Here is a 56,061-nt window from a genome sequence, read left to right as displayed (position 1 = left end):
TGCGCCTCTTTTCCAATGTCCATTGCATATTCAGTAAATATTGTCGGTTCATTGTAAGTGTACGCGATACCTTCGCATCCAAAACGAACTGCTTCGTCAACAATCTCGTATGGTTCCATGTGTTCGCCGATAACCTCCCTTCGTTGGCTGATCTCATAGTTCTGACAAAACTTACACGCGAAGTCACATCCTGCCGTACTCAAAGAATATACTCTAGTTCCAGGGTACGCGTGAAGTACAGGTTTTTTTTCGATGGGATCTATATTGACTGCGAATGGTCTGCCGTAAACGAGTAACTGAAGAACCCCATCAATGTTCTCTCTCACTCCGCAGAATCCTATCTGATCGTTCTTAAGCCTACAATACCTTCTACAGGCAGTACACGTTATTGACCCATCTTCATTTTCACGAAATAGAACAGCAGCTTTCATCGTTTATTATCTCTACTTCAATTATCTATCCATTTCAAGGATATATAGTCTACCACACCACCTTCCTTTTTTCATAGTAATACTCATTGTGATGTTCACAATAATTGTCGAGATCCGAACACGTTGAAGATCACGTTGCTTTTTTTTTAAAGGTATCTTCTTCAACTAAAAATAAAGTATCATACGACCACGAATCTACAGATAGGATACAAAGGACGAATACCCTACAACGAAAGAGTCATCTTTTGAATAGTCGAATGATGTGGAATAGTTGAGTAATTTAATATTACCACCAAGGCTTTTCGTGAGTTCCATTAAGATTGCTATGGCCCCGTATCCGCAAGCACTTATTCTCCTGGCCTTCAATGTTTCATAAAATTTCTCCGTGTCGAGGCTTAGAACGTCTTCTATAAGCTTAGAATCTTTCGACTCGGCCACCCCTTTGGGCTCGTAATGTGTGAGATCTGAAGAAGCGATTAGAACAGTATCATCAAGGTATGGTTTTAGAGCCTTGCTGACAGCAATTGCCCTCTTTTCTTCCTGCTCCCCAAGAATAATTGGGACAAAAGAAAAATTGTCCTGAAAAATATATTGAAGGAATGGTATCTGTACCTCAACGGAGTGTTCGTTCTCATGCACCGTAGGGTCGTCCGCAAAGATATCACCTTCTGAAACTATCGAATTAGCCAAATCCTCATCGATCCTAGCGTCTCCCAAAGGGGTCCTCCAGTAGCCGGTAGTGCTAACTGCGGCATAAAAGGGAAATGTTCTGTGGTTAGGTCCTACAATGATAAATTTTCTGGCACTGCTCTTCATCAGGATAGAGTACGAATAGGCTGCTGTTTTACCCGAGTATACATATCCTGCGTGTGGAACAATAACTCCTATGATCTTCTTAAAATTAATATCAGTATGGACTCCGTTGAGAAGGTGCATAATCATATTTTTCAGTTCCTTCCCATTACTCGGATAGAAAGTTCCACTCACTTCTGGATTTCTAATCGTGTGCCCAGTCATTATTACACCATTATAGATCCTAAATATGTTATTTAACATATGTGAGCGAGGACTCCTCTTTCGCAAGATTAGGGTGCAGGATGGTCACCTTTCATGACAATGCTCAGAACCAAGGCATTGTCAAGAGGAAAGAACATAATAGAGATCGGAAGATTCGATCCTTCATCGAAGATGTGTTCAAAATGCTGGAACATAAAGCATGATCTGAAACTCTCAGATCACACATATCAATGCAATGAATGCGATCTCATCATCGACCATGATCTGAATGCCGCAATAAACATAAAGAAATCTGGTCTCATACAGACCAGGGTACCCACGGACAGTGAAGAAGTTACGCCTATGGAGATATCTCTCACGAGATGCCTGATTCGTGAAGGCATTAGCCATGCATCGTTGAAATAGGAAGCTCCCTGCGTTAGTTGGGGGAGAATGTCACTCCATGCAATTGTAGTTGCAAAAATGCTACCATCTGGCCAATGAACCCTTCCCTTTGATTTAATCATATTCTGGCATCAGACTCCTTATCGGCCTATCTTCAAATATATATCCTGCTAAGTGATATTAAACATATGGAGAAAAACGAGCAGGACAAATTCATAGAAAAAATAACCGAACAGCAGGGGGAAGTGATTAAACAGATAGCCGAATCAGCGATAAGATCGCACATCCTGAAAAAACCGCAAGAATTTGACGCTAACGATCCAATTCTAAATCACAAAGCGGGTGTATTTGTTACCGTTCTAGAGAAGGGTCAACTTCGGGGATGTATCGGGCATGTTTACCCTACAGATTCTCTGATCAACACTACAAAAGAAGCAGCAGTTGAAGCTGCCGTTGAGGATCCACGGTTCCCACCTATAACCCCTGAAGAACTTGGTGAAATAAAAGTAGAAGTCACGGTTCTTGGTGACATACTTGAATTTAATCCCCGAAATAAAGAGGAACTTATCAAAATCAACATAGGGGAAGATGGGTTGATAGTATCGGATGGATATCGATCCGGGCTCCTTCTGCCTCAGGTTGCTACGGAGTATAACCTCGACATTCTCGCGTTCCTCGATGAGACGTGTCAGAAGGCGGGATTGCGTAAAGATGCATGGAGATCCCCCTCAGTTCACGTTTATAAGTTCAGGGGGCGCATTTTCTGAATTTTTCATTACGAATATAAGGCCAGCCCTAATGTATATTCAGCCTCATTGCAGAGTTCCTTTTAGTAAGCATATCTGCAAAGGATTCTGGTAAATACAAAATATCATTCTTGTGTAAGAAATAATCCCTGTCAGGCTGAGCTATTGGAGGGAGATCAGTGGTAATCATAACTATCACCTTCTTATCTGCTTTGGATTCAGGTTTTACAGCTACGATTTCTTTTTCAACAACGCTAGGTGTTTCTTCACTCTCTTGCTCAGCAACTTGTTTGGATTCCGAAAGGAGAGCATTGTATTCATCCCTCATAGCATTATGGAGCTCGGTTATGAATTCCTTTTCCTCGGGGGTGAGGGCGTTCATCAGTTCCCCTTCAAGATCGTATATCGATCTTGTTGCTATTTTTTCAAAGCGCCTTTGGAAAAAGGACTTGAAGTCCCGTTCTAGATCGTCTGCACGATTCTTTATCTGTATGTATTTACCAATATCCTGGTTCTTCAGGTAAACTTCTGCCTCAGTTCGCAAGGTGTAAAGTGCGCTGTTTATGTTTTTATAAAAAGAAGGATCTATCTTCCTGATCTTTCTTGATCTTATCTCTGCTCTTATCATTGATCGAATTTCATCGGAAACTTTGTCTATTTGAGCAGGGGTGAGAGTCACAATTTTAAATGTAATACCCGTATATTTATTATTCTGTCAAAGTTGTACGTTTCCGTTCAAAATATCGCCAATATAAAATTTTTTTTGAAAAACTCGAGAAATTAATGAACATAGAATATAATCGTATTATTCGCCGATAAATATTATTTTGCTTCCGCTGTAGTCGAATGAAAAGTCTACTGGCTTAAGCTCATTCAAACCGGAGATAATTTTTTGGTGGTTTTCTGGCTTCGCAACTAGAAATAAAAATCCACCACCACCAGCACCAACTATCTTCCCTCCAAGTGCTCCATTTTCCTTAGCCTTGCTGTACATTTCATCTATCCAGCTATTCGAGATGTTTGGAGACAATTTCCTCTTCTCCTGCCAATTCTGGTCCATTATGTTTCCGATGGCATCGATGTCCTCCTTGTTTACAGCCTCAAGGAATGAATAGGAAAGATCACGCATTTTTTTGTAACTTTCCAAATGTTCCTGCACCTGCTTTGATTGGTCTTCAATTATAGTTGTTGAATTTCTTTCCTTCCCTGTGTAAAGCAACAGAAGGTTCTCTCGCAGTTTCTTCCTTACGCTCTCTTTCATTATTACCGGAGAAACCAGTACCTTCTCATCATCAAAGAACTCAAGGAGTTGCACACCGCCAAAAGATGCCAGGTACTGATCTTGCTTCCCTCCAGGTTCCATTAGTATTTCGCGCTCAACCCTTACAGATTCCTCTGCAAGTTGCTTTGCCGACACATGCTCTCCTTTGTATGCATGCAGGGCATTCAGAAGACCGACGACAAATGTGCTGCTTGAACCAAGCCCCGTCCCATGTGAAGGAATATCGGATATGCTAACTATTTCTATTCCACCGTCAATGCCGAGAAATCTCAGACACTCACGTATCGCATTGTGTTTGATTTGATTCACGTTGTCAACTATCTCAGTCACAGAGTAACTGGCCCGTATTTTTGAATCGAATTTTCTGTTCACAGCGATGTATATGTATCGGTTGATTGCTGCAGAAACAACTGCACCTTTCCCAAAAGATCTATAAAATGCTGGAAGATCGGTACCACCGCCAACGAATGATAATCGCAGCGGTGTTCTCGACATGATCATTCGTTTCTTATCTTCATCGGTAGTATTCATTTAGGAGTTCCAGCCCCCTGTCAAGATTTATCTTTGGATCAAACCCAAGATATTTCTTTATCTTGGATGTATCCGCCAATGTCTCCATTACATAGTTTTTGACTGGCATCTCGATATACTTCGGTTCTACATTTTTTTCGAGAAGTTTGTTGATCTTGGCAACAAGTTCATTCAGGCTGTAGTTTTTGCCGTAACCCACATTGTACACCTGGAAACCTTTTGAATCAGCGGCCCTGATGATCGCATCCACAACATCGGTGACAAAGATAAAATCCCTCCTCTGCTCTCCATTGCCATATATTACGGGCTGCTCATTTCTCTTCATGGCCCACATGAATTGCGTGGCCAGATTAGCAAATTCTTTCTTGGCAGATTCCCTGTACCCGTAAACAGAAAAGAATCTGAGGGCCGAAACGTTGAGGTCGTACAATTTATTGTAGAGCTCAGAAAGCCGTTCAGATGCTATTCGTCCCTCGGTATAAAGATCAGTCACGCTGGGAATTATATCCTCTCTGTGCGGGGGTTTGACACCGTTATATATTGACGAAGTAGACGAGAATACGACAGGGCATTGCTGTTCCTTGGCGTACTCAAGAACACTTATCATACCAGAGACTACTTCCCCCACAAGCGAGGGATTGTTTCTATACATAGGAGAAGCTGAATAAAATCCAAGATGAAACACATAGTCGGCTTCAAAGTGATAATTCCTTATATTCTTGACATCATCGTTCACTACGCGAAGACTGTCCCCTTCAAGGTCCTTGAGATTTGCATTAGAGCCGGAATTCAGATTATCAATTACAAATATCTCATTATCATCGGAAAGCTTTTGCACCAAATTTGATCCTATAAAGCCGGATCCGCCTGTAACTATTATCTTCTTATTTTTCATTGTGAGGTTATCATTTTGACTATTATAAATTATTCAACAAACTGCAAGATCGGCTCTGTGCGAATTCAATATAAGTTTTAAATTCTAGATTATACTTCTTTATCTTATAATGGTCAAACAAAATAGGATATATCTATTCATCCTTTTATTCTATCTATCAATATTCCTGGTCTTTTTCTTAGTCTTGCCGCTAATAAATATCCATGGATATTCTTTTGGCTTTATTCCTTTTTTCTTCTTTTTCCCTTTTTTCTTTGGAAGGAATCGGTCTAAAAACAATAATACCCCAGCTTCTAGTAGGCCTCCGGGAGACGGAGAATCTGAAATGGACGAAACAAATCGAAAGAAAACCAAGGGCTCATCAGATGCTGATACATCCGGGTACGAAGTTGCTTACATGGATTCCAGAAAGCCGGATAGGTACAGGTGGTTGTATCTTGTAGGGATAGTGATCATAGTGGTGGGTATAATCCTCCTTTTCTTGAGATTAGGAATATGATGAAAACTCGACATCACTTGACAGCTGAAAAAACGGTTATAGTTTCTGTTCTTTCAACCCCTTCTACCGACCTAAGTTTGTCCAATACGAAATCTCCTATGTCTTTTACTGTTGCAGATCTGATTTTTATAAAAAGGTCCCATTCACCCGCAACAATGTAAACCTCTTCAACTTCTTTGAATCTTGCAATTTTTTCTGCGAGTTCTCTCTGTCCGATCTTTGCGTTTCGATCAAAAGAAAGGAAAATGAAAGAAACAACGGGAAGCCCTATTGCCCCATAATCAGGTATTACAGTAAATTTCTTAATCACTCCTTGAGACACCATATTCATTATTCTCTCATATACCGTCACTCTGGGGATGTCCAGTTCCTTTGATATGTCCGAAATCTTGTCTCTTCCATGGTCAACCAGGTACTCATAAATGCGCCGATCTTTTTCATTCATTGCGATAGTAATAACAAACATGTATATAAAATTAGACAAAATGTCTACTATAAATCATTATATACGTTGTTATGTAGGCAACTTGTCCAATTATTCATGTAATAGTTCTTATTCTTGGAAGATATTTGTAATTTATGGAAACAGAAATAGTATCAGAACTTGAAGAGCGGTTATCTAGTAAGCAATTGAGGATTGCGCTCGAACTAAACGGTCCAGTTAGGGCATTTTTGGGTGAATTTTTAAGATCCCGAGGTTTTGTCGAAGTGCCACCAGTAATTTTCTCAACGGTTACAGATCCACTCAACCATCCAGTTTATGATCCTTCGTTTGATTACGAAGGGACACGGTATTCTCTGACAAAGAGCATGATATTTCACAAACAGATATTGGTGCAAAAATTTCCAAAAATCTATACATTTTCTCCAAACATAAGACTGGAATTAGCTGAAAAGGCGGCCACAGGAAGGCATTTGCTCGAATTCACTCAACTGGATCTAGAACAGCAGGGTGCTTCAAGGGAAGATGTCATGAAGCTTGGAGAGGAGATGTTTTCCTCATTGATGAGATTCGTGAAGGAAAAGTATTCGAAGCAATTGTCTGAAATCGGAAGAGAACTAAAGATTCCGTCCATGCCCTACAAGAAATTTAAGCTCCTCGAGGCAGAGGCAAAATATGGTCCAGATTGGGAACAGGTGCTTTCAGAACTTGAAAAGGATCCGTTCTGGATCGTAGATATTCCACTTGAAAAAAGAGAATTCTATGATAGGGAAAAGGAAGACGAACCGGGGATTCTTTCAGACATGGACATGATTTACCCCGAAGGATTCGGCGAAGCCTTGTCTGGAGGAGAACGCGAGTATGAATACTCAAAAATTTTAGAGAGAATCAGTAAGAAGAAGCAAACCACAGAGCAGTTTAAATGGTTTTTAGAAGCTGCAAAATATGATCTTAAACCATCTGCAGGATTCGGTATAGGTGTAGAGAGGCTCATCCGATATATATGTGGGTACCCGAGGATTGAGATGGTACATCCGTTTCCGAAGATCCCAGGAAAAGTGTCGATTTGATCAAGCCAGGTAACAATGCTGGTTCAATTTCATAATTTTAATCCTTTTCACGACCGCCGGTCTAAATTTTTAAGATAATTTTAATGTGATTGATTAACAAAATGCAGCAAGAATTTTTTGGCGTGATATTTGTGATATTTTGTTATTGTCTAGTTCCCATAAAAAAGTAAGGGAAAAGTAGTAGATAAGATCGCAGGAAAAGCTTCAAAACTCTGTTTTACTCGAAATCTACTTTTCCTCACTGTGTGAGATCGCAAAAGAATATCTCTTATGAAGGAATCTATTTCCAGTGCATAAAGGTGCCTAAACCTAATAATTATCAATTGCTCTATATTCGTACGCTTGCCTTCTTCCTCAAAATGCATGTTGAAATAAGCGAGGCTAATTTTAGGAATGCCTTCAGATTTTATTGGGAAGGCAAGAATTTTTACAGTATGCATTATCGAAGATTGGTTTCAGATATCCAAAAGTTAACTCCAGAGATAGATAATATTATGCAAACGATCACAGAATCTGAGGTAGAGCGAATGAAAATCGCATTATCTGATTCTTATCGAACTATTCCAGTTGCAGCTAGAATGTGTGGTTTGGATAATGCTATGGTACGCAGACTTGTGGAAAATGGTACGCTACATGTGCTTAAGGAACCAAATCCATACTACAAGAACTCGGGGCCTATGGTACTCATCAGAATGTCCGAACTAAAAAAATGGCAAGAAGAAAATCCTGATGCTGTTAACGCATCAAAGAGAACTCTCGAGCGAGCAGCAAAGGCGAAGCAGACACTCGAAAAAAGACGAAAAGACAAAATGCTAGGCCAGACTAAAAAAGTTAAGGACCTTCTTCTAAAATATGAGGAGGTGGCCATAAAGGATCCGATTCCGTTGCTATTTATCTTGCTGAAGCTCTTTCAAATAAAGACCTACAATGCAGGTGAGTCACGCGCCTATTTTAATGAAGTTCTCGTCCGCGTAATGAAAATCGCCAATCCAGGGGATGTGCAGATTAGACACGTTCTTGACGCAACGACAACTGAAACCGTCCAGTTGTGCGAATCCTGTTCTAGAATTGCTTATTTTCTGGGTATGACAGACCAAGAATATGCAAGAGAAGTTGGGAAATGTGCGAAATGCACTACCACGACAGAAATTAAAGAGATAGGGAAGCATTTCGAAATGGTCTTTAAAAATGGATCGTTATCGATTATTTTTACTTTGGATAACGGTTTTTTAAAAAACAATATGCATGATTTTCTATTAATGCTCCATCCTTCTGTTGTAGTGAGTTATGAAAATGGGAATTTTTGGGATCGGACTAAACCTGAAGAAATAAGCTTCAATGTTAGCGACCTTAAAGAAAAAATCGAAAATCTTCTAATAAACTTAGAAAATAAGGCATCCAATTTAGAAACAGATGATTCCTATTCAACGTAAATAAAATGAATTCAATTTTCCTTCTTTTCTTCGTTTTGTCCAACGCTGCAGGATGTTCTTTGTCCCTCCATCTTTCTGAGGTCCTCTCCATCGCAAACTCAGTGGTTTTTTGCTCAAAATATTGGAATATGAATCTGGGTGCTTCAACTGACTAAGTCATGAATCTTTTCGGTTAACCAAGAACACGGCGTGTGATTTCCGGAATTTTTCAATTTTCGGAGATATTACAAACGCGCAGTAGGGTGAATTAGGGTTATTCCTAAAGTAATTCTTGTGGTAATCCTCTGCAGGATAAAAATTCGAAAATTTCTCGACCTTAGTCACTATAGGCCTCGGAAAGCGCTTTTCCTCTTCAAGTTTTTTTATAGTTTCAATCGCAATGGATTCCTGATTGTTATCTATGAAAAATATGGAGGATCTGTACTGGGTTCCAACATCATTCCCTTGCTTATTGAGCGACGTAGGATCATGGGTTGAAAAGAATATTTCGAGAATATCATTGTAGGAAATCATCGAAGGATCATATGTGATTCTTACAGCTTCTGCATGTCCTGTTTTTCCGGTACACACTTCTTCGTATGATGGATCGTCAACCTTGCCGCCAGAATACCCGGGATCCACTTTAAGAACGCCTTTTACTTCTATAAATACGGCCTCCATGCACCAGAAACAACCACCAGCAAGTACTGCAACTTCAACATCTGTATTTTTCATATCACTCACCAAACTCAACAAGATCCCGTGAAACACAATTCCGTAAATGTTGATTACCTTTTGGTATCTACAAAGGTAAAGGCGTCAGATTCAAGCAAATTATAGTACTTACTCTCCATTTCATTTCCATGCATTTAGAGAAAAGAGATAGTGTAATTCTCGAATCTAACTTTATGGAGAGTGGAACGGTGGTAAAGCACTCAAAAAGGTGTGCTTGAATCATGAATCCACGAATCGGGAATTCTCAATGCGTACGATGAAGAAGATGTCAGGAATATACTACCGCTTCCAATCCTCCGTCAATAATTCATCGAATTATTAAATTGGAACCTTCTGCAATCCTATATATTAAGAATTTGCATTATGTTTTTATGACCCACCTATACAAAGGAAAGGAAATTTTCGTGATAGCCCACAGGGGCGGTGGAGACCTTTTCAGGGAAAACACCCTTTCAGCATTCAGAAGTGTTGAGAAACTTGGAGTTGATGCCGTCGAATGTGATGTTCAGGCTACGAAAGATGGGAACCTAGCGGTCATACACGATCCAGATTTGAGGAGAACGGCTGGAATCGATCTCAAGGTTAGTGATCTCGACACAGAGGAGCTGAAAAGGATTAGATTAGAAGGAGGAGAAATCATTCCAACGCTGGAGGAGGTGCTGGATGCGATACATATTACTGTGGTGATAGAACTGAAATCCATGGAGACGGTCATCTCGATTGCAAATCTATTCCAAAAAAGGCCGGATGTACTTAAGAGGAGTGTGCTCATATCCTTCTTTCATGATGCACTTCTCGAGATAAAGCAGAAATTTCCTACTGTTATCTGTGGAGCGCTAATTGCGGGATTTCCAGTTGATCCAGTGTCAATGGTGAAACAGTGTGGTTGCGATACCATCGCGATAAATTATGAAGGTTTGACGACATCGTACGTTAACAGATGCCATAATGGCGGCTTGAGGGTGAGCGTCTGGGCGCCCAGCGATCGAGCGGGAATCCTGAGTTCATTAGATGCTGGTGTAGATGCCATAGGTTCAGATCGTCCTGACCTTGTGATCAGCATGATTAACTCCGGTAGGGAAATCTAGAGCTCACTTAATTCTTCCAGAGATTTCCCAGCAGTTTCCTTCCCAAGTGACAGAGTTACTATAAGACCCACTGCAGAGATTATCGCAAGTAATATCAAACCAATACTGATTCCATAGGCATCAGACACGAACGCAAATACGAATATTCCGAAGAGAGCTCCGACTCTGCTGATTGTAGTTCCAAAACCCTGTGCTGTGGATCTTATCTCCGTGGGATAAAGCTCTTGTGGATATACCGAGTTGGTGATGCCGGGTCCAAGTTCCTGACTGATCTCAAATACAACAAACAGCAGAACAATATATATAACGATAGGGTAATAATGAAAAAGGATTGCCGCAAGCATGAGAGTGATCACCATACCAGCGAAACCTATCATAGTAAGGCTTTTTCTTCCTTTGGTATCGATAAATAGAATGGCGATTACGGCACCAATTATTGCAAGTAGAGCAATGACCGTAGCGTATCCAGATGCTGCAACAGTGGATATGCCAAGATCGTGAAGAATAGACGGTCCATCTAAAGCTATCACATAAGCGACCGCATCCAGCGCAAACCAGAAAATGGATACGAAGGCAGTAGCGGCCATGTATTTTTTCCTGAAAAGATCACCAATCCTTGTCTTGCTGTACGTCACTGGTGCCTCTATACGGGCGTTGCTATCGATCTCTTTCATTGAAGCGTTGGCCCTCTCATTCTCTCCGTGTGAAAGGAGCCATCTGGGGGATTCCGGTACGTCGCGTCTCAGCAGGAGAATAATTATTGCTGGTATGATCCCAATCAGAAACATGTAACGCCATGATGTGTTTCCAAGTGGAATGAGAACGGTGCCTATGCCGTAAGATGCAAACGCCCCTATGAACCAAGCAGCACCCGAGAAACTAAGGAGTTTTCCCCTGTGTTTCACAGGTGAGAATTCGGCAATGATTGTGGGCGTTATGGCATAATCTGCGCCAATTGCAACGCCAAGGAGAAGCCTGTAGATAAGAAGTTGAATATAATTGGCGGCGAGTGCAGAAAGTACAGTGAAAAGTATGAAAAATGCCATGTCCCAAAGATACACATATCTTCTTCCCTTTATATCAGTAATGTATCCAATAAAGACTCCCCCAAAAATCATTCCCAGGATTGTTGAACCAAGGAGAAGCGTGATTTCGGTCGAAGTTAAGGAGAATTGTGGTTGCAATATGAGAATGGCAACTGATATTATGGATATATCATATCCGTCAAGAAAACTACCTCCTGAAGAAAGTGCAGTTATTCTTAAATGCACCTTCTTTAATGAGCTTTCGTCCAATGCATCGAACACAGGTCCTCATAGAGCGGAGCATCTAATAATATTGCTATATAGTTTTAGTAAAATATATATTTTATTTAGGCTAATTCTCTGAGTTGCACATTTCTGCAAATGTTGCAGAAATGTTTCATGTCTATGTCAAATCCAGTGGCATATGATACATGGGTATGTCTAGCAGGAGTTGCAATTACTTCGAGGAATCAAGTGTTCATTTCTTGACGAGGAAGAAATAGAACATTATGAAATAGGTCCCGAAAAGAGAGTAGTGAGAGATATACTTCGATCTTCAACGATATTCTTATTCATCTCGATCTCAACACATCAGATAGCATAATAAAAAAAGTAATCTATAAAAGTTTTTTCAACGAGATAGATGGTGAGTATTTTACTCAAAGAGTTCAATCATAAGGCAGCCCCCAACTTCCTAAAGCGAGCCTTACTATAGTAAATGGAGATCATAACCTTAAATAACCCGAAATATGTACTTAAACACGTAGGAAGTACCTGAATTCCAGTGCTACGAGATGCACCGCGTTGTAAGTGCTTAATACATACATAAAATAATTGGGTGAGGAAAATGGTTGATTTATTGAACGAATCGTTGAATGGAAGAACAGTAATTGTAATGGGTGTCGGTCCAGGGCAGGGCATGTCTACAGTAAGAATGTTCCTTAACTTCGGTGCAAAAGTTGCGATTGTTAACAGGAGCGGAAGTAGTTTTGGACTAAAGGAATCCGATAATACAAAGGTCTATAAGTGTGATGCCACAGATGAGGCCGCTGTGATTCGTCTCAAGAAGGAAATCCTGGATGACTTTGGTGTAATCAATTCTGTTGTGTCCAATACAGGTATTTGGGAGCCTGTCACAGGCACTTTCGGATCACTGCACGAATTGGAAAGAAACTTCAAGGTGAATGTCGAAGCACACGTTATAGCCATAAATGTCTTTTCTGAAGCTATGAAGGAAGATGGCGGTACGATTGTTCTGGTCGGTGCTTCGAGACTCATATACAAAGGAAATACTCTGCCTTATTCGGTTAGCAAATCATCAGTCGAGGAGTTGACTAGGATTGCCGCAGAAAAGTTGCGTCAATATAATATACGTGTGAATGCCGTGGCTCCAGGTTCGGTGCTAGGTGAAGACACATACTTTAACGTGTTTCCGTTCAGTTACCCGAGGCTAGCTGAAAGGATAGTCGTTGAGCCTATTGAGGTTGCTATGACTACAGTATTTCTGTCAAGTAACATGTCTTCGGGCATAGACGGGCAGTGCATTACGGTTGACAGGGGACTTAACACTATTTAGGATAGGGGTAAGTAAATTTTACCTTTTGGAAGAAATAAAAAATTTTCTGTGGTTCATTACATAATTAACAATTTCTGTCCAAAAAAGCGATTATTGAACGCGTTGACAGTTCTCGGCCACATCATTATTAATTTCGACCATTTTCTAAATCTGACTTATTACTAACTATAAGTGATGATGATGCTATTTGTATTCCTTTGAGCTTAAATTTACGGAGTATTTCTGTGCTAATTTCAGTTTCTGTTGTCTTTCGTTCCCAAAGATCTGTTATGTATCTGAGACTTAGAAGAGCATAATTATCATTGAATGAAACAAATATTCTTGGTTCAAATATCCCCCTTTCTATAAAGTATTTTTTCTTAAGGCGCGTGTATTCTTTTGTGGCTTTCTCAAAATATTTTTCTGTAACGCTTTTTGCTATTTCCTTGAGCATTGATGAAATTTGATCAATATCTGAATTGTAAAATACAGGGACATCAATGTTGTCCCAAAGATAATTAAATCCTTTTGAAAAATTGACTATCTGTGCCGTCATTATTTGATTGTTTGGTACCTCGACTAATCTTCCGGTATATAAATCTGCAGACGTCCATTGATTGATTTCCATCAAGGTAAAGAAAAAGGCGTTTATGTCAACAACGTCCCCCTCTTCATTTCCGATCTTTATCCGCTCTCCTATGCTGAAAGGTCTGAGAAATATTATTACAAACCACGCTATAAGACTTGTAATTGGATCTCTAAGAGAAAATGCAATGCCCGCCGAAAACAGGCCAGCGGAGACAATAACTATGCTTGTATTCTTTACAAAAATTGATACTACAATGATGAAGTCAATCAAAATAATGACAAGGGCAATAAACTTCTTCATGGTGTATCTCGTCTTTATTTTTGAAATCTTTTCAATAAATTTAGCAAAAATTAAATAAATGATCGATGAAATAATGACCACAAATGCGGTGTCCAGAATAGCGTAAAAATACTGAAACGATTCTATTGATGACAGAATAGACATTTCATTCCTCTATCTATCTTATAGTATTTAAACCCGCATACAGCTTTATGGTTCATTTGACTTTACACGATTTCATTATTTTTAAATGCGTGGTATAATACATTTTCAGTTAGACAAACATAATAATCGTCTAAATGTTCACCAAGACAGATGAATCCTTGGATCAGGATTATAAGGCCAATAAACGGGCTGATGAGTATAGTTGCTACAAGTGTGTCCGGTTTTATTGGTCTTGGAACCGCAATAATATATTTCTTTAATTGGAAATATATACTTTTCGCAGTCATAGTTGCATTTCTGATAACCTGTGCTGGCAATGTTCTGAATGACGTTGTAGATGTAGAAATAGATAAAGTGAATCATCCAGCAAGGCCAATTCCCGCAGGCCAGATAAATAAGAACAGTGCACGTTCGGTATCCATCGCATTTTTCGGGGTAGCGATTATCGTATCTATTTTGACTTTGCATTTAATATCTATAATAATTGCAGTTATCGCCTCTATACTTCTCGCAATGTATGAGTTGAGAATCAAACGATTTGGTCTGAGCAAAAATCTAACTATAAGTCTGCTTGTTGGTCTACTGTTTATTTTTGGAGGGGTTTCAGTCAATGCGGGGAGCAAAATGCTCATATTATTTGTCCTAGCTTTTCTCGCAATATTCTCGCGTGAGATAATAAAAGATGTAGAAGACATATCTGGGGATGTTAACAGAAAGACCTTGCCAAAGAAGTATGGCATAAAAGTGGCTGATTACCTTGCTTTCGTCGTGGTTGTGGTGTTGATTGCTATCTCGTTCTTGCCTTATTATCTAGGCATACTGAGCGTATTCTATCTTTATATAGTCATTCTGGCAGATATTGTCTTCCTCTTATCCGTATCCATTACCTTCAAGAGTCCAACAAAAGGTCAACAAATATCTAAGTACGCCATGATTATTGCACTTGCATCATTCGTGATCGGTGAGTTAGTTTGAGCATATATTCAGAAATTGTATCGTCCATCCGCAAGAAGAAACTGCATATGACGCTGATTGATCCAGCATTTCAGAGCCCTGAAAAGGCAGGGGAGATCGCAAGGAATGCTGAAGCAGCCGGAACGGACTATATCATGATCGGCGGATCAACGAGCGTCACAAGAGAAAAGCTTGATGAAACGATCAAAAAAATAAAAGTCGATTCTAAGCTTAAGGTCATAATTTTTCCCGGCTCTTCCGAGACAATAAGTCCGTTGGCCGATGCCATTTACTTCATGACCCTTCTAAACTCCTCCGATCCCGAATATATAATTGGTCACCAAGTTAAAGCGGCTCCATTGCTTAAGAAGATGGGCATAGAGACCATTTCCATGGGATATATCGTTTTCTCGCCAGGGATGACCGTTGGAAGGGTAGGAAAAGCAAAGTTAATCCCAAACGAGGGTGTTGATGAAGCAGTTGGTTATTCTATAGCGGCGGAGATGCTGGGACTAAAAATGATTTATCTTGAGGCCGGAAGTGGGGCTTCTCAGATAGTTAACCCTAAAATTATAAAGGCTGTAAGGCAAAATATAGGCTTGCCCTTGATAGTTGGAGGGGGCATAAGATCCAGAGAAAGCGTAAGGGCGGTATCCGAAGCTGGCGCAGATATAGTCGTTACAGGTACAATTGTGGAACAGGTTGACAATGTTACCAGTGCACTGGAACCGTTGATTGCTTCGCTTAGAATGGATAAATAGATGACTTTTTAATGGGCATTGATCTACCCTAATCGAATGAAAATCAGTGTTAGTGTAAAATACCTCAGCGGTGTAGAGGATCCTGAAGCTCTGACAATCAAGAAAAATCTCGACATACTCGGTTTTAAGGGCATAGAAAAACTTGCAATATCCAAGACTTATGAATTCGAACTTGAGGATGGTACCGAAGATAAGAGGAAAATGATAGAGGAAATAGCATCCAGAATACTCACAAATCCGATAATACAATCGTATACATTAAGTGAATAAAATGAGTAATCACGAAGAAGTCTCTGTTCAGCGTGTTAGCCTGATTGGAGTGAACGAAGATCAACTCAGAAAGATAAGCGAAACAATGCAACTCGGGTTAACGGTTGACGAGATGCTCAAGCTTAGAGAGTACTTCAAGGGGCTTAACAGAAACCCGACGGACATTGAACTTCATGCAATAGCACAGGCCTGGAGTGAGCATTGCTGTTATAAATCATCGAAATTTTATCTAAAGAAATATTTTTCTTCACTCGAGAAGCATGATGCCATCCTTGCGATGGAGGACGATGCAGGTGTAGTATCTTTCGACGAGGATTATGCTTATGTTGTCAAGATGGAAAGCCACAATCATCCCAGTGCGATTGAACCTTACGGTGGTGCGGCAACAGGAATCGGAGGCATAATCAGGGATATCTTGTGCATGGGGGCACAGCCTGTCGCTCTACTTGATTCTCTTTACTTCGGAGAAGTAGAAAAAACTGAGTGGAATGACAATGCCCTGCACCCAAGATTTATCCTCTCAAACGTTGTTGCCGGCATACGAGACTATGGAAATAGGGTCGGTATACCGAATGTTGCTGGTTCTGTTGATTTTGATCCTTCTTTTAACCATTCACCGCTGGTGAATGCCGGCTGTGTTGGTATTGCGAAAAAGTCGGAGATAGTCAGGAGCTTCGTTTCGAAGGTCGGAGACATTCTTGTTCTTGCGGGAGGAAGGACGGGAAGAGACGGCATACATGGTGTAAATTTTGCTTCAGCTGAGTTGACCGAGAAAAGCGAAACATTGCGTTCTGCGGTTCAACTTGGAAACCCTATCATCAAGGAACCGCTAATACATGCGATTCTGGATGCCAATGATCTGAACCTCATTGATGGAATGAAGGATCTTGGAGGGGGCGGCCTTTCCAGCTCATTAGGTGAAATGTGCTTCTCCGGGGGTACTTCTGCAGTTGTCGATCTTGATAAAGTCCTGCTTAAAGAATCAAACATGAAGCCATGGGAGATCTGGGTCAGCGAAAGCCAGGAACGTATGCTTCTTGCCGTTTCTCCGGAAAATTTGAACACGCTAGGAGATATATTTAAAAAATGGGACATTGAATATTCATCTATCGGTACCGTCACAGAAGGTAGGGATCTGATAATCCACTTCAAAGGTGAAGAGGTCTTCAACCTTGAACTTTCCTTTGTAACATCCGGCCCAATGTATTGTCGCCCATATGAACTACCTCCTCGGGGTCCAGCAGAATATGTTCTTGTAAAAGATGATTTCAATCTTAAGGACTTTCTTCTGGATTTTCTTCACGATAAGGAAAACTGTTCGCGTTTCAATATAACAAGACAGTATGATCATACGGTACGGGGAGAAACATTCATCCGACCGCAATGCGGAATCCCTAATTTTGAGACGCATTCTGACGCAACACTTATACATCCTGTTCCAGAATCCCCGAAAGGTTTGGCTATCACGTCAGGCAGCAGAATAGGAATGGTAGAAATTGATCCATCAAATGGAACAACGGCTACTATGATCGAAGCTTACCTGAACATTCTTGTCACAGGTGCCATGCCAAATTCTGTTGTCGATTGCGTAAATCTTGGGAACCCGGAATCGAAGGAAATCATGGGCCAGATGGTAAGTATATTTTCGGCAATTTCCGATTTCTGTGTGAAGATGAAACTGCCAGTTGTGGCCGGCAACATCAGCCTTTATAATCAGTTTGACGGAAAGAACATTAAACCGGTACCATCAATTATGATGGCCGGAATCATAGATGACGCGTCCAGGGCAATAACGGTCAATTTCAAAGAGGAAGGCAACATAATATATGTGATTGGAAGCGAGTCATCAAATCTGGGTGGGAGCCAGTTCCTGAAATTTTTGGGAAAACAAAGCAGGTCGATCCCTTCATTCAGTGTCGAAGAACTTTCAAAGATGTCGGAGGTATATCTTGTGGCAGCAAAATCTGGAATGATCTTATCTGCGCACGATGTTTCGTCTGGAGGATTAATCCAGACACTTATGGAAATGTCCTTCGGATCAAACATCGGTTTTGATGTTGACCTTTCCTATTTGTCGGGTGCTCGATACGTCGAGAAATTGTTTTCTGAGGGTGGGCAGCGAATAGTTGTCGAAGTGAAGCTCTCAGAAAAAAAAGGGTTCGAAGATATAATGAAAGGTATCCCATGCAGGCAGATTGGCAGGACAATAAAAGAGCGTATCTCTATATCCGATCAGGATATAGGGCTTTTGGACGGTAAAGTTGACGAATTCAGGGAGAGATGGGTGACTGGACTTGACGGAATCATATAATGGTGATGAAAGCGATCATTTTAGCAAGAAGACATACCTGAAAGAAAAGAATCTCACTGTAAACACATTCTATAGGCTAGGGTTTTCTGGAGAGAAAAGCTGCGGCTTTGTCCAGGTTGTTGATGGGGATCCAAAAGACGGCGAAGATGTTTTTGAGATGTACAAGGAACTCATAGAGTGCGGAATAAGTAAGGAAGAAGTAGAACAACGCCATCATAAAGTAATAGAGGAGATAGAAAAAGGAAAGCTTGACGTCACTTTCTAAATGAATGGACCGGTTACCTCAAACTCTACAAGGTCATGGTCCCGAAGTTTCAGGTTTTCCCTGAGATAGACCTCCGATATTATTTCTACTACATCTGTATAAATTGACCTCTCCGGAAAAATCACGGCGCAGTCTATGCCCTTTAACTTTGCACGAAATGCCTTAACTGCCCCAAATGTTCTGTCGTCTGTCACGAAGCCTTCAATATGTATCCCGTCCATGCTCCTTAGTTTTCTCAGCGCCAAGGAAAATTCAGGCAAAATTTTTAGGTTTAGCGTCCCAAAATATGGCATGAAGCCCAATTTTTCCTTAATCTGTATAACATAAAATTTTCTCGAGATATAATATCTCCCCTCCCCCATCCCAGTTATCAGATCGCCGGTCAGTTTCATTGACTTCTGGGTCTCAAAGATGGTTCCGAGATCGACGTACTCCTTCAGTAAGACATTCATTCCTTTATCTGTTATTGAGATCTCCTGCTTACGGCCTACAATCTGCCTCGAAATTAGACCATCTTTCAGCAATCTTAATATTAGTTCCGAAGCCGATTGCTGGGAGATGTTGAGGTACTTCGCTAGATCCAACGATGTTATTGTAACCTTGTTTTTAACTCCGCTAATTGCCTTTATGGCCTTTACAGCAAAATAAGAATCATCCGTTCCATTCGAAAGTCTTGACTTCATGAGGTTCGTCTCGCAGTAAGATAACGTCATGTCTGTAATAAATCATACCGATCAATTCATCCTTACGGTTCCGTTTGAACGGATGGAAGCATTCCTTATCCCGAGTGATTTCGCACGGGTAAGAAGCCCCCTGTCATTTGTCAAAATGAATGCGCCTAATCTCCGGGCGGTTTCCAGAATACAGTCATCACCCCTTCCTTCAGAGTTTATTATTTCAAAGCGGGAAATCAGTTCCAAAGCTGCTCTCGCATGTGGATTCCTTATCGAAAGGCCTCTCAATTCCGATGCAACACATTCAGGTACGATAATACCATTTATTTCGTCAATTCCAAACAGAGCGTTGCTTAAATCAATGTGTTTTTTGACAGCATAGATGAGGGAATTTGTATCAAGTATAATTTTAGACATTAGCAGCAGGAATCTTTTATGTAAAATCGATCAGGACTGCTGTTCGCGCTCCACAATTTCTGCAATTGCAGTATTGTTTCTTATCCTTTTTATAACTACCTTAACAGTTTCTCTTCGTTTCGCTCCAGGTACGACTATGTTTACACCTCTTAGAAATGCACGGCCTTCCCCAGAATTTCCTATCTTCGTTATTTCTACAGTGTAGGTCTTCCCCTCCTCGACTGTATTCTCCTCTTTCTGCATTTCGGTGGCAACTCTAATTGGGTGCTGTGCACCACAGGCTTTGCACACAAGCAGATAAGTCCTCCCTACCTTTTGAATTTCTGTATCCGGGGAACCGCACTCATAGCACTTCACGAAGGAATCCATGTATTTTTGGATCTTCTTTGAAATCTGATCAGGTGATATCTTTCTGTTAATGATCAGTCTTCTTCCATCTATTGTAACTCCGATTCCAAATTCGGTCATCAAGAATTTTGCTATGTGCCTTGGGTCCCTGTTTATCATGTCTGCAATATCGGCGAAATTTCTAACTATTGTTACCTTTCCCTCTTGGATCACATCTGGTTCTGGAACCTGTAATCTTTGCTGGCTCAAGTTGGATTTGGATAACACGTTCTCGCTTCTCTTCAAAAGCGCTTCATAACTGTCTATGCCCATAAAGACTGCATTACAAACTTTCTAATAAGGTTGATACATATTTAAATTTAATATGTAAAATACTTACATACATATGTAAGACACAGTTTCCCATTCCTTAAATACATTTAACTTTATTACATTCTATAAACCTCATTAAATATGGGGTTGTATGAATAGCACAGCTTTTTAATTTGTCAGTACAATTAAAAAGGAACGTACATACAATAGGAAAGATTTAAATATATCTCAACGCATTATCTTTAGACGCACTGTGGTAACAGAATCAAAAGATACAAAACTCACACTACGGATATCGGAGGATGATCTTTCAGAGATAGACGAATTCCTGGAAGTTAATCCTAGATTTGCAAGCAGGTCGGAATTCATCAGGCACTCTGCCATGGATTACATTGCTAGGACAAGAGTAGGGGTAGTTGAAGAGCAGAATAGCGGTGTAAAACTAAGCAGGAATCTCGACAATATAATATCGTCAGTCATCGAGAGAGGATTCTTTAAGACAAGAGATGAGGTAATAGAGGAATTGCTGAAAACTGCGATAGATTCGGGCGTGCTTCGTCGGGTTATAGAGCAGAGAATCAAGAGTTACAACTCTATAATGAACGATCTTAGGAAATTTGAGACGACCACGGATAAACGTGAATATGACTCGGCCAAAGGGAGATACTAATATAGAGAAGGAGTTAAAAAAATGGAAGCGGTAGAAGAACAGTACATGAAAGGAATTGTTGGACAAAAAGTCAAAAAATATTATAACGAACGTTTGGACAACATCGTCATAGCATTCGGTTCAACAGGATACAGGATTTTAGCGAGTGTAAAGCCACTTCAGACTCGTAAGACGAGTTATATTTCAGTTCAGTCGAAGAAGGAGAAGGATTCCGTGGAAAAATTCTCAGAAAGATTCTCTGAAATATCGCTAGAAGGACCAGAAGAAGTCAGGGTTTCCCTCATGTCCAAGGAGGAATTCGAATACAGGAGAACAAGGGAACATGTAGACAATTCGGAAGGCTTCATCGATTCCAGATCAATAAGTATGCAATTTATAGACCTACGAAAGAACTGGTACCTAATGTCAAAAGAAATATTCAATACGTTTCCAAAGAGCAATTCCTACATATTGATGAGCGCCCTCGGTGGAACATTTTCCCAGGCAATGCACATATCTTTTGCATCGCTCCTTAACGAGGTTGGCCTCCCACATCTGGACGTTGCAGTTGTACCTTTCGAAATAGATGGAAATAAGAAACAGAGGGCACGCAAGGCCTTAAGAGTCTTGAAAAATGTATCTAAAGGAACCGTAGTCTACGATAATGACAAAGTGATTGAGAAACTTGGACTAGATTCCGGAAATCCTTATAACACGAGAACGTTGAGCAAGATAAATGAACGAATAGCAAGCGATGTAGGTGTTTTCTCTGCGAAACTTGCTAATCGATCAAGCATAAACGTTTACAAATTAACATATTGATTTTTTAATTATTCTTTCTATAGTTCATTGGTTATTTCTTTTTCATCCATGGTTCTTTCGCAAAATACGCATTTTATCGTAAGCGGGCTCTTTGTCACAATCGTGAATTCGCTCTCAACCGGTTCCTTTTGGTTCGTGATACAGTTGCCATTTACGCATTTGAGAATTCCGACAACTCTCTTTGGCATCTCAACGATAAATTTCTCTTCAATTTCGTAATCCTTAACTATTGTTATAGTTGCGGTTGGAGCTATCAGAGATATCTTGTCGACTTCAAATCTCTCCAGATCGCGGTTTTCTATCTTGATAACGTCTTTGAGAGCAATTTTGTGGCTTGGAACACGAATCCCTATACTGATGGAGTTCATGTTTCGTTCGTCGATACCAAGTATATCGAGAACCTTCAGTGCTTTCCCAGCAGGTATATGATCAATCACAGTTCCATCTTTGATCTTTGAAATTTTTAATGTTCTTTCCATTGTATTTTCACCCCAGTATCTCAGAAATAAGCGCCATTCTAACCGGTACCCCGTTATTGGCCTGCCTGAAGTAAACAGCTTTAGGCGATCGGTCAACTTCAGGTGAGATCTCGTCGATCCTTGGGAGCGGATGCATAATTATCGATTTTTCCTTCATCGCCGAGACCGTATTCATGTTTATCGAGTAGGAACCGATAACACTCTTATATTCGTTTGGATCAGAAAACCTTTCTTTCTGTATTCTCGTAACATAGAGCACATCAGTCGTCTCTATAACTCTGTTAAGATCCTCAGTCATCTTCACCTTCATACTGTTCTCAATTCTTGAATACACATAATTTGGGAGTCTAAGGAGTTGGGGGGAAACGAGGTTTACGGAAACATCGTATTTACTAAGGGCTATGAGGAGAGAATGTACAGTTCTCCCATATTTCAGGTCGCCAACAATGGTTATCTCCTTCCCATTAAGATCCCCTATTTCCTTTCTTATGGTATACAGATCAAGAATTGTCTGTGTCGGGTGCTGTCCGGAACCATCTCCTGCGTTTATCACCGGTTTGCTTGAAAAGCGGGATGCAAGTCTTGCGGCCCCTTCCATCGGATGGCGAACCACAATGATGTCCGCGTAGCCTTCTGCCATCCTGACTGTATCTGCAAGTGTCTCTCCCTTTGCAACGGATGAGGATTTAATTTCAGAAATCGAAAGAACACTCCCGCCAAGCCTGTGCATTGCGCTTTCAAAAGACAGTCTAGTTCTCGTGCTTGGTTCGTAAAATATTGTAACCATGATCTTTCCATCCATGGTTTTAAGCGGTTTGCCTGAAGCCAGAGAATTCTCCATTTCGCCAGCGATTTTGAATATTTCCTCAAGTTCCGTGGTTGTTACATCCTCAATTGAAACAAGGCTCTTGTTCTTTAACATCAACGAGTTAACTCAAGGAGAGATAAAAATTTGCTGAGACCATGATGATTCAACTAATGAGTGATCGAGCATCACGGTTGCGTGTGTTTTGTCTTAAACTTGTTATCTGAATAGTATTTTAAACCTTACGGAATCACATGCTTATGCTAAATCGATTCTCGGGATTTTATAAACGCACTCCAAGCGAGAGGCTCTCAATAGTTGCCAAAGAAACAAATCTTAGCAGTGAAGAAATAGAGGAACTTTATAAGACTGGGAGCCTCAACACGGACCTCGCAGGAAAACTTGTAGAGAACGTTATTTCCACGTTGGAAATACCAGTAGGAATAGTCCCAAATTTTATCGTTAACGGGAAATCACATTTTGTTCCAATGGCCATAGAAGAAGCCTCTGTTGTTGCAGCATGCTCAAACTCTTCCAGGATAGCAAATGAATCCGGGGGTTTTACTGCCGACTCATCAGATCCCGTCATGATCGGTCAGATCCAGATCATAAATGTGAAAGACCCTGAGAAAGTTATAGATCATATTACAAAAGCACGCGAAGAGATTTTGGATATTGCAAATTCAAGAAGCCGAACTCTCAAAAAACTCAATGCCGGTGCAAAAGACATACGCACACGTGTTCTGAATGACCCTGGAAGAAGTGTTCTGCTGGAGATTTACGTTGATGTCAGGGATGCAATGGGGGCAAACGTCATTAACAGTATGTGCGAAGCTGTTGCGTCTTTTTTGACGGAGCAGTTCGATATTGAGACGAACCTTCGCATTCTCAGTAACCTGACACCAAACAGGGTGACGAAAAGCAGTGCGGTTTTCAGAAGTGATCTGATTGGCGGAAGCGAAGTTTCAAAACGCATTGTGAAGGCATATGAGATGGCCAATGTCGATCCATTCAGAGCAGCCACTCATAACAAAGGCATTATGAACGGCATCGATGCGGTCCTTCTTGCAACTTTGAATGATTGGAGGGCAGCAGAAGCCAACGCCCATACCTATTATCATTTCAGTGGGAATCTTTCGATCTCCAAATATTCACTGGATAGTTCGGATAATCTTCTAGGTGAGATAGAGATTCCGCTTGCTGTCGGCACTGTCGGTGGTTCTACAAATTCCGTAAGGAAAGCGGCGATATTTCGGAAAATATTGAACGTCAGTGATTCAAGGGAATTCTCTAATCTTTTGGCTTCTATAGGCTTGGCGCAGAATTTCGCTGCACTTCGAGCGCTTTGCTCCGAAGGAATTCAGGAGGGCCACATGAGGCTTCACGCCAGATCATTGGCGGCTTCGGTCGGTGCTACTGGTGAGTTGATCGAAACAATATCGAAGATAATGATACGGGAAAAGGACATAAGTATGTCAAGGGCAGCATCTCTTTACGATGAAATGAGAAAGAAGAATTAATAATAGTCCCTGAATTATTACAGATGGGCGAATCTAGATGGATCCGGAACTTGAAAACTATATGAAAACTGGCGATCAGCTACTTGGAAAAGGAAAGAACATTGATAGCATAAGGGAATACCTGAAAGGATACGAGATGCTGAAGGACAAGGAGAACCAAGATACTGCGGATTTCTGTCAACGTCTGTCAACTGTATATTCTTTGCTCGGAAAGGAAGGGTATGAGGAGGCAAAGAAATTCGGTGAGATTTCTCTTCACATTCACGAAAAAATCGATGATCAGGATCTTGTGGTTTTAGACCTGCTCAGCCTGGCTTCAGCTGTTTCAAGTGCGGGGAAAAATCAAGAAGCCGAAGCCTTTGCCAATAGGGCACTGGATTTATCGAAAAAAATGAATGACCCCGTTTTCATAGCAATGAGCCTTAATTCACTGGGTAGCTTGAAAATGGATTCAAAGAAAAGCAAGAATGAGGCTCTCAAGATATTTGATGAAGTAATTGCACTGTCAAAGGAGAACGAGGACTGGGATGATTATTTTGAGGCCCTTACCAATAAGATAAGCATAATCAGCGAGGATAAAGATGCAGACGAAGCACTAAGACTAGGGAATTCCGCAATGGATCAAGCGGACGATATCGCCAAAAAAATCAAGAACAAGAGAGACAGGAAGAATTTCAGGGAATCAATAATTTTTCTTTACGATGTTCTTGCGGACATTGCAATGTCCATGGAAAATGTTGATCTTGCAATAAAAATAGCCCAAAGATCAAAGTCAGACTGAATGTGAGGAACCGAGACCAGCAAGGAGTTCATCGCAGAATTGTTTTGTATCATATCCCTGATCTGACATTAAGGCAAGAAGCGCTATCTCAAAGGTCATGAACTTAGATCCTGACATAATTTCTCTTGCCTTTTCAATGATCTCTTTTTTGCTGAATTTTCCGTTAACGACCATGGAATCGAGGATCCGGTCAACGACTGGCCGCTCCACAGGCGAAGAAAAGAGCTCATCCCGGGTCACAGAGAAATCCAGTGGAACAATTATGCCCGATACACTGAAATTCGGGATATAAAGATCGTCACGCTCAACCAGAATTCCAGCATTGCTGGCGGCCTTTACAAACTCTGTAACAGTCTCTGGATCAAGGAGGTTCTTCTTAAAAGAAAGTGTACTAATAAAATCCTGGAGGGTCAAACCTTTTGCCCCCTTTTTAACAGAAAATGCTGCTGTTATCAACTTCTTGGAAAGGTCTATATTCATTACAATCCCATCACTGAGAAATATAAAGAAATATGCTTTAATTAAGTAACACTTATTTTAGTTTTGATACTTCTTCTTTGACTTTCTCGTAGTCAGGTTCTACACCGGGATCTTCGGAAACCCACTTGTATCTGACATTGCCTTCCTTGTCCAGTACAAAAACCGATCTTTTGGAAGCTCTGAGACCATGGATGTTCACAAAGTTCTCATAGAGGACACCATATTTTTTTGAGACGTTCTTTTCCGCGTCACTGAGCAGATCGAAGTTTAGTTTGTTAGCCTTTGCAAATTCAGCAAGAGAAAACGGCGTATCAACGCTTATACCAACAACTTTTGCCCCAAGATTATTGAATCCTGCCATTGAATCCCTGAATCTGCACATCTCCTTAGTGCATACGCCTGTAAAAGCACCTGGGAAAAATGCAAGAACCAATTTATTACCTTTAAACTCCGATAGCTTTCTCTGTTTCAGATTTTGATCCAGCGCTTCAAATTCTGGTGCGCGTTCTCCAACTTCAACTGTCATATTAAATCCATCAACAATATATCCACGTTATTTAATATGAATGTCGCTCTTTGAGCAAATCATGCTCTTTTCATACATCTTCCTGGGATGAAATGTTTTTAATATGCGCGATACTAAGGAACAGGAACTTCTTGAAAGCCGTAACATTGTTGTCAGGAGGAAAGGATTCGTTTCTCTCAACCGTGCTAGCAATAGAACAGGGGATGGACATTGTTGAAGCTTTAACCATAATTCCCGAGGAATTCTCCTACATGTATCATTTTCCAAACGCAGACAGGGCTTCATATGTATCCGGTCTGCTTAATCTCCGATCTGAATATATGAATGAGAACGATCTTGTCCTGAAGCTAAAAAATTTGTCGGAATCCGGTGTTAGCACACTGATCTCTGGGGCAATAGCGTCTGACTATCAGAAGACAAGAATTGAGAAATTGTGTACCATTTTAAATATGCGCTCCTTTACGCCACTTTGGCGAAAGGATCAGAAAGCTGTTTTAATGGAGATCATCAGACGAGGCATATTGCCAGTAATTGTATCTGTTTCCGCGGACGGGTTCACAAAAGAGGACCTTGGGCATGTAATCGACGAAGATTATCTGGCTGAATTAGAGAAAAAAGAAGAAAAGTTTGGGATTAACATAAGTGGTGAGGGAGGAGAATACGAGACATTCGTAACCTATCCAGGTTACGGGAAGCGCCTTAGTATTATGAAATCGCACATTTTGTGGGAAGGTTCTCACGGTTATCTTTTACTCGACGAGATAGGTTAACCGTCTTCTGACTAGAGTGTTTTTTGATTAACTTCATTATCCATTGGAGTATACTTCTTTGCGTCAAGAGTTATGTTCGTGAGTTCCCTTAGCAATCTTAAAAGTCTCTCTTGATCAACCTTAATCGGTTCCATCAACATATTTGAAGGAGCAATTTTTATACCTTGCTTTTCAAGAATACTCAAATATTCCGCTCTATTCTGTGAATTAACTTTTTTGTAAGAAACAGGAAGGTCAACGTTACATCTTTCAAGTTCCCGAGAGAATATCGGCCTGTTAAAAATATAACAGAGAAGCAATAAGGCATCATCCCCACTGTTATCAGACGATATTTTTCTTGCTATGGTTCCGACAATATCATATACATCCCTGCCAGACTGAGTGTTGAGGGAGTAAATCCTGGAAGGCTTAACTTCTCTTCTCTTAAGGATACCTTGATCAACGAGCGCATCAAGATATCCAGTCAAAATGAGTCTGTGTACTGCGTTACCGTGTTCTGCAAGCTTCTTGTGTAAACCAGAGATACTATTTTCCTCCTTGAAAAGTATCGATAGTATATCATTTAGCAGATGCTTCTCATCTTTGAATCTTTCCAACTTTCTTCCCCTCCACCAGAGCAGATTTTGTCCTTATCCAGTCCCTGAGCGCAAGATCGCACAATTCACGCGAATGTCCAACGAATTTTGTTGGATCATCAATTTTGGGTAAACGTTTGATCACATTTTCGGGTACATCTCGATTCTTTAAAATAGCTTGTGTTAAGGAAATTCCACGGTCGGCCGCATACATAGCACTTGATCTTACAAGTTCGTGTGCAGTCTGCCTCGGAACGCCTAGAGTGGTGAGTTCGGTAACATACTCTTCCGAAAGAGTAAAGTCATCTGCAAGAAGGTTGTCGAGCATTCTCTTATCGTCAACTTTCAGGGTTTCAAGCACAGATGTCATCTTTGTCAGGATATGATCGGTGAGAATACATGCGTAGGGAATAACAAAACGCTCCGATGCACTGTTTGTGAGGTCTCTTTCGTGCCAGGTAACGGCAGCCTCGTACTCGGAGACGATGAGGCTTCTTATGAATCGCGCAAGGCTTACAACATTCTCTGAATTTACGGGATTCACCTTGCTGGGCATTGAACTTGATCCGATCTGCCTCGTTGCATCAAAGTATTCCGAAACCTCACCGATTTCTGGACGTTGTAGATTCCTTATTTCTGTTCCAATTTTTTCTAAGAGCGTAGCAATAAGGTTAATCAAAGACAGGAATTCTATGTATCTGTCACGATCAACGACCTGATTTGCAGGTACGTCTACGGAAATTCCCAGGATTTCCATTGCCCTTTCTTGGATCCTTAAAAAATCAGGTCCCAGGGAAGCCCCAGTCCCAACCGGACCAGATAATTTTCCAGCAATTATCCTTTTGCGGGACTCCAAAAGTCTTTCTACGTTGCGATTCATCTCTGTCAGGTAAACCGATAATTTTAGGCCAAACGTTATCGGACTGGCATGCTGACCGTGCGTTCTTCCTAGCATGGGTGTATTTTTGTATTTCAGAACTAGAGTGGCGAGCACTTCCTGAAATCTCAAGAGATCATCCTCGAGATAAGAAAGGAAGTCTTTTATTTGCAACGCTGTTGCACTATCGTCAATATCGTTAGATGTAGCCCCAAAGTGAACATAGTCTCCATTTTCAGGGCATTGCTCAGAAATTGCCTTTACGAGAGCGGCAATATCATGTCTTGTCTCCCTTTCGATTTCCTTCATTCTGTTCAGCGTAACATTTCCTGAATCGACAACTGCCTTAATAGATTCATAAGCATCCTTTGGAATGACTTTGAATTCGGATTCTGCCTGTGCAATGGCTCTTTCGACCTTCAGAAAATACTCAAATCTCGATTCTTCGGAGAAGATATTCTTGACTTCATCACGACCATAACGGAACTCAATCGGTGATACTGGCATGAAGGCATATCCGATATCTTTTGAAAAATCTTTTCCCTCACGTTTTGTTTAATAAAATGAACGTGAAGACCAGTATTTTGTGGCTTATCAATGGCAAAATACGAATGATTTCTAAGTTCGTACTTACCTCATATTTGGGCAACGGTACGATTCGGACGGTAGTAGATTGAATCATGGATATTGCCGATAATAGAAAAACTGTGAAAATACGGTTTCCAGTAAATAGTGTGTTGCGGCTCAGGGAGTGAGTATTTAACGTATTCTCCGCAAGATTGTACCAATAGACATATATATCTGTGTAGAATTCGTTGTTACGAATTTTAGTGCTCTAATATTATTAATTGGAATTTCTGCGATACTGATCGCAGTTTTTACAGGTGTATCCTTACTTTATTACTTCATGAACACATTCGATTCTGCGAAATATAAAGCCAAATCTACTTTGTCGGATATCGACTTGAACAAAGTTACTATCCTTATGCCGGTTTACAATGAGAGCATTCCCATATTCACCGAATCCATAAATTCCGTTGCCAAACAGGGATGTAAATTTGTCGTTGTTGGCGATTCCAATGATGATCCTTATCGCTCTATAGTAGAATCACTTGGTGGAACCTTCATTTATCAGGAAAAGCATTTGGGGCAAAAAGGCACAATCGCAACAGGTATGTCTTATGTCGAAACTGAATATGTCATGTTTGTAGATAGCGACACGGTTCTTCCAGACAACGCAGCAAAAAGCCTTTTGAGCAGATTTACTGATGGTGTTGGTGGCGTCGGTGCAAACATAACGGTCAGGAGAACGGATAGCAGAATAGGATATATGTCTGAGTTCATAGAGCGTTCTAAAGAAGTGGTTTATAAAGCGATGGCTCACCACGGGAGCGTCATGAATCTTGATGGGCCCTGCGCTATGTATGACACGAAAGTCATAAAACCATTCGTACTTTCTGACGAGTTCGTTCATTCCAGGGTTCTCGGCAGACCTAGCCAGCTTGGCGAGGATTGGTTGATGACTAATTATATAATCAGAAAAGGATTGCTCGCTGTTAAGGACTTTGATACAAAGGTTGAGACGTATCCTCAGGGGTCTCTGAAAAAATTCTGGAGGCAGAGCGTCAGGTGGGGGAGATCCGGTTGGGTTCGATTAGGCAGGGAGATCAGGGACGGCACTATGACAAAGGCAGGAAAATTTTACAGTTTTGAATTATCTTATGTTTATATTTTGCCTGTCTTTACATTGGTAATGGCTCTCATCAGAGTAGGAATATTCATAAATTTCCACCCGTACTTTTTCGATCCATTGAAACCCGGTAATTTCTTAGATTTCACGGCTCTCGAGAGATTCGCGCACCATATGTCAGGAAGAATAGGCATAGGGGTTATCGGATATGCCGGGAGCGCACTATTTCTCACAAGGGTTGCATCGCAGATTACGCCTGGACAGAGGCTAAGAACCATTGCTTATGGATCGATAGCCCTGCTAATAATGTTCTGTTCGACCATTTATGGACTTCTAACATTTTGGAAGAGGACAGACTGGCTCACAAGATAGTCCGATATCTTCCAATTTTTTTCCTGGTATGATAAATTTTAAAACCAAGTACGTGTTATCTGTAAGTAATTATGGTAACACCAAGCATGTCTGATTTTGAAGAAGAAGAGGAAAAGATAGGTACTTCCGAAGAAGAATTACAGGAATATTTAGATAAATTAAAGGTAAAGATAAGAGTATTCGGAGCGGGTGGCGCCGGATCGAATACGATCAACCGACTCATGAAAGAGGGTGTAGTTGGTGTAACTCTCATTGCTTGCAATACTGACGCTGCGCATTTGCTCAAAATAAAGGCGAATCATAAAGTACTGCTCGGAAAGAATCTCACCAGGGGTCTTGGTTCAGGCGCCGATCCAAAGGTCGGTGAACAAGCCGCAAAGGAATCCGATCAGGAGATCGTAAAATACACATCTGGCGTCGACATTGCATTTGTGGCTGCAGGCCTTGGCGGTGGAACTGGAACTGGATCAGCATATTATATCGCCTCCCGAGCCAAAGAAGGTGGATCTTTGACAATCTCAGTAGTTTCCATGCCCTTTACTTCAGAGGGTTCTGTGAGGCTAAAGAACGCGATGTGGGGCCTGAGAAAACTTATTAGAGCATCAGATTGCGTTATACTCATACCAAATGACAAGCTTGTTGAACTTGTCCCCGATATGCCAATGGAAAAGGCTTTTAGATTCGCCGACGAGGTTATGGTTAGGGCAATAACAGGTATATCAGACTTAATTACTAAACCCGGTCTGATTAACCTTGACTTTAACGATCTCAGAACAGTAATGAAAGACACTGGCCTTGCTATGATAGGCATGGGGCAGGGCATGGGAGAACCTGGGACAAGGGTGAGCGACGCGGTCCAGAAAGCGTTAGCATCTCCATTCCTTCAGCTTGACATGTCTAAAGCTTCAGGTGTCATCGTTAACGTTATTGGTGGAAAGGACCTCCAGCTTGAGGAAACAAGCAATGCTTCCGATATGATACGTAAGAGAGTTGGCAAAAATACAAGGATCATATGGGGAACAACCGTGGATAACAGAGTGGAGAGTGGAACGGTTCAGGTTCTCGTCGTCGCCACGGGCTTAACTACAAGTGTTTATCCCGAGATGGCTGGAGAAGTTGAAAGCGATCATGGCATGGACATGATCTCCTGATCTTTGTCGACAATCACAATAAAAAACATTTTTATTCTTACTGCAATAAGCCTACTTGGCGTATAGATTTGAAAATCTATAGTGGTGCGGTGTAAAAATAATGGAAGCCTATGATATTATCGACCTCAAACGCGTTTCTAACGTGATCAGGCGAAAGGTTATTGAAATGGTCTATTCTGCGAAAAGCGGCCATCCTGGTGGATCTCTGAGCGCGGCAGATATACTGACTGTCCTTTATTTTAAAGAGATGAACATCGATCCCCTTCATTCCGATGATCCGGACAGGGATCGGTTTATCATGAGTAAGGGTCATGCATCTCCAGGTCTCTATGCAACACTTTCCGTAAGGGGATTTTTTCCAGAATCTTTCCTCTCCGGTTTCAGAAAATTGAATTCTAAACTTGAAGGACATGTCCACAGGGGTGTTCCGGGCGTTGAAGTATCCACGGGATCACTTGGGCAGGGTCTTGGCGTAGGCGTCGGAATGGCACTTGCCGGTAAACTTGATCAGCGTTCATACAGGGTTTTCGTACTGGTCGGGGATGGCGAAATTGAGGAAGGAAATATATGGGAGTCGATAATGGCTGCTAATAAGTATCACCTGAATAACCTCGTAGCGATACTCGACCGGAACAGGATACAGCTTGATGGCTTCACTCGGGACATAATGCCTCTCAATAATATACCCGACATGATCGCGAGTTTCGGGTGGAATGTCCTTGAGATAGACGGCCATGATTATAACCAGATTATTTCAGCGATAGAAGAGGCAAAGGAATCGCTGGAAAAACCTACTTTTATAGTGGCGAATACAGTTAAAGGTAAAGGCGTAAGCTACATGGAAAATAATCCGAAGTATCATGGTTCGCCGCCCGCTTCAGAGGAAGAATACAGGCTTGCCCTATCCGAACTTTCTGGTGGTGAATAATTCAAATGATCTCCGAGAGCTTGCGCGAAACATACGGAGAAGAACTAGCAGTTTTGGGTGAGAGGCACAATAACCTCGTCGTTCTTGACGCAGATCTTTCATCTTCTACGAAGACTTCCATTTTCGGGAAGAAATTTCCGGATCGCTTCTTCAATATGGGCATCTCTGAACAGTCCATGGTCACCGCTGCTGCTGGTCTCGCTCTCAGCGGTAAGAAGGTGTTTGCTTCCACTTTCGCTGTATTCCTGATGAGAACATATGAACAAATGAGGCAATCGGTGTGCTACAATAATTTGGACGTAAATTTTGTTGTAACTCATGCAGGCATAACCGTGGGCGAAGACGGTGCTACACACCAGATTGTTGAGGATGTTGGTATAATGTCAGGCCTTCCCAACATGAAAGTTATCGTACCAGCAGATTCTTATGAGACAAAGAGCGTTATAGATTATCTAGTGGAATCTGGAACTGGACCGAATTATGTTAGACTCTCAAGGGAAAAATTCCCACTTTTATACGACGATAATTATAGTTTTCACCCAGGGGTGGCGTCCATTTTGCGTGATGGCAGCGATATTACGATAATAGGCATGGGTGTCATGGTCTCCTTTGCTCTGAAGGCGGCTGAAATACTGAAACAGAAAGGCATAGGCGTTCGCGTGATCAACATGTCATCGATTAAACCCATTGACAAGAAGGCAATAATTAAAGCCGCAAACGACACGGGGAGAGTAGTAACGGTCGAGGAACACTCCATATATAATGGTCTTGGCAGTAGAGTCGCGGAAGTAATTTCCGAGAGTCATCCTGTTCATTTGAAGCGTGTGGGTATGATGGACACGTTTGGAAAATCCGGTAAATCTTGGGAGCTCTTCGATTACTTTCATATGGGCGTGAACGATATAGTAAAAGTTTCGGAAGAATGCTTTAGGAAGGAGACTTATTATGAAAATATTTCTTGATACGTCAAACGTTGAAGAGATAAGGGAAGGCGTTGCAATGGGTATTGTTGACGGAGTTACGACAAACCCGTCTCTTGCAATGAAGGAAACGCAGAAAGGCAGATCCTTTGCAGAGATAATCCAGGAAATCCTGAAAGTGACGCCCGGTCCTGTCAGTGTAGAGGTTGTTGCGACAGAATACAGCGAGATGATCCAGCAGGCTGAGAGAGTCGCTAAGTTGGGTGCAAATGCAGTTGTGAAGATACCCATGACTCTGGACGGGCTGAAGGCCATAAAAGTCCTAAAATCGAAGAATATACCTGTAAACTGTACACTTATATTCAATCCAATTCAGGCTCTTCTTGCTGCAAAGTGTGGGGCTGAATACGTTTCACCCTTTGTCGGAAGACTTGATGACATTGGGGAGGACGGGATGGCGATAATCGACCAGATCAGGATGATCTTTGACAATTATGAAATATCGACAAAGATTCTTGTTGCTTCAATAAGGAATCCAGTTCACGTTTTGAGGGCTGCTGTTATAGGGGCCGATGTTGTTACTCTCCCGTTCGATGTTCTCAAAAAATTACCCGAGCATCCAAAAACATCAGAAGGACTTAGCAGGTTCCTCTCGGACTGGAAGAAGGTGTCTCCAGACGGGAGTTTTCCGATCTAATTTTTCAATATATCTATAATTAATTTGTCCAATGTCCTTTTCTTAATAGAACCGGATTGTTTCAAGATTTCTAAGGGCATGGGCTTCAATACCGAATTTAGATCTTATCAATTTGGCGAATTCGGCCGCTTTCTCGCCATCACCGTGGTTGACAAGAATCCTCTGTGGTCTGGGCTTCATCGTTGCTATGTAGGACAGAAGCTGCCTCTTGTCAGAATGACCCGAGAATCCCTCAGCCGTCTCGATAGCCATTCTTATGTCATACCTCGCCTGTTTTCCCCCTTCTGAGAGAGAGATGTCCGTAGCGCCTTTCTGTATTCTCCTACCCGTCGTCCCCTCAGCCTGGTAACCCACAAAAACGAGGGAATGTTCGGGGGAGCTTACCCAGCTTTTGAAGTATTCCATTACCGGTCCTCCATTCATCATTCCCGAGGTAGCCAGGACGACCTTATTTTCCACCGAATCGCATATTTCCAATCTCTGTTGTTTTGTCTCAACCCTCTTGAATATGGGACTCAAAAAGGGGTTCTCTCTTTTAACCATTATGGATTCCCTGAGATTCTTGTTGAGGTATTCAGGGTAGGCAGCATGAATCGCCGTGGCCTCCATTATCATGCCGTCCAGATAAACAGGTACTTCCTTTATTTTCTTGTTTCTAACGGCTTCTTCCAGAACGAGCATTACCTCCTGGCTTCTGCCCACAGCAAATACAGGTACGAGAACGGACCCACCACGGTCGAAGGTTCGGTTAATTATGTCTACGAGTAGTTGCGAAGCTTCGCCTCTCGGGTGATGATAGTCTTCCCTGCCCGCATAAGTTGATTCTGTCATAAATGCTTCGGCTCTGGGGAAAACGTTATTTGCCGGATTGAAAAGCCATGTCTTTTCAAATTTCACGTCCCCGCTAAGGACTATATTATAAAGGCCATCACCAATATGCAGATGTACCGATGCAGATCCAAGGATATGGCCTGCATTGTAGTACGTAAGCCTCACATCCCTTGTTATGTCCGTCGTTTCGTTATATCTAAGCACTATTGAATGTTTCAATTCCTCCCTGATGTGCTTTGATTCGTAAGGTCCCTTGTGCCCCTCGGCATGCGCCACCTTGATGTAATCATTCTGCAGGAGAGCAATCATGTCCCTTGTAGGGGGCGTCATATATACCGGACCGTCGTATCCATATTTATACAGCAATGGGAGGAGCCCGGAATGATCAAGATGCGCGTGCGTGAGAACCACCGCATCTATGGACGAGAATGGCTGAATCTCTGGCGCATAGAGGTAGGGTGCACTCGCCCAGGGTTGATCATCAGGTTCATTCGTGTTCAGCATACCGCAATCAACTAAAATTTTCGAGTTATTTGTGGAGATCAGAGTAGCGCTTCTTCCAACTTCCCTGTGGCCGCCCAGTGCAGTGAGTCTTATCCATGTTTCTCCTGGCATCGTAGGGATGCTCAATTTCTTCCCAAGATTATGCAGGAATTCTTTCCGCTCCTGCTTTACATCCCTTAGGAATTCCCTCATCTCTTTTACAGTTCTTGAGTACATAGGCGGTGCGCGTACGATCCTGGGAGACCATTTTGTCTTGTCCTTTATCGTGACGATGTGATCTGACATTCTCGACGTTATTATGCTTGGTTCGTCCGCCTCTATCACTACTTCGCCAGTATCAGCTTCAAAATATACGTCCTTGAGGCCTGCAGATTCAGGTATAATCTCTCTTATGATGGCTTCAGCCTCATCATCGGGCATCATGATCGAAGGATCAGGACGTATCGTGATTCTTCTTTTCATTTCCTGTGCAATCTGCCTTGCCAGATCTTCCCTTTTGGCGAACAGATCACTGTTTTTGGTGTAAACTACGATCGTTGGTCCTTCGTAATCTATCTCAGTAATCTGATTCTCAGGATATAGTTTGTCGAATACAGTCCTAGTTTCTTCTAAGTAATCTCTAAAAGACATGAGAAATAGCTCCGAGTTTAAAAAATAAACTTAATAGGGAATTTATTGGGGTAATTTGTATTTTTTGATTCTTTCCAGCACTTCATCTTTTGAAAGCTGGTGAAATCCATGGTCTTTATCTATGACCGCTATATCGATCATCCCACCAGAGGCTGAATCTCTCTGCTTAGCGGCTGAAACTCCCCTAATTGCAAGTTCTATTGCCTCTTCGGTACTTATGCCTTCCCTGTATCCGTTTTCCAGAACACCGTATACGAAAGGCGATCCAGATCCGGTGCTGGCATACACATCCTCGACAGATCCACCTGCTGCATCAACCGAGAAAATGTGTGGTTCTGTGTCATATCCACCGATTAGAATCTGGACCATGTATGGATAGAACTTTGTCTGATTAAGTATATTAGACAGGAGGGTTGCAGCAGCCGAAATTGGCATGTTGACTTTTCTCTGTAATCGGTATAGTTCAAGCTCCGCAGACATATATCTAACCAGCACCTGCGCATCGCCAACTAGTCCTGCGATCGTCATTGCAGCTGCTGTGTCAATCTGGTGTAGTTTCTTTCCATCCTTATGCATAATAAAATGATCCATTGTAACTCTTCTTTCAGTTGCCATTACAACACCCTCTTTGGTAACCATTCCGAGTGTTGTTGTTCCTGTACTCAGTTGTTCAGTCATCTGTTCACTTCCACAAATGATGGCAATCCTGTTATTTTAATTTTCTATACATTCACAGAAGACAAAATTTTAACTATTACTTAGCGAGATTTGCTACGAAATGGTGAAATTGTGTGATCTAGTTTAGTCACTAAGAGGTTTTGTCAAGATGCATGTTCGATTGTAATAGGACTTTAAGCGCTAACTAAGGCGTGTATCGCAGACACTGTAAAATAAGCGTTTTCCTCCATCTTATTATATGGAGTAAAAATTATGTATAGCGACAATTAAGTATTTCCTTGCTATACTATATTATGGTTCTTTATGCAAAGGATATTATGAAAAAATACACGAACATGTTTGACGGTAATCTTAACGCGAGAGAAGCAGCTAAAATAATGAGCAATGATCACACTGGTTTTATAATAGTAGAAAAGGATGGAAAGCCGTACGGCATTGTTACAGAGTGGGATTACGTCAACAAGATTGTGGCTAAAGATCTTGAACCACAGAACGTGAAACTGAGCGATTTGATGAATGCTCCTCTTAAGTCAGTTTCACCAAACACCCCTACGGATCAGGTCACAGAACTCATGAACAAGGAAGGCATCAGAAGACTACCAGTTGTGGAAAATGGAAAACTAATAGGCGTTATTACTTCAAGAGACATACTGAGAATATTTAGGGATTATATGGATAACCTTTCAGATGTCATCGCCAGATTCGGTGTTTTCTGAGTTTTTTTATTTTTCTTTTTAACTTTTTAGTTTCAAGGGGTATGTATTAATACTCGAAATCGATATCGATTTGATATCGAATGACAAAAGAATCAGATCGAGGCGAAAAGTGGGGTGGAGATTTCTTCGGTCCCCACGCGTGGAGTTCTATTTATTCTTCTAGGCGCCAGGGCGGGTTAAGAAAATGGGTTCTGTGGCTCCTTTCGGAACGTTCATTACGCGGGTCGGAAATTATTGAAGCTATGGCCCAGCAATCAATGGGTTGGTGGAAGCCGAGCCCGGGAACAATATATCCGTTGCTTCATCAACTGGAAACGGATAAATTTGTTATTCGTAAACCCGATTCAAAATATGAGATCACGGAATCTGGGTTGGAAGAGATAGGTCTTAGATTCAAAACAGGTTCCACAAGGGAGGATTCTGATCTCTCGCTGGACAATATTTTAGCAAATCTTGAAGGTTATGTCGATTACCTCGAGGACGAGAAAGACAAGCTTTCTGAGGAGCATCGAAAAAGATTGAGGGGAGTCGAGGAGCGACTCAAAAGACTATAGAGGATGATTGAATGGCAACAATAATAAAAACGGAGCATCTGTCAAAGGTTTATCTCGGGAAAATAAAAGCAGTATCTGATCTCAATATCGGAATAGAAGAGGGTGAAATATATGGTCTTCTGGGTCCAAATGGTGCCGGTAAGACGACCACTATAAACATGCTTACTACAAGGATATCACCCACTTCAGGAACAGCAACAGTAGCAGGATACGATATTAACAAACAGTCGTTGGAAGTGAGGAAGGCTATTGGTGTGGTTCCCCAGGATCTTACAACGGACGAGGATCTCACAGGGAGGGAGAATCTCATAATGGTCTCTCAGTTTTATGATGTTCCCAGGGCAACTGCAGATGAGCGAATTAAACATCTTCTCACCCTGGTGGATATGGAAGAAGCTGCTGATAGGTATGTGCGTGGTTACTCCGGCGGTATGAGGAAGAGGCTGGAACTCATTGTGGGTCTTGTAAATGATCCAAAGATTCTCTTTCTTGACGAACCTACTCTTGGTCTAGATGTTCAGACAAGAACGCAGATGTGGAATTATGTACGTGAGATTCAGAAAAAGCTTGATGTTACCATAATTCTTACTTCTCATTATCTTGAGGAGATAGATGCACTTTCTGATCGCGTATCGATCATAGATCACGGTAAAGTTTTAGTAACAGGCTCGCCGAGTGAACTTAAATCCTCCCTCAAGGGAGACATTGTAACAATAACACTTAAGAATCAAAAGGAGGCAGACACGATGAAAACAATGGAAGGTGCAATAGAGATAAAGGAAGCCGGTCCAAACTCTGTCAGGATAAAGGTTGCCAACTCGGACAAGTCCTTACCGGAAATTATAAATTTCATTGGTAAGAAAAAGCTATCCACGGTTAAGCTGACAGTTCAAAAGCCATCTTTGGACGAGGTATTCCTGGAATATACGGGAAAGGACATTAGACAGGAAGAACCAGGAGATGCGAGAAAGATGATGATGAATCTAAGGAGAGTGAGAAAATGAGCGGTCTTGGCCCACTAACGGTTAGGGAACTCAAGAAGTGGTACAGAAATCCCGTGTTCTTTATAACTGGGCTACTTCAGCCGTTCTTCTGGATAGCACTGTTTGGTAGCGCATTTGACATCACGAAGTTCTTTCCCGGTGCCAGGGATTCGATTCTTGGCGGTGCCCCGGATTATATAACATATATCGTTGGAGGAGTCCTTACAATAACTGGACTTTTCACTGCCATGTTTGCAGGAACAAACATAATATTTGATCGCCGTCTTGGACCCATGGGACGCTTCTTATCGTCGCCTATACGGAGAAGTTCAATAGTACTATCAAAGATTCTGTCAGCAACATTGCGAATACTACCACAGGCGCTCATACTGATCGTCGCAGCGCTGTTGATTCCAAACGGTTTGAAATTTATCCATGGCTTCACAGTTCTTGATGGTCTCGTAATAGTTACTGCCATTGTTCTTGTATCGTTCATATTCTCTTCGATATTCAGTGCAATCGCAATTAGGATGACTAATATGAACTCAATATTCGGCATAGTCAATCTGGTGAACCTTCCTTTATTGTTCGTGAGCTATGCCATGTTTGCACCTGGAATGATGGCAAGCTGGCTTTCCAATGTAGCAAAGTATAACCCAGTTTCCTGGTCCGCAGAAGCTATGAGGATGGTCATAATAAACGGAACAACCATGACTGCATCCCAATGGACTCAGGTTGGGCAGTGGCTAGGGGGCCTTGCCGTTCTTGCAGTTGCACTTATTTTACTCACAGCCTTCCTGGCTGAAAAAGAGATAAGGGATTGAAGGTACACATTATCTAAATTTTTTTTATAATTTCTGATATGGCATTTTCGAGAGGCAGGATCCACCCTCAAACCATTTTGGCAGGATTAATTTAGACGAGAATATATCTCACGATCTGTAGCGTAAGATTTTAAGGATTCATAACAATTAAGGATCATGGGGATAGCTGGAGAGAAGGGAATTATAAAAATAGATTCTGATAAGCTGGGGAATATCGAAGCTGACTTCCTCTGTAGGCCGCTCTCTTTAGATACTGGAAATTCTTTATTTCTCCGTTCTTTTAACAATGTTTGGTACGAACTTAACGCTGCCAGAAACCTTGTTTATAAAATTCTCGGCGCAGACGAAATTTCCAAAATAAACTCAACGTTTTACGAAGCGCTTGAATCCAATAACAACGTTCGCCCGAAGTCTTTGGGCCTGGACTCTTTAGATAAATTTTTTAACTTTCTTGATGAAGACGCAAAAAAGTACACTAAGCTATACGGGGAGAACCCAATTTTCCCGCCAATGCTTTCCAGACCGATATATCTCTCGGTCTCCAGCGGTTCAGAATGGAACTACGGCAATGTTTTTGGAGAGTATAAAGGTATAACGCATAACATTCGTTCAGTAGACGACTTTTCTAAGGAACTCCGACTTGTAAAATCGTACTTTGGAGATTCTTTTCCCTCCCGAGAGTCGGTGTATCTCGGGGATGCAAGGGCAATAGATATCGATCAAAAAGATCTTATAAGTATCATGGATCTTATCCGGGCTGAGCTGGAACTGCCAGTTGCAAGTTCATTCGATATATATTCAACTCCGAAGAAGAGGAACATGATAAGTTACCGTGACCTGAAAGAACACGGCCTTTCCAGAATGTATATCTACGTTGAGTCTGGGAGCTACAAAGTAATTAGGGTGCTTAACAGAAACATAAACATAACAGAAGCCATGAATGACATATCCAACATCAAGGATCACGAGATACCGGTCTCTATTGTTATAATGGCAGGCACCGGTGGATTAAAGTTAAGCAGGGATCACGTTGTTTCTACAGCCAATCTTATCTCACAGCTTCCGCTTGGCCTTAACGACCAGATTCTTATTTGTCCGGTGATCCAGGAAAGTGACCAAACTTATTATAAAATTCTTGAGACAGAGAATCTTGGAATCATGAGCATGGAGCAGATATTAGCGCAAATGCAGGATATTCGGAACACTATTCTGAGTTCCTTTGCAGACGTTAATGGGAGCGAGCTCAAGACGAAAATAATAGACTGGGATCTCAGAATACCCCCAAACTGACGTTTTATTTTTATCAGCGAATGACAGAGCCGGTCGTTTCACCTTTCTCAATCACGTTTCTATATTCTCCTATATCGAGCCCGTTTATCACAAATATCTTTATTTTTGACCTTTTCGCGATATTAAGGGCTGTCGGGTCCATAAAGACATTCGATCCTGCCCCGGAAAGGCCTTTCATGGAAAGCACAAGAGATTCATCATATCCAAGGGCATCAATCTTCCGGGCCTTCTTTTCCTTTCTTGGATCGGAAGTATAAACCCCGTCCACAGAAGTTGCGTTTATTAAGATATCTGAATTGATCCTCTCCGCTAGCAATGCTGATACTGTATCCGTAGTATGGCCCGGTTCTGTTCCACCCATGATAGTAAACCGGTAGATCATGGACATCTCGACTGCGTCGTTCACGGTCGTTGGTATTCGCGAATTTGCATCCTCAAAGAATGAAGCAAGAGCAAGAGCGTTCATCCTTGTTGCATTTATTCCAATCTCATCGAGTATATTGTCGTTCACACCGTATTTCCTTAACGCGGAAATATAAGATCTTGCAACGCTTCCCCCACCGACGACGATACCAAACTTTATCCTCTTATCCATCATTTCCAGGGATTTTGCAAACCTGCCCATGAATTCTGTGTTCAATCCATCTGATGCAACTATCGAACCGCCCAGCGAGATAACTATAGTTTTCATTCTTTTCCTCCAATTAAGGTTATATACGATTATAAATTTTCTCTGGGATGAACAACGATGAATCACAGATACGGAAATACGAGTTCCGTAAAGCCCTTCAGGAGCTTCAGAAGTTAAAGGGAAGGGGAACAGAACTAGTTTCTCTGTATATTCCACCGGGAAAACAGATTTCAGATGTAGTGCAGTACCTGAGAGGGGAATATTCAACATCATCCAATATAAAATCAAAATCAACGCGCAAAAACGTTCTTGCTGCAATAGAAAGTATAATGTCCCGCCTCAAATCATATAGATTTGCGCCTGAAAACGGCCTCGCCTTTTTCGTAGGCCACATTGCCATAAGAGGCGATCAAACAGAGATGTATGCCCGGGTGATAGAGCCGCCTGAGCCGGTCCAGACATTCTCGTATACATGTGATTCGAATTTTCACCTCGAGCCACTCTTGGCACAGCTGGTCACAAAAGAAATTTATGGTTTAATCGTAATCGATCGAAAGGAAGCTACGGTTGGTTTCCTGAATGGCACATACATTTCCATGGTTGCAAACGAACAGTCCCTTGTTCCGAGCAAACATCACCAAGGCGGGCAATCCTCTAGAAGATATGAGCGATTGATAGAGATTGCTGCACACGAGTTCTTCAAGAAGGTTGGCGAGATCGCAAATAATGCGTTCGTACCAATGATTAAAGACATAAAGGCGGTTTTCATAGGAGGACCGGGCGCAACGAAAGAATACTTTTTCGAAAAAGATTACCTGAGAAACGAGATAAAGAACAAAACGAAGGATCTTTTCGACATCGGTTACACAGACGAGACCGGGCTAAGAGAACTTGTTGAAAAAGCTGCAGACAGCATGAAGGAGATGCAGATTGCAAGGGAGCGCCAGCTTATGAATAAGTTCACCTCAGAGATCAGGAAGCCTGGTGGCGGCCTCGCAGTATACGGTGAAAATACAATCAGGTCTGCTCTTCAGCAGAAGGCTGTGGATCTCCTGCTGCTTTCCGAAGGACTGAACAAGATAACGTATTTCTTCAAGTGCTCTGCCTGCGGCCAGGTAAAGTCAACAAACGAGGGACCGGATGCGGAGATGATATGTGACGTTGACGGGAGTGTAATGGATCTCGACCATGAGGATGATCTTGTTGCTTCCCTTTACAAACTGGCTGAAGAATCGGGCGCCAAAGTAGAACTAATTTCCGAGGACAGCGATGAGGGGAAACTCTTGCAAAAAGCGTTTGGTGGCATGGCAGCCATCCTGAGGTACCTTCCAAAAGTATTAAATTGATTTATTTTTCAGGTTTTGGTGTGACAAAATTGGTTTCAACGACAAAGACATCTTTTAAGGATTTTACCTGTCTGAGTGGGATCATGTAGCGCCCTTCTTTGTCCGTCTGAAACTCTGCATATTTGGAGCCTGAAACCGGTTTTACCAAGAGAGTCTTAACAGCTCCAGATTCCGTGTCCATCACATAATTGCTGACGGTTCCGAGCAAGGTTCCTTCACTTGTCATTACAGATTTTTTAATTGTGTCTGAAACAAATTTCTTAGTAACCATATTATAACAGTAACTTATCGTATAATATATTTTTTTGCGTCAGACAATTGTGAAACTATGCCTCCAGTACCTCTAAGCGACGGGATCGCCTGGTTTTGCTTTGTCGGATACAGATAACAGCTGGATACCGTCTTCTGTTACTGCTCCGAGAACAAGAACCTCGGAAATGAAGTTCGCCACCTGTTTTGGAGGAAAATTAACTATTGCTATTATCTTCCTCCCCTCTAATTCGTCAATTGAATAATTCCTGATCTGGGCTGAGGAATTCTTGAATCCCATTCCATCTCCAAAAAAGATCTGTAACTTATAAGCTGGTTTCTTTGCTTTCTCGAAAACTTCAGCCTTCCGGATTATTCCAACGCGAATATCAAGGCTCAAAAAAGAATCAAAAGTAGATGTTGGTTTCTCTTCACTCATACAACGTGAATTTATTTGCAAATTTATACATTTGTCTCCTGTTGGTCTTTCCACCTTCGTCAAATCTAAAAGAGTAATGTGGGCCAAACCTCAACTACTATCACATCCACTATCCGTCACAAGTCTTTTTATGAAGCGAAACGCGAACTGAATTTCAAATAAAAAAAGATAGATGGGGCTTATACACCTATTGGTATAGGCCCAGTTCTTCCACACTCTTCTTCTTTTCCATTATGTTTTTATTGAGATACTCGGAGAAGCCCGAATAGAACTTCAATACTTCCTGATCAATGGATGGTTTTATTGCCCTCAATGCAGTCAGAAAGTCACTTTGGGTAACCTTTGTAGCATCGGGATCGTTCCTGAAGGCCACCATTCCTGCCTCTCTGCACAGGTTTTCTATGTCTGCGCCAACATAACCCTCTGTTTTTTTCGCGAGGTCTGATAGATCAACGTCTTTGTTCAGCGGCATGTTCTTCGTGTGAACCTTGAATATCTTAAGTCTACTGGCTTCGTCAGGCGGGGGTATATAGATCATTTTATCTATCCTTCCTGCCCTGAGAAGACCCGAATCAAGAATATCTGGCCTGTTAGTGGCAGCGAGGACAACGACACCCTGTAGGACCTCTATCCCGTCCATGGAAGTCAGAAGCTGGTTTACGATTCTCTCCGTTACTCCGGATTCACCGTAAGTACCTCTCTTTGGCGCTATCGAATCAATCTCATCAAGAAATACTATCGCAGGAGAAACCTGCTTTGCCTTCTTGAAGATTTCTCTGACAGCCTTCTCGCTTTCTCCAACCCATTTACTCAGCACCTCAGGTCCTTTAACGGAGATGAAGTTTGCATTGCTCTCATTTGCAACAGCTTTCGCTAGCAGTGTTTTACCGACACCGGGGGGGCCGTACAGAAGGAAGCCTTTAACGGGCCTTATTCCCAGCTTCTTGAACACATCTGGTCTGCTGAGGGGCAGTTCAACGGTCTCTCTCAATTCGCGTTTGACATCGTCCAGTCCACCAATATCATCCCACGTAATATTGGGAATTTCAACCGTGACTTCTCTCAAGCTGCTAGGCTCTATAAACTTCAAAGCCTCCATGAAATCGTCTTCCGTCACATGCATCTTTTCAAGTATTTCTGTTGGAATTGGTTTATCTAGATCTATTTCAGGAAGATATTTTCTTAAAGCATTCATTGCAGATTCTCTCACAAGAGCTGCAAGATCGGCACCTACAAAACCATAGGTTACGTCCGCTATCTTATCCAGGAACTCATTCTTCTTGTCCTCATCCATTCCGAGTGGCATTCCCCTGGTGTGTATAGCAAGAATCTCCTTTCTTCCTTTTTTATCCGGTACTCCTATGTTGATTTCCCGGTCAAATCTTCCAGGTCTTCTCAAGGCAGGATCAACCGCGTCGATCCTGTTTGTAGCTCCTATCACTATTACGTGTCCCCTCTCCTTCATTCCGTCCATGAGGGTAAGGAGTTGAGCCACAACTCTTCTTTCGACTTCACCTTGGACCTCTTCTCGTTTTGGTGCAATGGAATCGATCTCGTCGATGAATATTATCGATGGTTCAGATTCTTCAGCCTTGGTAAAGATCTCACGAAGCTTCTGTTCACTCTGCCCATAATATTTGCTCATAATTTCGGGACCATTTATGGACAGGAAGTTAGCGCCAGACTCATTTGCAACAGCCCTAGCTATGAGGGTCTTTCCGGTTCCAGGTGGGCCATGAAGAAGAACACCTTTTGGGGGTCTGATACCAAGGCGTTCGAACAGTTCAGGATGTTTAAGTGGCAGTTCTATAATTTCCCTTACTTTTCCGAGTTGATCCGACAGTCCGCCTATATCTTCATAACTTATTCTGGAAACGTCTTCAAGAACTTCGGAAGCGGGTTCCTCTCTTATTTCGATGCGAGTTTCCTCACCTATCTCAACCGGTACTTTCGGAGGTTGGCTTTTTATTACCTTAAAAAGGAGACCCGAGTGTCCTGCCAGAGTAAGGCCTGGAACGCTTATATTATCTCCTTCCAGTAATGGCCGTCGAATAAGCGATCTCTGAACAAATTCGTTGATGCCTTCACCAAATTTAAGCCTCTGGTCTTTTCTTATTATTGGCGCGAGAACGACCTTCTTTGCATCTTCAGTAATAACCTTTCTTACCCTTACTTTATCTCCTATGGAACAGCCGCAATTGTTCCTCATTACACTGTCGATCCTTACTATACCCTTATTTTCGTCCTCTGGTCTCGCCCTGTAGACTCTTCCTACAGTTCTCTTTTCCTTTTCAATCTCAACAACGTCGCCTATTTCAGCGTTCAAGGCCATTCTGGATTCTTCATCAAGCCTGACCCGGGACATGCCCGGATCGGTGGAATTGGCTTCAGAAACTCTAAGAATTATACCGTCACCGTATGCCATAGTACTGTATATTCAACTTGGTATTTGAAAATTGCTTAGTCCTCTCAATACTGGCATAATATACTTACTGATCTCTTCATTATTTTGTACCGTAACTTACAGTCTCAACAGGATGGTCCTTGAACGAGATCCAGTTACTCCAGTTGCCTGCGCACAACCTCGGCCTTATTCCTATAGAGTATAATCCAAGAAAATTCACGCGCACAGTCACTCTAGAACCATAGTAATCATTGTCGTAGCATACCACGGTCTTTTCTCGCGTGACCCCTGTGCTGTTCATCTTTTTCTCAAATTTTTCAATATCAGGAAGGGCATGGTGCTCCCCATGCCCCTCAATCTTTCCTGCAAGGTCATCGTCAACGCTCAGGAAAAATGCACCCGGGATATGGGCCTACGTGTAACTTCGCATCCCGAAATCATAGTCGGAAAGAGACCACCTGCAGTCTGCTATCAAGATTCTCGAACTGCTGAGGTTCTTTCTCAGCCAGATCGAGGTTACAAAGGGGTATTCATTTTTCTTCATACAAAAGATGTAATGATTCTTTGTTCTTAATCATAACAATTTTTGTTCTGATCATACATAGTCTCTATTTAGTCCACAATAAGTATAATAACGTGAGATTAATTTAGAGATAACAAACCCAGTCTCAAATCTGACATTCCGCGCTTTAATTGTGAAGGAAGGGCAGTTTTGGGAGGGCAAGAGGTAAGATATGTATAACCCGATAAAGTATTTCACAGATGAGTTCGTGAAGAATGTGCAGGAAGGAGTTAAAGAGGTAATATCGTTCACTCTTCCACCGGTTACGATGTATGAGGATGCGAGCGAGGTGGTGATCGAGGCTGATCTTGCCGGATTTAACAAAAAGGATATCACGGTGAAATTGGAAAAAGACAGTTTGGTTATATCTGCAGAGCGTAAAGTTGAGAAGAAGGGCATTGTCCACCTTGATCAGAGACCGGACAAGGTTTTCAAGAGAGTCAGACTGCCTTTCGAAGTAGAACCGAATTCGGAATACAAGGCAAAGTTCAATAATGGTGTTCTCAGTTTGAGGATTCCAGAGAAAGGTGCCCACACCATAACAATAGAATAATATTTATTTTTTCAATATAATATAAACAAAACCTATTATTGACAGAACCAGTGCTGCAACTGACTCCACAGGGTAACTTTTCGCAGATATTGTTGCACTTATAACAACCGCAGAAAGGAAAATGGCGATCGGTATTTTTACATCTCTTTTTTCGGGGATGATGTTTTTGCGTTCCTCAATATATTCTTTCATAAGTGGTATCAGGTCAAAGCCTTTTTGTACCGACGTTACGGCCTTACGGAAGTATTCCTTTAATTGCTCACTATAGAGCTCGTTGAGAAGGCCTTCATTATACAGTATTTCCCTGAGAACCTTGATGAATTTGAAGTCAGGATCCAGCCGTTCACATACACCCTCCAGAATGGACGACATCCTCATGTACAGAACAAGCGATCTCGGCAGCCGAAAGGGAAATTCAAAAATTACACCGTTTGCTATTTCCAAGAGCTCGCTTATTTCTGTCTCCTCCGGGTTTCTTCCCTGAAAAGACATGATCCCCATCTGTATACCTTTCCTGATTATTGCCCTGTTTGCAACCGGAGACAACGCACCTATAGATATCAGTGAATCCATTATCTCGTCAGGATCGGAATTCAGGAGTCCATCGTACATGGAGAGCATGTCAAATCTTGTTTTTTTATCAAGTTGACCCACCATCCCAAAATCGTAGAGTATAAGTTTTCCTTCATCGTTCACAGATATATTTCCGGGGTGAGGATCGGCGTGGAATATCTCATCGCGAAGCAGCATCCGCATGAAGACAAGATCTACTTTCCACGAAAGAGACTTCAAGTCAAATCCTTTTCCTTTTAAAGCATCAACGTCAGTTATCTTGATTCCTGGGATATATTCCATGACCATGACTTCTTTGCCGCTGAGTTCATCCAGCACGTTTGGAATGATGACTCCTTCCCTCTCCATAATGTTTTTTCGGATCTTCTTAAGGTTTGACGCTTCCTTTGTGTAGTCTATTTCGTCGTAGATCCTTGCGCTGAAGTCACTTATAACGTTCTCGACGCTGACGTAAATGAAATTGTCAATTCTCCCTCTTAGAAGTTTCAGTGTCCTGGAAAGAACAAGGAGATCCCTCCGAACTACAAAAGATATATTCGGCCTGTTAACCTTGATTGCAACCCGTTTTCCATTATATGTTGCAAGGTATACTTGGCCAAGAGACGCTGCTGACACCGGTACAGGATCAAAATCCTGAAACGTCTTGTCAATATTTCCGAGATTACGCTCAATTATCGGTTTCATCTGGTCAAACGGCGCAGGTGGGACCTCGTCCTGTAGTTTCTCAAACGATCTCAGGTACTCTCTGGGAAGAAGATCAGGCCTTGCGGATAATACCTGTCCGAGCTTTATGAAGGTCGGGCCAAGTTTCACGAATGCATCCAAGGCCTTTTCACCGTTTTTTCCCCTTTTGTCGCTCCATGGATTTTCATTATCCATGTCTCTTTTCGCTGTCTCTCTGTCTTTAAGGTATTTTCTGAAAACAGGAAAGAGAGTAAAGATTAGCTTAACTTCTTGCCAACGCAACCCTCTTCTGAGTTCATTATCATTATTGTTATTCATGAAATTGCTTCCAGATTCACATTCTTGGACGTTTCCCATCCATCAGCTTCGAGTAAATGTATCCAGCTGACGCGGACGAAAGTCTTACGATATTATAAAAACTATAATTATGTATTCCCTTTTCCTTTTCTATATCATTCCAGATGGATTTATGCTTCTTTTTTAACTGGTAGCGGCCATAGCCATTCCAGAAAGCCTGTCTTGCAAATCCTCCAAGATTTTCACGAACCTTGTTGTATACCACGCACTTTTTGCAATATGAGTGAACGGCTCCGTTTTGAATTGCCCTAATATTCAAGTCAATATCCTCTGCCGTAACAAAGTCTTCGTCAAATCCGTGTATTTTGGAAAATATCTTCTTTGTTATTCCCAGGTTTGCTGAAGGTGATGTAACTTCAAAACCCTCGTAAACTAATTTCACCCGATCCAGGAAGAATGACTTTCTTCCCTTCGGTATAACCTCTCCGGCAATCAGATCGTTGCCTGCTTCAAACAAGCGATAGTAGTGCGATAGGGTAGCTTCACTCCATTCTGTGTCCCCATCGGTAAAAACAATATATGGGTATTTTGATGCTCCCACGCCAATATTCCTTCCCTGACCCCTGCTACATTCTTTCCTTATGTAGTTCAAGTCAAGGTTGCCGGAGTACGTTTCAACTACACTTTCTGTGCCATCGTTGCTCATGGAATCAACAATGACGACCTCAAAGGGCATTCTTTGTTTTGAAAGTGTTCCAAGCAGCAGTTTAATATTATTTCCTTCGTTCTTAACAGTGATGACTATTGAAATTCCGGGGATCTCTAATACCATGCCAATTAAACCCAGTCCATCCTGTCCAATTCCCTGTCCTTCTTTGTCGCTTTTTTGTACTGTTTATAATGTTCCTTACACAGGTGGACCTTGGTCTTTTTATCGTCGAAGGAAAAAATCTTCCTTGCGTATTCAGCAGAAACGGTCTTGAAACTCTCGTTCTTGCAGCCATAAACTTCACACATCTTTACGGACATTGATTTCGCCTTTTTTAAGGATTTAACGTTAAACAGTATAAATAAGTACTTCTGCCTTGATCCTCATAGTCAAAATCTGAATTACCGTAACATAACCCATTTATAGATCGATAAAGTGAGCATTAGTACTGGGCCTCTAAAAGATTATAAAGCGCCACCGGAAAGCCATGATTACTTTTCCGGTCGTCTTTTAGTTGTACCAGAACTTTGTGGATTTCTGCTCCTTGTCCCATCACTTCTTCATGGGAAAGAGGAATAATTTGTTCTGTATTGTCCGAATATTTGAATCCAGGGTACTGAATGAAAGGCGACAGGTACACAATGTCGCCATTATCCAGATTAAGGCCTTTGATTATGTCAACAGTTTCTCTTACGTGCTCGTCATATAAATTACGGCCGCCAATTCCAAGCATCACTATTATTCCAACCGAGATCCCTGACGCCTTCAGGCGATGCACGTAATCCCGGAATACATTGAGGTCCATGGGTTTGTTGATCAACCTTAAAATTTTTCTTGATCCCGATTCCAATCCTACGTAAACTCTCTTGAGCCCATGACTCCTGAGTTCTTCCAATTCTTCAACTGTCTTTGGACCGTGCCCTGTGAACGGCTCCGAAAAAGAATATATGGGAAGTCTAAAATGGCTATTCAAGAGCTTGATTGCCGAAAGCAATAGATCCTGCGGAAGAGACATCGCATTTGCCTCACCAATGAATATCGATCTTCTAGATTCTATTCCCCTTCCAAAAAACCTCTCCAAGTCTGCAATCTGCTTGGCTACGTCTTCCAATGAAAGTATACGAAACTCCCTGTCCCTATATAATTCACAAAAACTGCATCTGTTCCACTTGCATCCCCTTTCTAGCATAATATATACTGCAAAATATTGGTCGGGTGGAACTATGGGAACCGAGCCGGAGTAGATTCTAATTAATTTTGCCGCATCTAACTGTAACTTTTGCCAATTCATGGATTCTATCTTCGAAAGAAAGGGTATTACGTCATTTCCCTGAATCGATGGAGAAATCCTTCTTATTTCATCATAAGCCCTATCCACAATATTTTGTGCCTCTCTCTCAAGAACTTCTTCCGAAATCCTTTCACCAGGCACTATCCTCGAAGATATGAGGTGATTCTGGAGTGTTCTTCTATAAGTTTTACCCTCATTTATATAATTTAAGAGTCTCCCTTCCAGGTCGAAGGAATAAACGTATTTTCTACCATACTCAATACTTATTATCCCATTTGCGTTCTTGGAATGTATTTCAAACTGTTGCATAACACGTCAAGTTTGGATTAATTTTTTCGTTTTTGTAGTGTTCTTAGGGAAGTATGGCCGGTCTGGACTCACTCGAAGAATCTTGGTATTTCGGAAACATCTTCAATCGGTTTGGCTGAAATATAGAGCCCATCTCTTACTCTCTGATCCAGGATTTTCTTGGACAGTTGTGCTTCCTGGCTCAGTGTCAGAATACGTGCAACTTTGTGCTCCGGGGTATTTACCAAATAACCAATAATCTCTCCCTTGCTAAGGAGATTCGCAATTGTAGCCTTTGTACCAATCTGAAAATTACTGGTCCCCTTCAAGAAATAAGGTCCATCAGCTCCTTTCAACAAATCAGTGAGTATTTCACTCCTTTGCTCAAGCTCACTTAAAAGCAGTTCCCACTCCCTTCTAGAGAATTTTTCGCTGCTTTTACCAAGAATGTCATCGAAATATCTCTCTAGCAAACTGTTCAAAACGTTGTCCTTGTACATATTTTCTGAATAGAAAAAGTAAGATTAATCTTTGCATGGATCTTCTTTTGACATACCATCCACCCAAAGGATTCAAGATTCTATCTTTTGCTCTGTTTTTGCCTTTATTTCTCACGGGCTAGACGGTTTGCAAGAATCCATTATCGAATTTTGGTCTCTCCCCAGTCCTGAAAGTTGCATTCTTGTGGGTATTAGTGCTCCACTTGGATGCATCCATGTCCGTATGTAATCGGGATATGTTTTTAACCCATTCCTTCGCCCAGACTGCGGAACGAAGACATTCGAAACCTCATGCCAAAATCCTTTAGGATCAATCGCTGCTTGGGGATTTTTATGCACGACTTTCTAATGGTTTTCACGGGAGAAGTTTCGGAATCCATCCAAATCGCTATCTCAGTGGCCTTCTTGCTTAAATCATTGTAGGTAGTTCAATATAGTTAATGCTAAAGAGAGAGCAATTTTTTTCTCTTAATTCATTTTAATAGAAACAATCATAATCTAGTACGCGATCTAGAAATATGGATGACAACGACACCAGGATTGTAGAAGTTGAGCTTAAATCATCAGATATCGATTACCTAGAATCTTTATCTAAAGGTTTAAATTTGAGCACAAAAAATTATATAAGATCAATCTTAAATGACTTTATATACCTCAAGAAAAACCATAAAATGGACAAGGATCTCAGGACTTGGGTCGAAGATCTGTATGAGGAAGCTATGACAGCTACTGTTGAATTGAAGCAATACAAAAACCGTTCAAGGATAAGTCTCATTTTTGGCAGAAAATAGAGCAAGGGAATATTCTTCGGCTTAATCTTTTAATTTCTTACTGCAGATCTCGCTAATATTTTCTATGTCGGTTGCAGTATTAATGCATTATTTTCTATGTTGGAACTCGTGAGCAATAATACGTCCCTGCGTTAACTTGGAGAATGTCATAGGATGGCTAATATGTTAGTGTTTTAACTTTTTAATAGGCTTTCTATGACAGAATTGATAATTATGGCAGAAAAGATGACATTGTTGTTTGTTTCTGGAACATTAGATAAACTGATGGCCGGTTCCATAATCGCGTCTGGCGGGGTCGCAAATGGTATGGACATTGATATATTTGTAAGTTTTTGGGCGTTGATGAATTTTAAAAAAGGACAGGCCATGAAAGGGAAATTCAGCTATGAAGGAGCTGAAATGGAGAAGCAGGTCATGGACATAATGAAGAAGAAAAAAGTTGCTCCCTGGATCGAGACATTAAGAAGCGCAAAAGAAATAGGTAATGTAAAGATATACGGGTGTGCCATGTTTGCTGATCTTATGGAGATAAAGAAGGAAGAGTTAGATCCAATAGTTGACGATATTATTGGAGTAGCAGAATTTGTCTCTATGGCTAAAGATTCGAACATGACGCTGTTTATATAAGGTGAGAAGAATGGAAAATGAAATAAAACCAAACAAAGTTGTGGATGCAAGGGGAAGTTTTTGCCCTGGTCCGCTGATGGAAATGATAAAGGCTTACAAGGAAGCAAAAGTAGGGGACGTTATCTCGGTATATTCAACCGATTCAGGAACTAAAAAGGATGCTCCAGCCTGGATCAATAAGTCCGGAAACCAGCTTGTTGGTATCTTTGAAAGAACCGGTTATTACGAGATCGTAATGAAGAAAACCAAGTAATGGTGTAATCATGTCTTCAAAAATTTTGATTCTTGGAGACGGAGCTTCAGGAACAATAATGGCAAATAAGCTCCGTTTCCTCATACCAAGGGAAGATGCTGACATTACTGTTTTGGGCAATTCACCGATGCATTATTTCAAACCAGACGGGATACACATACCGTTCGGACTTAAAATGCCAAGAGACAGCGTAAAGCCTGCGAAAATGCTGTTCAGTTATGGCATAAATTACGTTCAGGATGAAGCTGTAAAGATTGATGTAAATAACAGGAAGGTCAATGGCAAATCTGGAAAGGAGTACGGTTACGATTACCTGATAATTGGAACAGGAGATCGCTATACCCCTGAAGACATCCCAGGATATGCAGAAAGCGCTCTTCATTTCTATGATTACGATTCCTCGATCAAACTGAGAGACGCACTCAACAATTTCAAAGGAGGGAAAATAGTAGTAGGTCCATCCAGTATACCATATCAGTGCCCTCCGGCACCTTATGAGTTTACATTCCAGCTTGATCAGTACCTTAGGAACAGAGGGATAAGGGACAAGACGGAAATACATTACACGTATCCATTAAACAGAGCATTTACTATCGCGAATGTTTCAGAATTCGTGGAAAAATATCTTGAGGAAAAAGACGTTATTCTTCATACACTTTTCAACGTCGAATCTATAGATGCGAAAACCAAAAAAGTAAATTCCCTTGAGGGAGAATCCGTAGACTATGATCTATTAGTGCTGATTCCGCCTCATAGGGGACAGCAATTCATCACTGATTCTGGCCTGGCCGGACCAAGCGGATTTATCGACGTTGATCGTTATAAACTGAACTATGGAACTTTCGACAACGTTTTTGTTTTGGGTGACGCAACAAACTTGCCCGTATCAAAAGCAGGTGCAACGGCGCATTTCCAGTCAGAGTACCTGGCAAACAGGATTGCGCACGAAATCTCTGGAGACGTATACTTTGAATCTTACGATGGTGCTGTAGCTTGCACGACGGTCACGGGCCCTGGTGAGGCAATCACGCTATACTTCACATACGAACATCCTCCAAGAGCAAATTTCAATAGTAAAATGGATTACCTGTTAAAATGGACTTCAGCCGATACATACTTTTCTGGTATGGTTAGAGGTATAATGTGAGGTGAACAAATATGACAGACGAACAAAATAAAGACCCGATGGATGCACTAATATTGGACTTGGCAGACAATCTTGATGTTTTAGAATCAATGATGGCGATAATGAAACGGCTGAAAGAAGCTGGCGTAATCGATCTTCTTAACCATTTGTCTAAGGATTACATGCCAACTGACATAGAATTTCTTGGAAAATTTTTCACATCAAGGGAATTCTCGGTTTCTCTTCTGAAAACGCTTAACATCCTAACGGCAGTGATGTTTGCGGTCAGCGACGAAAAGAATTCAGATATGCTGAAAACCCTGATGTTCAATTCGCCAGGTATCAGCGATACGTTAAAGGATTATACATCACCAGATTCCAAGCTGTCCATTCTTTCAATGTACGAGAAAATGAAGAATCCGGACGTTGTCGCAGGAATGAATGCAATGCTCGGAATACTTGGATTTCTCGGTCACATTATTAGAACTCAACAATAATTTTTTTCTATCCTCTTTTTAGATTCTATCTGAAATACTTTTTAGTGGACGTTCCATCGCGTAGGCTAATGAATAACAGTCTAGAATTGGGTTATTTTAAATAGCATAACTACATATTAAATTATGAAGTATATCGTTGCCACCTCACGCGGTCCGATTTCTCATGACAGGATTGGTGAGAAATCTATCGTAAGACCAAATGTTGGTGGTGTTGCACGAGCACTTTCAAATGTCATGACTGAAAAAGGAGGTACCTGGATTTGCTGGGGTGACGGTCACCTGGACGAGAAGTACCCCGAAGAAAATTATTCCGGATATAAAATTTCACGAATATTCCTTAACAAGAACGAGAAGATTGGTTTCTACGACAATTATTCTAATTCAGTTCTTTGGCCTCTTTTTCATTATTTTCGAGATAAGATATATTTTGCACAGCACAGTTATGATCTGTATAAGGAGGTGAACAGGAAATTTGCAAACGCCATAGCAAAGGAAGCAAAACCTGGTGACAGGATCTGGATACATGACTATCAGCTTGCCCTGGTGCCGAAGATGATCAAAGATCTTGGATTGAAAAATTTTGTCATCTTTAGCTGGCACATTCCGTGGGTTGCAAGTGAATTTTTCTCTATTCTTCCTGAATCCACTTATTTTTTGGAAAGTATAAATTCCGCAGATCTTATAACTTTCCATACATCAGGGTACGTTCAAAATTATGAGACGGCATGTGAA

Annotated in this window: 65 protein-coding genes (2 of these 65 running past the window's edge); 35 read left to right on the top strand and 30 right to left on the bottom strand. The window is 41.5% G+C overall.

What is annotated here, in order from left to right:
* Together amrS and LVQ96_06100 are read right to left on the bottom strand one after the other, a co-directional pair.
* A protein-coding gene (amrS, locus tag LVQ96_06105; protein ID MCW6170728.1) for an AmmeMemoRadiSam system radical SAM enzyme crosses the window boundary here: on the bottom strand, positions 1-431 show its beginning. 610 nt of this gene lie to the left of the window's left edge; 431 of the gene's 1,041 nt are visible here — the first part of the coding sequence; its start codon is at positions 429-431; its stop codon lies beyond the left edge, outside the window.
* 195 nt (positions 432-626) lie between these two features.
* The gene (locus tag LVQ96_06100; GenBank protein MCW6170727.1) at positions 627-1,487 is read right to left on the bottom strand and encodes an MEMO1 family protein; all 861 of its coding nucleotides are present in this window, start codon (positions 1,485-1,487) and stop codon (positions 627-629) included.
* A 54-nt stretch (positions 1,488-1,541) separates the two neighbouring features.
* Between LVQ96_06100 and LVQ96_06095 the strand changes: the two genes are divergently transcribed.
* On the top strand, positions 1,542-1,853 hold the full coding sequence (locus LVQ96_06095; protein MCW6170726.1) for a transposase: 312 nt from the start codon (positions 1,542-1,544) through the stop codon (positions 1,851-1,853).
* 167 nt (positions 1,854-2,020) lie between these two features.
* On the top strand, positions 2,021-2,599 hold the full coding sequence (gene amrA, locus LVQ96_06090) for an AmmeMemoRadiSam system protein A (protein ID MCW6170725.1): 579 nt from the start codon (positions 2,021-2,023) through the stop codon (positions 2,597-2,599).
* 28 nt (positions 2,600-2,627) lie between these two features.
* Here the strand turns inward: amrA and LVQ96_06085 are convergent, their stop codons facing one another.
* The 3 genes from LVQ96_06085 to LVQ96_06075 all read right to left on the bottom strand — a co-directional run bounded on the left by LVQ96_06085 (position 2,628) and on the right by LVQ96_06075 (position 5,286).
* Complete coding sequence (locus LVQ96_06085) at positions 2,628-3,257, bottom strand: hypothetical protein (GenBank protein ID MCW6170724.1); 630 nt, start codon at positions 3,255-3,257, stop codon at positions 2,628-2,630.
* Between the two features lie 126 nt (positions 3,258-3,383).
* The gene (locus LVQ96_06080) at positions 3,384-4,391 is read right to left on the bottom strand and encodes a kinase (GenBank protein MCW6170723.1); all 1,008 of its coding nucleotides are present in this window, start codon (positions 4,389-4,391) and stop codon (positions 3,384-3,386) included.
* Positions 4,375-5,286, bottom strand: coding sequence for an NAD-dependent epimerase/dehydratase family protein (locus tag LVQ96_06075; GenBank protein MCW6170722.1), 912 nt, complete (start codon positions 5,284-5,286; stop codon positions 4,375-4,377). Before LVQ96_06075 ends, LVQ96_06080 begins: the two co-directional genes overlap by 17 nt.
* Positions 5,287-5,395: 109 nt before the next feature.
* Here LVQ96_06075 and LVQ96_06070 point away from each other — a divergent pair, with 109 nt between their 5' ends.
* The gene (locus LVQ96_06070) at positions 5,396-5,785 is read left to right on the top strand and encodes a hypothetical protein (GenBank protein MCW6170721.1); all 390 of its coding nucleotides are present in this window, start codon (positions 5,396-5,398) and stop codon (positions 5,783-5,785) included.
* A gap of 13 nt (positions 5,786-5,798) precedes the next feature.
* On the opposite strand, the gene LVQ96_06065 is transcribed toward LVQ96_06070, so the two are convergent.
* Positions 5,799-6,230, bottom strand: coding sequence for an Lrp/AsnC family transcriptional regulator (locus LVQ96_06065; protein MCW6170720.1), 432 nt, complete (start codon positions 6,228-6,230; stop codon positions 5,799-5,801).
* A gap of 134 nt (positions 6,231-6,364) precedes the next feature.
* Between LVQ96_06065 and LVQ96_06060 the strand changes: the two genes are divergently transcribed.
* The gene (locus LVQ96_06060; GenBank protein ID MCW6170719.1) at positions 6,365-7,297 is read left to right on the top strand and encodes an asparagine synthetase A; all 933 of its coding nucleotides are present in this window, start codon (positions 6,365-6,367) and stop codon (positions 7,295-7,297) included.
* 299 nt (positions 7,298-7,596) lie between these two features.
* Positions 7,597-8,730 (top strand): helix-turn-helix domain-containing protein, encoded by a 1,134-nt coding sequence (locus tag LVQ96_06055; GenBank protein ID MCW6170718.1) that lies wholly within the window; start codon positions 7,597-7,599, stop codon positions 8,728-8,730.
* Between the two features lie 156 nt (positions 8,731-8,886).
* On the opposite strand, the gene msrA is transcribed toward LVQ96_06055, so the two are convergent.
* Complete coding sequence (msrA, locus tag LVQ96_06050) at positions 8,887-9,444, bottom strand: peptide-methionine (S)-S-oxide reductase MsrA (GenBank protein ID MCW6170717.1); 558 nt, start codon at positions 9,442-9,444, stop codon at positions 8,887-8,889.
* Positions 9,445-9,815: 371 nt separating this feature from the next.
* Here msrA and LVQ96_06045 point away from each other — a divergent pair, with 371 nt between their 5' ends.
* Positions 9,816-10,532, top strand: a complete 717-nt coding sequence (locus LVQ96_06045; GenBank protein ID MCW6170716.1) for a hypothetical protein — start codon at positions 9,816-9,818, stop codon at positions 10,530-10,532.
* On the opposite strand, the gene LVQ96_06040 is transcribed toward LVQ96_06045, so the two are convergent.
* Positions 10,529-11,839 (bottom strand): sugar porter family MFS transporter, encoded by a 1,311-nt coding sequence (locus tag LVQ96_06040; protein MCW6170715.1) that lies wholly within the window; start codon positions 11,837-11,839, stop codon positions 10,529-10,531. The genes LVQ96_06045 and LVQ96_06040 overlap by 4 nt on opposite strands.
* Positions 11,840-12,404: 565 nt before the next feature.
* Here LVQ96_06040 and LVQ96_06035 point away from each other — a divergent pair.
* On the top strand, positions 12,405-13,133 hold the full coding sequence (locus LVQ96_06035; protein ID MCW6170714.1) for an SDR family oxidoreductase: 729 nt from the start codon (positions 12,405-12,407) through the stop codon (positions 13,131-13,133).
* A gap of 127 nt (positions 13,134-13,260) precedes the next feature.
* On the opposite strand, the gene LVQ96_06030 is transcribed toward LVQ96_06035, so the two are convergent.
* Positions 13,261-14,145, bottom strand: a complete 885-nt coding sequence (locus LVQ96_06030; protein ID MCW6170713.1) for a mechanosensitive ion channel family protein — start codon at positions 14,143-14,145, stop codon at positions 13,261-13,263.
* A 150-nt stretch (positions 14,146-14,295) separates the two neighbouring features.
* Between LVQ96_06030 and LVQ96_06025 the strand changes: the two genes are divergently transcribed.
* From LVQ96_06025 to LVQ96_06005, 5 genes are read left to right on the top strand one after another with little or no spacing between them, the layout of a single operon-like run.
* A complete protein-coding gene (locus tag LVQ96_06025; protein MCW6170712.1) occupies positions 14,296-15,120 on the top strand; it encodes a UbiA family prenyltransferase in 825 nt (274 codons plus the stop codon).
* Positions 15,117-15,860 (top strand): geranylgeranylglyceryl/heptaprenylglyceryl phosphate synthase, encoded by a 744-nt coding sequence (locus LVQ96_06020; protein ID MCW6170711.1) that lies wholly within the window; start codon positions 15,117-15,119, stop codon positions 15,858-15,860. The genes LVQ96_06025 and LVQ96_06020 overlap by 4 nt, the downstream gene beginning before the upstream one ends.
* Before the next feature lie 36 nt (positions 15,861-15,896).
* The gene (gene purS / locus LVQ96_06015; GenBank protein ID MCW6170710.1) at positions 15,897-16,130 is read left to right on the top strand and encodes a phosphoribosylformylglycinamidine synthase subunit PurS; all 234 of its coding nucleotides are present in this window, start codon (positions 15,897-15,899) and stop codon (positions 16,128-16,130) included.
* A gap of 1 nt (position 16,131) precedes the next feature.
* Complete coding sequence (gene purL / locus LVQ96_06010) at positions 16,132-18,441, top strand: phosphoribosylformylglycinamidine synthase subunit PurL (GenBank protein MCW6170709.1); 2,310 nt, start codon at positions 16,132-16,134, stop codon at positions 18,439-18,441.
* Positions 18,425-18,706, top strand: a complete 282-nt coding sequence (locus tag LVQ96_06005; GenBank protein MCW6170708.1) for a hypothetical protein — start codon at positions 18,425-18,427, stop codon at positions 18,704-18,706. Before purL ends, LVQ96_06005 begins: the two co-directional genes overlap by 17 nt.
* On the opposite strand, the gene LVQ96_06000 is transcribed toward LVQ96_06005, so the two are convergent.
* Genes LVQ96_06000 through LVQ96_05990 form a run of 3 tightly spaced genes read right to left on the bottom strand, consistent with a single transcriptional unit; the run spans position 18,703 to position 20,457 of the window.
* Positions 18,703-19,389, bottom strand: coding sequence for a DUF120 domain-containing protein (locus LVQ96_06000; protein MCW6170707.1), 687 nt, complete (start codon positions 19,387-19,389; stop codon positions 18,703-18,705). The two genes, LVQ96_06005 and LVQ96_06000, sit on opposite strands and share 4 nt — an antisense overlap.
* Positions 19,390-19,440: 51 nt before the next feature.
* Positions 19,441-19,797: a PIN domain-containing protein gene (locus tag LVQ96_05995; GenBank protein MCW6170706.1), complete on the bottom strand. Its 357-nt coding sequence runs from the start codon at positions 19,795-19,797 to the stop codon at positions 19,441-19,443.
* Between the two features lie 30 nt (positions 19,798-19,827).
* Complete coding sequence (locus LVQ96_05990) at positions 19,828-20,457, bottom strand: translation initiation factor IF-2 subunit beta (protein MCW6170705.1); 630 nt, start codon at positions 20,455-20,457, stop codon at positions 19,828-19,830.
* Between the two features lie 253 nt (positions 20,458-20,710).
* Here LVQ96_05990 and LVQ96_05985 point away from each other — a divergent pair, with 253 nt between their 5' ends.
* Both LVQ96_05985 and LVQ96_05980 read left to right on the top strand, forming a co-directional pair.
* The gene (locus LVQ96_05985; GenBank protein MCW6170704.1) at positions 20,711-21,127 is read left to right on the top strand and encodes a ribbon-helix-helix domain-containing protein; all 417 of its coding nucleotides are present in this window, start codon (positions 20,711-20,713) and stop codon (positions 21,125-21,127) included.
* Between the two features lie 21 nt (positions 21,128-21,148).
* Entirely contained in the window at positions 21,149-21,928 is a 780-nt protein-coding gene (locus LVQ96_05980; protein MCW6170703.1) for a hypothetical protein, read from the top strand.
* Positions 21,929-21,945: 17 nt separating this feature from the next.
* On the opposite strand, the gene pyrI is transcribed toward LVQ96_05980, so the two are convergent.
* A complete protein-coding gene (gene pyrI, locus LVQ96_05975) occupies positions 21,946-22,407 on the bottom strand; it encodes an aspartate carbamoyltransferase regulatory subunit (GenBank protein MCW6170702.1) in 462 nt (153 codons plus the stop codon).
* Positions 22,408-22,414: 7 nt separating this feature from the next.
* Entirely contained in the window at positions 22,415-23,329 is a 915-nt protein-coding gene (pyrB, locus tag LVQ96_05970) for an aspartate carbamoyltransferase (protein ID MCW6170701.1), read from the bottom strand.
* A gap of 143 nt (positions 23,330-23,472) precedes the next feature.
* Between pyrB and LVQ96_05965 the strand changes: the two genes are divergently transcribed.
* Complete coding sequence (locus LVQ96_05965; protein ID MCW6170700.1) at positions 23,473-24,732, top strand: hydroxymethylglutaryl-CoA reductase, degradative; 1,260 nt, start codon at positions 23,473-23,475, stop codon at positions 24,730-24,732.
* Between the two features lie 37 nt (positions 24,733-24,769).
* Entirely contained in the window at positions 24,770-25,513 is a 744-nt protein-coding gene (locus tag LVQ96_05960) for a hypothetical protein (protein ID MCW6170699.1), read from the top strand.
* On the opposite strand, the gene LVQ96_05955 is transcribed toward LVQ96_05960, so the two are convergent.
* Entirely contained in the window at positions 25,505-25,993 is a 489-nt protein-coding gene (locus LVQ96_05955; protein MCW6170698.1) for a DUF2240 family protein, read from the bottom strand. The genes LVQ96_05960 and LVQ96_05955 overlap by 9 nt on opposite strands.
* 52 nt (positions 25,994-26,045) lie before the next feature.
* Complete coding sequence (locus LVQ96_05950; GenBank protein MCW6170697.1) at positions 26,046-26,519, bottom strand: peroxiredoxin; 474 nt, start codon at positions 26,517-26,519, stop codon at positions 26,046-26,048.
* A gap of 131 nt (positions 26,520-26,650) precedes the next feature.
* On the opposite strand from LVQ96_05950, the gene LVQ96_05945 reads away from it, so the two are divergent.
* On the top strand, positions 26,651-27,289 hold the full coding sequence (locus LVQ96_05945) for a diphthine--ammonia ligase (protein ID MCW6170696.1): 639 nt from the start codon (positions 26,651-26,653) through the stop codon (positions 27,287-27,289).
* Positions 27,290-27,300: 11 nt separating this feature from the next.
* Here LVQ96_05945 and LVQ96_05940 read toward each other — a convergent pair whose 3' ends face one another.
* Positions 27,301-27,885: a hypothetical protein gene (locus LVQ96_05940; protein MCW6170695.1), complete on the bottom strand. Its 585-nt coding sequence runs from the start codon at positions 27,883-27,885 to the stop codon at positions 27,301-27,303.
* Entirely contained in the window at positions 27,866-29,248 is a 1,383-nt protein-coding gene (purB, locus tag LVQ96_05935) for an adenylosuccinate lyase (protein MCW6170694.1), read from the bottom strand. Before purB ends, LVQ96_05940 begins: the two co-directional genes overlap by 20 nt.
* 400 nt (positions 29,249-29,648) lie before the next feature.
* On the opposite strand from purB, the gene LVQ96_05930 reads away from it, so the two are divergent.
* From LVQ96_05930 to fsa, 5 genes are all read left to right on the top strand, one after another.
* Positions 29,649-30,803 carry a glycosyltransferase gene (locus tag LVQ96_05930; protein MCW6170693.1) on the top strand — a complete coding sequence of 385 codons (1,155 nt, stop codon included), beginning with the start codon at positions 29,649-29,651 and terminating at the stop codon, positions 30,801-30,803.
* 71 nt (positions 30,804-30,874) lie between these two features.
* The gene (gene ftsZ / locus LVQ96_05925; protein ID MCW6170692.1) at positions 30,875-31,954 is read left to right on the top strand and encodes a cell division protein FtsZ; all 1,080 of its coding nucleotides are present in this window, start codon (positions 30,875-30,877) and stop codon (positions 31,952-31,954) included.
* A gap of 100 nt (positions 31,955-32,054) precedes the next feature.
* Positions 32,055-32,882, top strand: coding sequence for a transketolase (locus tag LVQ96_05920; GenBank protein ID MCW6170691.1), 828 nt, complete (start codon positions 32,055-32,057; stop codon positions 32,880-32,882).
* Between the two features lie 5 nt (positions 32,883-32,887).
* Positions 32,888-33,844 (top strand): transketolase family protein, encoded by a 957-nt coding sequence (locus LVQ96_05915; protein ID MCW6170690.1) that lies wholly within the window; start codon positions 32,888-32,890, stop codon positions 33,842-33,844.
* Positions 33,828-34,499: a fructose-6-phosphate aldolase gene (gene fsa / locus LVQ96_05910; GenBank protein ID MCW6170689.1), complete on the top strand. Its 672-nt coding sequence runs from the start codon at positions 33,828-33,830 to the stop codon at positions 34,497-34,499. The genes LVQ96_05915 and fsa overlap by 17 nt, the downstream gene beginning before the upstream one ends.
* Positions 34,500-34,541: 42 nt before the next feature.
* Here fsa and LVQ96_05905 read toward each other — a convergent pair whose 3' ends face one another.
* Positions 34,542-36,464 (bottom strand): beta-CASP ribonuclease aCPSF1, encoded by a 1,923-nt coding sequence (locus LVQ96_05905; protein MCW6170688.1) that lies wholly within the window; start codon positions 36,462-36,464, stop codon positions 34,542-34,544.
* 42 nt (positions 36,465-36,506) lie between these two features.
* Complete coding sequence (gene psmB, locus LVQ96_05900) at positions 36,507-37,142, bottom strand: archaeal proteasome endopeptidase complex subunit beta (GenBank protein ID MCW6170687.1); 636 nt, start codon at positions 37,140-37,142, stop codon at positions 36,507-36,509.
* Positions 37,143-37,420: 278 nt separating this feature from the next.
* Here psmB and LVQ96_05895 point away from each other — a divergent pair, with 278 nt between their 5' ends.
* From LVQ96_05895 to LVQ96_05875, 5 genes are all read left to right on the top strand, one after another.
* The gene (locus LVQ96_05895) at positions 37,421-37,858 is read left to right on the top strand and encodes a CBS domain-containing protein (protein ID MCW6170686.1); all 438 of its coding nucleotides are present in this window, start codon (positions 37,421-37,423) and stop codon (positions 37,856-37,858) included.
* Positions 37,859-37,938: 80 nt separating this feature from the next.
* Positions 37,939-38,412, top strand: coding sequence for a PadR family transcriptional regulator (locus tag LVQ96_05890; protein MCW6170685.1), 474 nt, complete (start codon positions 37,939-37,941; stop codon positions 38,410-38,412).
* 11 nt (positions 38,413-38,423) lie between these two features.
* Entirely contained in the window at positions 38,424-39,416 is a 993-nt protein-coding gene (locus LVQ96_05885; GenBank protein MCW6170684.1) for an ATP-binding cassette domain-containing protein, read from the top strand.
* The gene (locus LVQ96_05880; GenBank protein MCW6170683.1) at positions 39,413-40,219 is read left to right on the top strand and encodes an ABC transporter permease; all 807 of its coding nucleotides are present in this window, start codon (positions 39,413-39,415) and stop codon (positions 40,217-40,219) included. The genes LVQ96_05885 and LVQ96_05880 overlap by 4 nt, the downstream gene beginning before the upstream one ends.
* A 156-nt stretch (positions 40,220-40,375) precedes the next feature.
* The gene (locus LVQ96_05875; GenBank protein ID MCW6170682.1) at positions 40,376-41,509 is read left to right on the top strand and encodes a hypothetical protein; all 1,134 of its coding nucleotides are present in this window, start codon (positions 40,376-40,378) and stop codon (positions 41,507-41,509) included.
* 13 nt (positions 41,510-41,522) lie between these two features.
* Here the strand turns inward: LVQ96_05875 and pyrH are convergent, their stop codons facing one another.
* Complete coding sequence (gene pyrH / locus LVQ96_05870) at positions 41,523-42,200, bottom strand: UMP kinase (protein ID MCW6170681.1); 678 nt, start codon at positions 42,198-42,200, stop codon at positions 41,523-41,525.
* A gap of 47 nt (positions 42,201-42,247) precedes the next feature.
* On the opposite strand from pyrH, the gene prf1 reads away from it, so the two are divergent.
* Positions 42,248-43,486: a peptide chain release factor aRF-1 gene (gene prf1, locus LVQ96_05865; protein ID MCW6170680.1), complete on the top strand. Its 1,239-nt coding sequence runs from the start codon at positions 42,248-42,250 to the stop codon at positions 43,484-43,486.
* A 1-nt stretch (position 43,487) separates the two neighbouring features.
* On the opposite strand, the gene LVQ96_05860 is transcribed toward prf1, so the two are convergent.
* The 4 genes from LVQ96_05860 to LVQ96_05845 form a co-directional block, all read right to left on the bottom strand.
* The gene (locus LVQ96_05860) at positions 43,488-43,757 is read right to left on the bottom strand and encodes a PRC-barrel domain-containing protein (GenBank protein ID MCW6170679.1); all 270 of its coding nucleotides are present in this window, start codon (positions 43,755-43,757) and stop codon (positions 43,488-43,490) included.
* Between the two features lie 72 nt (positions 43,758-43,829).
* Complete coding sequence (locus LVQ96_05855; protein ID MCW6170678.1) at positions 43,830-44,174, bottom strand: tRNA-binding protein; 345 nt, start codon at positions 44,172-44,174, stop codon at positions 43,830-43,832.
* A gap of 187 nt (positions 44,175-44,361) precedes the next feature.
* Positions 44,362-46,599, bottom strand: coding sequence for a CDC48 family AAA ATPase (locus tag LVQ96_05850; protein ID MCW6170677.1), 2,238 nt, complete (start codon positions 46,597-46,599; stop codon positions 44,362-44,364).
* Between the two features lie 79 nt (positions 46,600-46,678).
* On the bottom strand, positions 46,679-46,879 hold the full coding sequence (locus LVQ96_05845; protein MCW6170676.1) for a hypothetical protein: 201 nt from the start codon (positions 46,877-46,879) through the stop codon (positions 46,679-46,681).
* Between the two features lie 433 nt (positions 46,880-47,312).
* On the opposite strand from LVQ96_05845, the gene LVQ96_05840 reads away from it, so the two are divergent.
* Positions 47,313-47,693 (top strand): Hsp20/alpha crystallin family protein, encoded by a 381-nt coding sequence (locus tag LVQ96_05840; GenBank protein MCW6170675.1) that lies wholly within the window; start codon positions 47,313-47,315, stop codon positions 47,691-47,693.
* Between the two features lie 3 nt (positions 47,694-47,696).
* On the opposite strand, the gene LVQ96_05835 is transcribed toward LVQ96_05840, so the two are convergent.
* From LVQ96_05835 to LVQ96_05815, 5 genes are all read right to left on the bottom strand, one after another.
* Positions 47,697-49,268, bottom strand: coding sequence for an AarF/ABC1/UbiB kinase family protein (locus LVQ96_05835; protein MCW6170674.1), 1,572 nt, complete (start codon positions 49,266-49,268; stop codon positions 47,697-47,699).
* 16 nt (positions 49,269-49,284) lie between these two features.
* The gene (locus LVQ96_05830; protein MCW6170673.1) at positions 49,285-50,079 is read right to left on the bottom strand and encodes a glycosyltransferase; all 795 of its coding nucleotides are present in this window, start codon (positions 50,077-50,079) and stop codon (positions 49,285-49,287) included.
* Positions 50,080-50,084: 5 nt separating this feature from the next.
* On the bottom strand, positions 50,085-50,276 hold the full coding sequence (locus LVQ96_05825; GenBank protein MCW6170672.1) for a hypothetical protein: 192 nt from the start codon (positions 50,274-50,276) through the stop codon (positions 50,085-50,087).
* A 122-nt stretch (positions 50,277-50,398) separates the two neighbouring features.
* Positions 50,399-51,556, bottom strand: coding sequence for a radical SAM protein (locus LVQ96_05820; GenBank protein ID MCW6170671.1), 1,158 nt, complete (start codon positions 51,554-51,556; stop codon positions 50,399-50,401).
* A 68-nt stretch (positions 51,557-51,624) separates the two neighbouring features.
* Positions 51,625-52,035, bottom strand: coding sequence for a hypothetical protein (locus LVQ96_05815; GenBank protein MCW6170670.1), 411 nt, complete (start codon positions 52,033-52,035; stop codon positions 51,625-51,627).
* A gap of 518 nt (positions 52,036-52,553) precedes the next feature.
* On the opposite strand from LVQ96_05815, the gene LVQ96_05810 reads away from it, so the two are divergent.
* The 6 genes from LVQ96_05810 to LVQ96_05785 form a co-directional block, all read left to right on the top strand.
* On the top strand, positions 52,554-52,826 hold the full coding sequence (locus tag LVQ96_05810; protein ID MCW6170669.1) for a hypothetical protein: 273 nt from the start codon (positions 52,554-52,556) through the stop codon (positions 52,824-52,826).
* A gap of 213 nt (positions 52,827-53,039) precedes the next feature.
* On the top strand, positions 53,040-53,453 hold the full coding sequence (locus LVQ96_05805; protein ID MCW6170668.1) for a DsrE/DsrF/DrsH-like family protein: 414 nt from the start codon (positions 53,040-53,042) through the stop codon (positions 53,451-53,453).
* 10 nt (positions 53,454-53,463) lie between these two features.
* On the top strand, positions 53,464-53,706 hold the full coding sequence (locus LVQ96_05800; protein ID MCW6170667.1) for a sulfurtransferase TusA family protein: 243 nt from the start codon (positions 53,464-53,466) through the stop codon (positions 53,704-53,706).
* Between the two features lie 10 nt (positions 53,707-53,716).
* Positions 53,717-54,853 (top strand): NAD(P)/FAD-dependent oxidoreductase, encoded by a 1,137-nt coding sequence (locus LVQ96_05795; GenBank protein ID MCW6170666.1) that lies wholly within the window; start codon positions 53,717-53,719, stop codon positions 54,851-54,853.
* Between the two features lie 11 nt (positions 54,854-54,864).
* The gene (locus LVQ96_05790) at positions 54,865-55,329 is read left to right on the top strand and encodes a hypothetical protein (protein MCW6170665.1); all 465 of its coding nucleotides are present in this window, start codon (positions 54,865-54,867) and stop codon (positions 55,327-55,329) included.
* A gap of 123 nt (positions 55,330-55,452) precedes the next feature.
* A protein-coding gene (locus tag LVQ96_05785; protein ID MCW6170664.1) for a trehalose-6-phosphate synthase crosses the window boundary here: on the top strand, positions 55,453-56,061 show its 5' portion. The gene runs 744 nt beyond the window's last position; the window shows 609 of its 1,353 coding nt (coding positions 1-609); its start codon is at positions 55,453-55,455; its stop codon lies off the right edge, out of view.

This window comes from Thermoplasmatales archaeon (assembly GCA_026127925.1).
GTDB lineage: Archaea > Thermoplasmatota > Thermoplasmata > Thermoplasmatales > Thermoplasmataceae > JAKAYB01.
The sequence above is the reverse complement of the archived record's forward strand: the minus strand, read 5'-3'. Positions and strand labels throughout refer to the sequence as shown.

What these genes read in the sequence shown, in the direction of transcription:
- LVQ96_05955 (MCW6170698.1), bottom strand. Translation starts at nt 25,993, where the DNA reads ATGAATATAGACCTTTCCAAGAAGTTGATAACAGCAGCATTTTCTGTT.
- purS (MCW6170710.1), top strand. Translation starts at nt 15,897, where the DNA reads ATGAAAATCAGTGTTAGTGTAAAATACCTCAGCGGTGTAGAGGATCCT.
- purL (MCW6170709.1), top strand. Translation starts at nt 16,132, where the DNA reads ATGAGTAATCACGAAGAAGTCTCTGTTCAGCGTGTTAGCCTGATTGGA.
- LVQ96_05790 (MCW6170665.1), top strand. Translation starts at nt 54,865, where the DNA reads ATGACAGACGAACAAAATAAAGACCCGATGGATGCACTAATATTGGAC.
- LVQ96_05810 (MCW6170669.1), top strand. Translation starts at nt 52,554, where the DNA reads ATGGATGACAACGACACCAGGATTGTAGAAGTTGAGCTTAAATCATCA.
- prf1 (MCW6170680.1), top strand. Translation starts at nt 42,248, where the DNA reads ATGAACAACGATGAATCACAGATACGGAAATACGAGTTCCGTAAAGCC.
- LVQ96_05875 (MCW6170682.1), top strand. Translation starts at nt 40,376, where the DNA reads ATGGGGATAGCTGGAGAGAAGGGAATTATAAAAATAGATTCTGATAAG.
- LVQ96_05820 (MCW6170671.1), bottom strand. Translation starts at nt 51,556, where the DNA reads ATGCAACAGTTTGAAATACATTCCAAGAACGCAAATGGGATAATAAGT.
- LVQ96_06080 (MCW6170723.1), bottom strand. Translation starts at nt 4,391, where the DNA reads ATGAATACTACCGATGAAGATAAGAAACGAATGATCATGTCGAGAACA.
- fsa (MCW6170689.1), top strand. Translation starts at nt 33,828, where the DNA reads ATGAAAATATTTCTTGATACGTCAAACGTTGAAGAGATAAGGGAAGGC.
- LVQ96_05840 (MCW6170675.1), top strand. Translation starts at nt 47,313, where the DNA reads ATGTATAACCCGATAAAGTATTTCACAGATGAGTTCGTGAAGAATGTG.
- LVQ96_05800 (MCW6170667.1), top strand. Translation starts at nt 53,464, where the DNA reads ATGGAAAATGAAATAAAACCAAACAAAGTTGTGGATGCAAGGGGAAGT.
- LVQ96_05960 (MCW6170699.1), top strand. Translation starts at nt 24,770, where the DNA reads ATGGATCCGGAACTTGAAAACTATATGAAAACTGGCGATCAGCTACTT.
- LVQ96_05830 (MCW6170673.1), bottom strand. Translation starts at nt 50,079, where the DNA reads ATGGTATTAGAGATCCCCGGAATTTCAATAGTCATCACTGTTAAGAAC.
- msrA (MCW6170717.1), bottom strand. Translation starts at nt 9,444, where the DNA reads ATGAAAAATACAGATGTTGAAGTTGCAGTACTTGCTGGTGGTTGTTTC.
- LVQ96_05835 (MCW6170674.1), bottom strand. Translation starts at nt 49,268, where the DNA reads ATGAATAACAATAATGATAATGAACTCAGAAGAGGGTTGCGTTGGCAA.
- LVQ96_05850 (MCW6170677.1), bottom strand. Translation starts at nt 46,599, where the DNA reads ATGGCATACGGTGACGGTATAATTCTTAGAGTTTCTGAAGCCAATTCC.
- LVQ96_05825 (MCW6170672.1), bottom strand. Translation starts at nt 50,276, where the DNA reads ATGTCCGTAAAGATGTGTGAAGTTTATGGCTGCAAGAACGAGAGTTTC.
- LVQ96_06095 (MCW6170726.1), top strand. Translation starts at nt 1,542, where the DNA reads ATGACAATGCTCAGAACCAAGGCATTGTCAAGAGGAAAGAACATAATA.
- LVQ96_05855 (MCW6170678.1), bottom strand. Translation starts at nt 44,174, where the DNA reads ATGAGTGAAGAGAAACCAACATCTACTTTTGATTCTTTTTTGAGCCTT.
- pyrI (MCW6170702.1), bottom strand. Translation starts at nt 22,407, where the DNA reads ATGGAAAGAACATTAAAAATTTCAAAGATCAAAGATGGAACTGTGATT.
- LVQ96_05845 (MCW6170676.1), bottom strand. Translation starts at nt 46,879, where the DNA reads ATGAACAGCACAGGGGTCACGCGAGAAAAGACCGTGGTATGCTACGAC.
- LVQ96_05860 (MCW6170679.1), bottom strand. Translation starts at nt 43,757, where the DNA reads ATGGTTACTAAGAAATTTGTTTCAGACACAATTAAAAAATCTGTAATG.
- LVQ96_06035 (MCW6170714.1), top strand. Translation starts at nt 12,405, where the DNA reads ATGGTTGATTTATTGAACGAATCGTTGAATGGAAGAACAGTAATTGTA.
- LVQ96_05990 (MCW6170705.1), bottom strand. Translation starts at nt 20,457, where the DNA reads ATGGGCATAGACAGTTATGAAGCGCTTTTGAAGAGAAGCGAGAACGTG.
- LVQ96_05805 (MCW6170668.1), top strand. Translation starts at nt 53,040, where the DNA reads ATGGCAGAAAAGATGACATTGTTGTTTGTTTCTGGAACATTAGATAAA.
- pyrB (MCW6170701.1), bottom strand. Translation starts at nt 23,329, where the DNA reads ATGTTAAAGAACAAGAGCCTTGTTTCAATTGAGGATGTAACAACCACG.
- LVQ96_05815 (MCW6170670.1), bottom strand. Translation starts at nt 52,035, where the DNA reads ATGTACAAGGACAACGTTTTGAACAGTTTGCTAGAGAGATATTTCGAT.
- ftsZ (MCW6170692.1), top strand. Translation starts at nt 30,875, where the DNA reads ATGGTAACACCAAGCATGTCTGATTTTGAAGAAGAAGAGGAAAAGATA.
- psmB (MCW6170687.1), bottom strand. Translation starts at nt 37,142, where the DNA reads ATGACTGAACAACTGAGTACAGGAACAACAACACTCGGAATGGTTACC.
- LVQ96_05995 (MCW6170706.1), bottom strand. Translation starts at nt 19,797, where the DNA reads ATGTCTAAAATTATACTTGATACAAATTCCCTCATCTATGCTGTCAAA.
- LVQ96_06000 (MCW6170707.1), bottom strand. Translation starts at nt 19,389, where the DNA reads ATGAAGTCAAGACTTTCGAATGGAACGGATGATTCTTATTTTGCTGTA.
- LVQ96_06060 (MCW6170719.1), top strand. Translation starts at nt 6,365, where the DNA reads ATGGAAACAGAAATAGTATCAGAACTTGAAGAGCGGTTATCTAGTAAG.
- LVQ96_06075 (MCW6170722.1), bottom strand. Translation starts at nt 5,286, where the DNA reads ATGAAAAATAAGAAGATAATAGTTACAGGCGGATCCGGCTTTATAGGA.
- purB (MCW6170694.1), bottom strand. Translation starts at nt 29,248, where the DNA reads ATGCCAGTATCACCGATTGAGTTCCGTTATGGTCGTGATGAAGTCAAG.
- LVQ96_05885 (MCW6170684.1), top strand. Translation starts at nt 38,424, where the DNA reads ATGGCAACAATAATAAAAACGGAGCATCTGTCAAAGGTTTATCTCGGG.
- LVQ96_05880 (MCW6170683.1), top strand. Translation starts at nt 39,413, where the DNA reads ATGAGCGGTCTTGGCCCACTAACGGTTAGGGAACTCAAGAAGTGGTAC.
- LVQ96_05980 (MCW6170703.1), top strand. Translation starts at nt 21,149, where the DNA reads ATGGAAGCGGTAGAAGAACAGTACATGAAAGGAATTGTTGGACAAAAA.
- LVQ96_06070 (MCW6170721.1), top strand. Translation starts at nt 5,396, where the DNA reads ATGGTCAAACAAAATAGGATATATCTATTCATCCTTTTATTCTATCTA.
- LVQ96_05795 (MCW6170666.1), top strand. Translation starts at nt 53,717, where the DNA reads ATGTCTTCAAAAATTTTGATTCTTGGAGACGGAGCTTCAGGAACAATA.
- LVQ96_06025 (MCW6170712.1), top strand. Translation starts at nt 14,296, where the DNA reads ATGAATCCTTGGATCAGGATTATAAGGCCAATAAACGGGCTGATGAGT.
- LVQ96_05915 (MCW6170690.1), top strand. Translation starts at nt 32,888, where the DNA reads ATGATCTCCGAGAGCTTGCGCGAAACATACGGAGAAGAACTAGCAGTT.
- LVQ96_06045 (MCW6170716.1), top strand. Translation starts at nt 9,816, where the DNA reads ATGACCCACCTATACAAAGGAAAGGAAATTTTCGTGATAGCCCACAGG.
- LVQ96_05905 (MCW6170688.1), bottom strand. Translation starts at nt 36,464, where the DNA reads ATGTCTTTTAGAGATTACTTAGAAGAAACTAGGACTGTATTCGACAAA.
- LVQ96_06100 (MCW6170727.1), bottom strand. Translation starts at nt 1,487, where the DNA reads ATGTTAAATAACATATTTAGGATCTATAATGGTGTAATAATGACTGGG.
- LVQ96_06065 (MCW6170720.1), bottom strand. Translation starts at nt 6,230, where the DNA reads ATGAATGAAAAAGATCGGCGCATTTATGAGTACCTGGTTGACCATGGA.
- LVQ96_05920 (MCW6170691.1), top strand. Translation starts at nt 32,055, where the DNA reads ATGGAAGCCTATGATATTATCGACCTCAAACGCGTTTCTAACGTGATC.
- pyrH (MCW6170681.1), bottom strand. Translation starts at nt 42,200, where the DNA reads ATGAAAACTATAGTTATCTCGCTGGGCGGTTCGATAGTTGCATCAGAT.
- LVQ96_05965 (MCW6170700.1), top strand. Translation starts at nt 23,473, where the DNA reads ATGCTAAATCGATTCTCGGGATTTTATAAACGCACTCCAAGCGAGAGG.
- LVQ96_05890 (MCW6170685.1), top strand. Translation starts at nt 37,939, where the DNA reads ATGACAAAAGAATCAGATCGAGGCGAAAAGTGGGGTGGAGATTTCTTC.
- amrA (MCW6170725.1), top strand. Translation starts at nt 2,021, where the DNA reads ATGGAGAAAAACGAGCAGGACAAATTCATAGAAAAAATAACCGAACAG.
- LVQ96_05950 (MCW6170697.1), bottom strand. Translation starts at nt 26,519, where the DNA reads ATGACAGTTGAAGTTGGAGAACGCGCACCAGAATTTGAAGCGCTGGAT.
- LVQ96_05930 (MCW6170693.1), top strand. Translation starts at nt 29,649, where the DNA reads ATGAACACATTCGATTCTGCGAAATATAAAGCCAAATCTACTTTGTCG.
- LVQ96_06030 (MCW6170713.1), bottom strand. Translation starts at nt 14,145, where the DNA reads ATGTCTATTCTGTCATCAATAGAATCGTTTCAGTATTTTTACGCTATT.